The sequence below is a fragment of the Flavobacterium terrisoli genome (genome assembly GCF_030167905.1).
GTDB classification, from domain to species: Bacteria; Bacteroidota; Bacteroidia; order Flavobacteriales; family Flavobacteriaceae; genus Flavobacterium; species Flavobacterium terrisoli.
In genome coordinates, this window is sequence record NZ_JARGNA010000001.1 from 403,701 (window position 1) to 461,371 (window position 57,671).

48 protein-coding genes (1 of these 48 only partly in view) are annotated in these 57,671 nt (G+C 38.3%); 17 read left to right on the forward strand and 31 right to left on the reverse strand.

The window, feature by feature from the left end; all coding sequences use genetic code 11:
• Nucleotides 1-70: 70 nt before the first annotated feature.
• Entirely contained in the window at nucleotides 71-937 is an 867-nt protein-coding gene (locus P1K33_RS01850; protein WP_284651145.1) for a hypothetical protein, read from the reverse strand.
• A 50-nt stretch (nucleotides 938-987) separates the two neighbouring features.
• Nucleotides 988-1,839, reverse strand: coding sequence for a ChaN family lipoprotein (locus P1K33_RS01855; RefSeq protein WP_284651146.1), 852 nt, complete (start codon nucleotides 1,837-1,839; stop codon nucleotides 988-990).
• An 83-nt stretch (nucleotides 1,840-1,922) separates the two neighbouring features.
• On the opposite strand from P1K33_RS01855, the gene P1K33_RS01860 reads away from it, so the two are divergent.
• From P1K33_RS01860 to P1K33_RS01870, 3 genes are all read left to right on the forward strand, one after another.
• Entirely contained in the window at nucleotides 1,923-2,519 is a 597-nt protein-coding gene (locus P1K33_RS01860) for a Crp/Fnr family transcriptional regulator (RefSeq protein WP_284651147.1), read from the forward strand.
• 94 nt (nucleotides 2,520-2,613) lie between these two features.
• Entirely contained in the window at nucleotides 2,614-3,906 is a 1,293-nt protein-coding gene (locus tag P1K33_RS01865; RefSeq protein ID WP_284651148.1) for an aminopeptidase P family protein, read from the forward strand.
• A gap of 234 nt (nucleotides 3,907-4,140) precedes the next feature.
• On the forward strand, nucleotides 4,141-4,932 hold the full coding sequence (locus tag P1K33_RS01870; protein ID WP_284651149.1) for an alpha/beta fold hydrolase: 792 nt from the start codon (nucleotides 4,141-4,143) through the stop codon (nucleotides 4,930-4,932).
• On the opposite strand, the gene P1K33_RS01875 is transcribed toward P1K33_RS01870, so the two are convergent.
• From P1K33_RS01875 to P1K33_RS01900, 6 genes are all read right to left on the reverse strand, one after another.
• Nucleotides 4,929-7,685, reverse strand: a complete 2,757-nt coding sequence (locus P1K33_RS01875; protein WP_284651150.1) for a PD-(D/E)XK nuclease family protein — start codon at nucleotides 7,683-7,685, stop codon at nucleotides 4,929-4,931. The two genes, P1K33_RS01870 and P1K33_RS01875, sit on opposite strands and share 4 nt — an antisense overlap.
• Before the next feature lie 63 nt (nucleotides 7,686-7,748).
• Nucleotides 7,749-9,143, reverse strand: a complete 1,395-nt coding sequence (locus P1K33_RS01880) for an OmpA family protein (protein WP_284651151.1) — start codon at nucleotides 9,141-9,143, stop codon at nucleotides 7,749-7,751.
• A gap of 196 nt (nucleotides 9,144-9,339) precedes the next feature.
• The gene (gene kbl, locus P1K33_RS01885) at nucleotides 9,340-10,530 is read right to left on the reverse strand and encodes a glycine C-acetyltransferase (protein WP_284651152.1); all 1,191 of its coding nucleotides are present in this window, start codon (nucleotides 10,528-10,530) and stop codon (nucleotides 9,340-9,342) included.
• 54 nt (nucleotides 10,531-10,584) lie between these two features.
• Nucleotides 10,585-13,731, reverse strand: a complete 3,147-nt coding sequence (locus P1K33_RS01890; RefSeq protein WP_284651153.1) for a UvrD-helicase domain-containing protein — start codon at nucleotides 13,729-13,731, stop codon at nucleotides 10,585-10,587.
• An 18-nt stretch (nucleotides 13,732-13,749) separates the two neighbouring features.
• Nucleotides 13,750-14,028, reverse strand: a complete 279-nt coding sequence (locus tag P1K33_RS01895) for a hypothetical protein (RefSeq protein WP_284651154.1) — start codon at nucleotides 14,026-14,028, stop codon at nucleotides 13,750-13,752.
• The gene (locus P1K33_RS01900; protein ID WP_284651155.1) at nucleotides 14,015-14,539 is read right to left on the reverse strand and encodes a GNAT family N-acetyltransferase; all 525 of its coding nucleotides are present in this window, start codon (nucleotides 14,537-14,539) and stop codon (nucleotides 14,015-14,017) included. The genes P1K33_RS01895 and P1K33_RS01900 overlap by 14 nt, the downstream gene beginning before the upstream one ends.
• A 108-nt stretch (nucleotides 14,540-14,647) precedes the next feature.
• Here P1K33_RS01900 and P1K33_RS01905 point away from each other — a divergent pair, with 108 nt between their 5' ends.
• Nucleotides 14,648-15,853: an MFS transporter gene (locus tag P1K33_RS01905; protein ID WP_284651156.1), complete on the forward strand. Its 1,206-nt coding sequence runs from the start codon at nucleotides 14,648-14,650 to the stop codon at nucleotides 15,851-15,853.
• A 102-nt stretch (nucleotides 15,854-15,955) separates the two neighbouring features.
• Nucleotides 15,956-16,564: a superoxide dismutase gene (locus tag P1K33_RS01910; RefSeq protein WP_284651157.1), complete on the forward strand. Its 609-nt coding sequence runs from the start codon at nucleotides 15,956-15,958 to the stop codon at nucleotides 16,562-16,564.
• Between the two features lie 610 nt (nucleotides 16,565-17,174).
• On the opposite strand, the gene P1K33_RS01915 is transcribed toward P1K33_RS01910, so the two are convergent.
• Nucleotides 17,175-19,073, reverse strand: coding sequence for an amidophosphoribosyltransferase (locus tag P1K33_RS01915; protein WP_284651158.1), 1,899 nt, complete (start codon nucleotides 19,071-19,073; stop codon nucleotides 17,175-17,177).
• 78 nt (nucleotides 19,074-19,151) lie between these two features.
• Nucleotides 19,152-20,078, reverse strand: a complete 927-nt coding sequence (locus P1K33_RS01920) for a PfkB family carbohydrate kinase (RefSeq protein WP_284651159.1) — start codon at nucleotides 20,076-20,078, stop codon at nucleotides 19,152-19,154.
• 128 nt (nucleotides 20,079-20,206) lie between these two features.
• Between P1K33_RS01920 and P1K33_RS01925 the strand changes: the two genes are divergently transcribed.
• Nucleotides 20,207-20,626 (forward strand): GldL-related protein, encoded by a 420-nt coding sequence (locus tag P1K33_RS01925; protein WP_284651160.1) that lies wholly within the window; start codon nucleotides 20,207-20,209, stop codon nucleotides 20,624-20,626.
• A gap of 5 nt (nucleotides 20,627-20,631) precedes the next feature.
• Here P1K33_RS01925 and rnhA read toward each other — a convergent pair whose 3' ends face one another.
• Both rnhA and purN read right to left on the reverse strand, forming a co-directional pair.
• Entirely contained in the window at nucleotides 20,632-21,111 is a 480-nt protein-coding gene (gene rnhA, locus P1K33_RS01930; protein WP_284651161.1) for a ribonuclease HI, read from the reverse strand.
• 9 nt (nucleotides 21,112-21,120) lie between these two features.
• The gene (gene purN / locus P1K33_RS01935; protein ID WP_284651162.1) at nucleotides 21,121-21,690 is read right to left on the reverse strand and encodes a phosphoribosylglycinamide formyltransferase; all 570 of its coding nucleotides are present in this window, start codon (nucleotides 21,688-21,690) and stop codon (nucleotides 21,121-21,123) included.
• A gap of 176 nt (nucleotides 21,691-21,866) precedes the next feature.
• Between purN and P1K33_RS01940 the strand changes: the two genes are divergently transcribed.
• The 6 genes from P1K33_RS01940 (at nucleotide 21,867) to P1K33_RS01965 (ending at nucleotide 27,120) form a co-directional block, all read left to right on the forward strand.
• Nucleotides 21,867-22,103: an acyl carrier protein gene (locus P1K33_RS01940; RefSeq protein ID WP_007137004.1), complete on the forward strand. Its 237-nt coding sequence runs from the start codon at nucleotides 21,867-21,869 to the stop codon at nucleotides 22,101-22,103.
• Nucleotides 22,104-22,283: 180 nt separating this feature from the next.
• On the forward strand, nucleotides 22,284-23,537 hold the full coding sequence (fabF, locus tag P1K33_RS01945) for a beta-ketoacyl-ACP synthase II (protein ID WP_284651163.1): 1,254 nt from the start codon (nucleotides 22,284-22,286) through the stop codon (nucleotides 23,535-23,537).
• A 6-nt stretch (nucleotides 23,538-23,543) separates the two neighbouring features.
• A complete protein-coding gene (gene rnc / locus P1K33_RS01950) occupies nucleotides 23,544-24,284 on the forward strand; it encodes a ribonuclease III (protein WP_284651164.1) in 741 nt (246 codons plus the stop codon).
• Between the two features lie 115 nt (nucleotides 24,285-24,399).
• Nucleotides 24,400-24,885, forward strand: coding sequence for an IPExxxVDY family protein (locus P1K33_RS01955; protein ID WP_284651165.1), 486 nt, complete (start codon nucleotides 24,400-24,402; stop codon nucleotides 24,883-24,885).
• Nucleotides 24,886-24,890: 5 nt separating this feature from the next.
• A complete protein-coding gene (gene pyk / locus P1K33_RS01960; protein ID WP_284651166.1) occupies nucleotides 24,891-26,321 on the forward strand; it encodes a pyruvate kinase in 1,431 nt (476 codons plus the stop codon).
• Nucleotides 26,322-26,364: 43 nt separating this feature from the next.
• A complete protein-coding gene (locus P1K33_RS01965) occupies nucleotides 26,365-27,120 on the forward strand; it encodes a Bax inhibitor-1/YccA family protein (protein WP_284651167.1) in 756 nt (251 codons plus the stop codon).
• A gap of 52 nt (nucleotides 27,121-27,172) precedes the next feature.
• Here the strand turns inward: P1K33_RS01965 and dinB are convergent, their stop codons facing one another.
• Nucleotides 27,173-28,255, reverse strand: a complete 1,083-nt coding sequence (gene dinB, locus P1K33_RS01970) for a DNA polymerase IV (protein WP_284651168.1) — start codon at nucleotides 28,253-28,255, stop codon at nucleotides 27,173-27,175.
• A gap of 40 nt (nucleotides 28,256-28,295) precedes the next feature.
• On the opposite strand from dinB, the gene P1K33_RS01975 reads away from it, so the two are divergent.
• Nucleotides 28,296-28,763, forward strand: a complete 468-nt coding sequence (locus P1K33_RS01975; protein ID WP_284651169.1) for a CYTH domain-containing protein — start codon at nucleotides 28,296-28,298, stop codon at nucleotides 28,761-28,763.
• Here P1K33_RS01975 and P1K33_RS01980 read toward each other — a convergent pair whose 3' ends face one another.
• The 11 genes from P1K33_RS01980 to uvrC form a co-directional block, all read right to left on the reverse strand.
• A complete protein-coding gene (locus P1K33_RS01980; protein ID WP_372508184.1) occupies nucleotides 28,764-29,309 on the reverse strand; it encodes a septal ring lytic transglycosylase RlpA family protein in 546 nt (181 codons plus the stop codon). It lies immediately after the preceding gene.
• Between the two features lie 78 nt (nucleotides 29,310-29,387).
• Nucleotides 29,388-29,816, reverse strand: a complete 429-nt coding sequence (locus P1K33_RS01985) for a hypothetical protein (protein ID WP_284651170.1) — start codon at nucleotides 29,814-29,816, stop codon at nucleotides 29,388-29,390.
• Nucleotides 29,817-29,882: 66 nt separating this feature from the next.
• Nucleotides 29,883-31,541 (reverse strand): glucose-6-phosphate isomerase, encoded by a 1,659-nt coding sequence (gene pgi, locus P1K33_RS01990; protein ID WP_284651171.1) that lies wholly within the window; start codon nucleotides 31,539-31,541, stop codon nucleotides 29,883-29,885.
• Nucleotides 31,542-31,635: 94 nt separating this feature from the next.
• The gene (locus P1K33_RS01995) at nucleotides 31,636-32,877 is read right to left on the reverse strand and encodes a M23 family metallopeptidase (protein WP_284651172.1); all 1,242 of its coding nucleotides are present in this window, start codon (nucleotides 32,875-32,877) and stop codon (nucleotides 31,636-31,638) included.
• Nucleotides 32,878-32,883: 6 nt separating this feature from the next.
• The gene (locus P1K33_RS02000; RefSeq protein WP_284651173.1) at nucleotides 32,884-33,819 is read right to left on the reverse strand and encodes a tryptophan 2,3-dioxygenase family protein; all 936 of its coding nucleotides are present in this window, start codon (nucleotides 33,817-33,819) and stop codon (nucleotides 32,884-32,886) included.
• On the reverse strand, nucleotides 33,819-34,595 hold the full coding sequence (locus P1K33_RS02005) for a DUF3108 domain-containing protein (protein ID WP_284651174.1): 777 nt from the start codon (nucleotides 34,593-34,595) through the stop codon (nucleotides 33,819-33,821). The genes P1K33_RS02000 and P1K33_RS02005 overlap by 1 nt, the downstream gene beginning before the upstream one ends.
• Before the next feature lie 286 nt (nucleotides 34,596-34,881).
• Entirely contained in the window at nucleotides 34,882-36,045 is a 1,164-nt protein-coding gene (gene hppD / locus P1K33_RS02010) for a 4-hydroxyphenylpyruvate dioxygenase (RefSeq protein ID WP_284651175.1), read from the reverse strand.
• 44 nt (nucleotides 36,046-36,089) lie between these two features.
• A complete protein-coding gene (locus tag P1K33_RS02015; RefSeq protein ID WP_284651176.1) occupies nucleotides 36,090-37,247 on the reverse strand; it encodes a homogentisate 1,2-dioxygenase in 1,158 nt (385 codons plus the stop codon).
• Nucleotides 37,248-37,621: 374 nt separating this feature from the next.
• The gene (locus tag P1K33_RS02020; protein ID WP_284651177.1) at nucleotides 37,622-39,097 is read right to left on the reverse strand and encodes an amino acid permease; all 1,476 of its coding nucleotides are present in this window, start codon (nucleotides 39,095-39,097) and stop codon (nucleotides 37,622-37,624) included.
• Nucleotides 39,098-39,187: 90 nt separating this feature from the next.
• Nucleotides 39,188-41,401 (reverse strand): patatin-like phospholipase family protein, encoded by a 2,214-nt coding sequence (locus tag P1K33_RS02025; RefSeq protein WP_284651178.1) that lies wholly within the window; start codon nucleotides 41,399-41,401, stop codon nucleotides 39,188-39,190.
• A gap of 8 nt (nucleotides 41,402-41,409) precedes the next feature.
• Entirely contained in the window at nucleotides 41,410-43,209 is a 1,800-nt protein-coding gene (uvrC, locus tag P1K33_RS02030) for an excinuclease ABC subunit UvrC (RefSeq protein WP_284651179.1), read from the reverse strand.
• A 71-nt stretch (nucleotides 43,210-43,280) separates the two neighbouring features.
• Between uvrC and P1K33_RS02035 the strand changes: the two genes are divergently transcribed.
• Entirely contained in the window at nucleotides 43,281-43,868 is a 588-nt protein-coding gene (locus tag P1K33_RS02035) for a 5-formyltetrahydrofolate cyclo-ligase (protein WP_284651180.1), read from the forward strand.
• Here P1K33_RS02035 and P1K33_RS02040 read toward each other — a convergent pair.
• Complete coding sequence (locus tag P1K33_RS02040) at nucleotides 43,849-44,472, reverse strand: lipoprotein signal peptidase (protein WP_284651181.1); 624 nt, start codon at nucleotides 44,470-44,472, stop codon at nucleotides 43,849-43,851. The genes P1K33_RS02035 and P1K33_RS02040 overlap by 20 nt on opposite strands.
• A gap of 186 nt (nucleotides 44,473-44,658) precedes the next feature.
• Between P1K33_RS02040 and P1K33_RS02045 the strand changes: the two genes are divergently transcribed.
• A complete protein-coding gene (locus tag P1K33_RS02045; protein WP_284651182.1) occupies nucleotides 44,659-45,906 on the forward strand; it encodes an LVIVD repeat-containing protein in 1,248 nt (415 codons plus the stop codon).
• A gap of 56 nt (nucleotides 45,907-45,962) precedes the next feature.
• On the opposite strand, the gene P1K33_RS02050 is transcribed toward P1K33_RS02045, so the two are convergent.
• The 5 genes from P1K33_RS02050 to gdhA form a co-directional block, all read right to left on the reverse strand.
• On the reverse strand, nucleotides 45,963-46,343 hold the full coding sequence (locus tag P1K33_RS02050) for a TraR/DksA family transcriptional regulator (RefSeq protein ID WP_121312043.1): 381 nt from the start codon (nucleotides 46,341-46,343) through the stop codon (nucleotides 45,963-45,965).
• 12 nt (nucleotides 46,344-46,355) lie between these two features.
• Nucleotides 46,356-49,757 (reverse strand): isoleucine--tRNA ligase, encoded by a 3,402-nt coding sequence (gene ileS / locus P1K33_RS02055; RefSeq protein ID WP_284651183.1) that lies wholly within the window; start codon nucleotides 49,755-49,757, stop codon nucleotides 46,356-46,358.
• A 130-nt stretch (nucleotides 49,758-49,887) separates the two neighbouring features.
• Nucleotides 49,888-50,601, reverse strand: coding sequence for a DNA repair protein RecO (gene recO, locus P1K33_RS02060; protein ID WP_284651184.1), 714 nt, complete (start codon nucleotides 50,599-50,601; stop codon nucleotides 49,888-49,890).
• 62 nt (nucleotides 50,602-50,663) lie between these two features.
• A complete protein-coding gene (gene porZ, locus P1K33_RS02065; protein ID WP_284651185.1) occupies nucleotides 50,664-52,955 on the reverse strand; it encodes a type IX secretion system anionic LPS delivery protein PorZ in 2,292 nt (763 codons plus the stop codon).
• A gap of 164 nt (nucleotides 52,956-53,119) precedes the next feature.
• A complete protein-coding gene (gene gdhA / locus P1K33_RS02070; protein ID WP_284651186.1) occupies nucleotides 53,120-54,463 on the reverse strand; it encodes an NADP-specific glutamate dehydrogenase in 1,344 nt (447 codons plus the stop codon).
• A gap of 260 nt (nucleotides 54,464-54,723) precedes the next feature.
• On the opposite strand from gdhA, the gene P1K33_RS02075 reads away from it, so the two are divergent.
• Nucleotides 54,724-55,512, forward strand: a complete 789-nt coding sequence (locus tag P1K33_RS02075) for a THC0290_0291 family protein (RefSeq protein WP_284651187.1) — start codon at nucleotides 54,724-54,726, stop codon at nucleotides 55,510-55,512.
• A 3-nt stretch (nucleotides 55,513-55,515) separates the two neighbouring features.
• Here P1K33_RS02075 and hflX read toward each other — a convergent pair whose 3' ends face one another.
• Nucleotides 55,516-56,736 (reverse strand): GTPase HflX, encoded by a 1,221-nt coding sequence (gene hflX, locus P1K33_RS02080; RefSeq protein WP_284651188.1) that lies wholly within the window; start codon nucleotides 56,734-56,736, stop codon nucleotides 55,516-55,518.
• A 188-nt stretch (nucleotides 56,737-56,924) separates the two neighbouring features.
• Between hflX and P1K33_RS02085 the strand changes: the two genes are divergently transcribed.
• Nucleotides 56,925-57,671: the 5' end (the start) of a choice-of-anchor J domain-containing protein gene (locus P1K33_RS02085; RefSeq protein WP_284651189.1), read on the forward strand. It continues 5,934 nt past the right edge of the window; the window shows 747 of its 6,681 coding nt (coding positions 1-747); its start codon is at nucleotides 56,925-56,927; its stop codon lies off the right edge, out of view.

Genomic DNA, 57,671 nt, shown 5'->3' on the forward strand with positions numbered 1-57,671 from the left:
AAGTGAGATTAACAGTTGTTGATTGTCAACTACTTAAATGGCTTTTTTAGGGCGAAAAAGATAAACAAAACTACCTTACATAGCTCGGAATCAAGCCACGTAATCCCATATCTACCACATTTTCACCAATTGCAGGCTCATATTTTCCGTCAGCAGTAACTTCCTGCCACTCAAAACTGTGGTTGTTTGATAGTGATAATGTAATTACAATGTCATCTGTTTCGTTACCGTTGATAACCAAATTGGACGCGAATCTCCCGGTTACGACACAAGAACCTTGTGGAATTGGCGAGGTTGAAGCAATCGGATTTGGAACCGTAGTGGCTCCGGCCGGGGCTTGTCCTGAGGTAGAATAAGGTTGGTCATTTAATCCAAATGCCCAATAGCCTTGTAATCTGTTTCCGTTTACCGGAAAAATATTATTACCGATATTGAAAGTAGAAATATAAGTGTTGTACCCGACAAAACTGGCTAAGGTTCCTGCATAATCAACACCGGCGCTCCGAACATTGATTTGGTAATTTTGATAGGATAGTGAAACGCGCATCCATTCATAACTTCCGGCAGCCACTTGGCTCAAAGGAATTTTTAAAAAGGTTTCGCCTTCGGCTACAACTTTGGAACGACTAAAATCTATGGCATTAGCACCACCAAGCGTGGTTTCAGGAGCATGATAAATAATGGTTCCCTGACCGATTTGAGTAAAGGCATTCGGAGCCAATTCCATATAATGGGCTGAAATACCATTAAAAATAGGCGATTGAGCTGCATTTCCTGCCGGAACGGTTGAAGGCTGGCCTAAATTGTTAAGCCTTGCCTGATTTTCATCAAATTGGAATTTGATAATTAGCATCGGCTCTTGCGGACTATCGCTGCTGCACGAAAAGAAGGGCAGTGCGGCGACGAAAAGAATTAAAATGATATATGCTTTCTTCATTTGATTTTGATTTATTGATTGATTTGTTGATGATTTATGTTAAGACGATGTTAATGTGTTTTTGTTACATCTTCATCTATAACGAGAATATAGTCTGCTTTATTATACTCTTCGGGCATTATTTTTTCTAAATCTTTCTGTTCCAATGTGGCAATCGTAATGATTTCAAGATTTGGCGCGGTTTTTTTCAAATACCAACAAATGCCTTCAAAATTGTCTGAATGATAAGTACCGTTATAATGAATGAAGATACTTTCAGGTTTTAAATGTTGCTGTATAAAATAAGCCATCGTCGCATCTTTTATCGCCTGCGCTTTGGGCATATTTGGACTTGCATGATTACCCATCATTTTCATCATATTGACATAACCCGGTAAATTAGCATCGTAATCAATCGGTAACGGTGCCATCCACGATTTTTCTTCCGAAGTCAAAACTTCCAAAGCTTCAAATCCTTTTTTGGAAACCAATGACGCATACCTTCTCGGAATATTCGTAGCGATAAATGGGAACATATTTTCCTTGGCAAAATCTACCAAAGGCTTGTAATCGGTTTTGTAATTAGGCCAAAGTCGCGCTGTAGAATCCAGTTGTTTCTGATTGATTTCGCCTTTCAGGTATTGGTCCAACTGTTTTTGGTTATCCGCTTCAATCATTTCTGCGCCAAGAACCAGCGGCTTTTTTTCGGCCAAATCTTTGGTCAGTTCCAATTGCAACCAATGCACCACCGAATTGTTGTGGTATTCACCAAATAAAACCACTTGGGACTTTGCAGCGGCTTTCAGGAGTTTGGCATAAGTGGTCTTTTTGCCTTTCTTATCAAAAAGCTGATATGGTTTTTTATCCTGAGCATTGAGTCCAAAACAAATTAGGAAAGCAAGAAGCAGCGAAACTTTTTTCATAGCGTTAATTTTCCCTAAAATTATTCATTAATCACAGAATAAAAAAATGTGCCCAAAAAAGAATATTTTTGTTCGTGATACTTATGAAAACTCCAAACGACAACACCCCTTTTTTAGATTATTTGCGTCATTTTATCCATGATGCCGATACTCATTTAGAGCAATCGCTTCTTGATATTGCCGGGAGTTTCAAAGTGCTACATTTGAAAAAAAACCAACTCTTAGTCGATGAAAACCAGGTTTGTCCTTATTTCTGTTATGTGGAAAGCGGGATTCTCCAACACGCTATTTTAGTGGAAGACGAAGAAAAAACGACTTATCTGGCGCTGCGCAATTCGGTTACGTCTTCACTGAACAGTTTTCTCAATAAAGTTCCGTCACGAAAGAGTGTCAAAGCTTTGGTGGATTGCCAACTTTGGGTCACTGATTTGGAAACCTTCAAGAATTTACAGGCTAATAATAAAGCGTTCAGGCAGTTTTACCACAATCTGATTGAAAGACAAATCATGCTTATCGATGACTATCGCATTGACTTGCTGACCTTAACACCTGAAGAACGGTATAAGAAATTATTGGTGACTGAACCCAAATTACTTCAGGAAGTACCATTGCATTACTTAGCTTCTTTTCTCGGCATTTCGAATCGACACATGAGCCGAATCCGAAAAAACATCGGCTAATAAAAAATAACGCCATTTGGCTACTTATTGCTTTGGACTAATCCGTAATTTTGGTAAACTAAATCTAAGAAGTCTAACAATCCAAAAATCTAATATGAAATACCATCAAATAGACCGTCAATTGTTTGTTAAAAACAGAGCCAAATTCACGGCACAAATGAAACCCAACAGCGTTGCGGTGTTCAATTCCAATGACATTTATCCGGTTTCTGCCGACAGCACTTTGCCTTTTGCACAGCACAGGGATATTTTTTACTTATCGGGTGTTGACCAGGAAGAAAGCATCTTGTTGCTTTTCCCGGATGCGCCGTATGAGCATTTAAAAGAAATTTTATTCCTAAAGGAAACCAACGAACACATCGCAATCTGGGAGGGCGAGAAGCTGACCAAAGATCGCGCGTTTGAAGTATCCGGCATCAAATCGGTGATTTGGTTGCAGGATTTCCACAAGACATTGAAAGAAATCATGGCCTATTCCGATACGATTTATATCAATACCAATGAGCATTACCGCGCGGCAATTGAAACCGAAACCCGTGAAGCGCGTTTTGTAAAATGGTGGAAGGAAAATTATCCGGCGCACAAAGTCGAAAAATCAAACCCGATTTTACAAAGATTGCGTTCTATCAAAGAAAGCGAAGAACTCGATTTGATCCAAACCGCCTGTAACATTACCGAAAAAGGTTTCCGCAGGGTTTTGAATTTTACCAAACCCAACGTAATGGAATACGAAATCGAAGCCGAATTTGCCCACGAATTCCTCATCAACCGTTCCAAAGGTTTTGCTTACACGCCGATTATCGCTTCGGGAAATAATGCCAACGTTTTACACTATATCGAAAACAACCAGCAATGTAAAGCCGGTGATTTATTGCTGCTGGACGTTGGAGCCGAATATGCCAATTACTCGAGCGACATGACCAGAACGATTCCGGTTTCGGGGAAATTCAGTGACCGCCAAAAAGCCGTTTACAATGCGGTGTTGAATGTAAAAAACGAAGCGACAAAAATGTTGGTTCCGGGAACGCTTTGGAAACAATACCATTTGGAAGTGGGAAAAATAATGACTTTTGAATTATTGAACTTAGGTCTAATCGACAAAGCCGATGTACAAAACGAAAACCCGGATTGGCCGGCGTATAAAAAATATTTTATGCACGGAACATCACACCATATGGGATTGGACACGCACGATTACGGTTTATTGCACGAACCAATGCAGGCGAATATGGTTTTCACTGTTGAACCGGGCATCTATATCCCGGCGGAAGGTTTTGGTATTCGTATTGAAGATGATGTGGTGATTCAGGAAAAAGGAGAAGCTTTCAACCTGATGAGAAATATTCCGATTGAAATGGATGAAATTGAGAGTTTGATGAATTCTTAATTGAGAGAATAGAAAATAGAACAAAGAATATAGACGGCTCACGATGGTGGGTCGTTTTGTTTTTATGCTATTGTCATTCCGACTGAAAGGAGGAATCTCATTATGAGATGCTTCCTTCATCAGCATGACAAAAGGCAATGAAAAGAAAATATCAACAATCATTCGTGTATTACTTCGTCTGTCACTTTGCTCATGTCGTGGCTAAACACTATTTTTGAACTGAAAACTGCGACTGTGACTGCGACTAAACATATTACTTACAAAAACACCAAAATCTCCTATACCGACCAAGGCAAAGGCACGGCGGTAGTGTTATTGCATGGTTTTCTCGAAAACAAAACGATGTGGAAGGCTTTTGTACCGGAATTGTCCAAAAAGTATCGTGTCATTACTGTTGATTTGCTCGGCCACGGCGAAACGGAATGTCTTGGCTACGTTCACGCGATGGAAGACCAGGCGGATATGTTGTTTGCCTTATTGCTGACGCTTAAAATCAGAAAAGTGGTTCTCGTTGGGCATTCCATGGGTGGTTATGTCGCTCTGGCTTTCGCCGAATTGTATCCCGATCACATGAAAGGGTTGTTTCTGTTGAATTCGACATCACGCGCGGATAGTGACGAACGCCAAACGAATCGCGACCGTGCGGTGGTGTGTGTCAAACAGAATTATGCGGCTTTTGTCAGTATGTCAATTGCCAACTTATTCAGCGAAGACAACCGCGAACGCTTGACCAACGAAATTGAAAAGGTAAAAGAACAAGCCTTGAAAACACCATTGCAGGGCATTGTTGCGGCTTTGGAAGGCATGAAAATCCGAAAAGACCGCGAAGTCATTCTGCATTTTGCGCCCTATCCGATGCAGTTGGTTTTGGGTCAAAAAGATGGTGTGCTGATTTACGAGGAAAACCTCGAGCAAATTGAAGGCACCAAAGTTGAACTCACTACTTTCCCCGATGGACACATGAGCCACATTGAAAACGAAAAAGAATTAATGAAAGTATTGCTGAATTTTTTAAAGAAAGTCTAATTGGTTTTTTCTTCGAAAGCCGTTTCCATATTAAAAATCTCACCAAGCAAAATCACAATCTGTTCCAGATAAGCTTCCATGATTTCAGGGGTAACGATTTCAGTTGCTTCTTTTTCGGGTTTGAAGTTAAACGGCAAAAATCCGGATTTCAGATTTTTAAACGAAATGATTCCGGCTTCGATGTCGCGGCCGTTGGCTTGTTCCTCAAACATAAAAGCATACGCCAGAATCTGGATGATTTTATCGTTTTTGATATCCTCGGTCAAACCGTTCCAGTCTTTTAACGTGACACTTTTTTGCTCAACTTTTCCCGTTTTATAATCGATGATCCTGATTCTTCTGTTGCGGATTTCAATTCGATCAACATTTCCTTTAATCAACACCGGAAAGGGCAAACGCGCATCTTCTAAAGCTCTTTCAAAGGTTTCTTCCAAAGCAATAATCTGCACTTCATCCCCATTTTCCAAAGCTTCCAATTCGAGCTTGAGGAAATTATACACATTCCGTTTAGCCACTTCAAAAGCCAACAGGTTTCTACCTTTTTTGATTTCGCCTTCTTTGTAAACCAATTTGAATTGGTTCAACACTTCGTCGTCTATCTTTTTGAAACAACCATCAATATCGGCTTTTGTTAGAATTCTTCCAATAAACGGTTTGTACAATTCTTCTAAAGCGCCGTGAATAATCGTTCCCAAAGTATTGACCGCAATATTTTCTTCGACTTCATCGGTTTCCGAAATGCGCAAAACTCTTTGAAAATAAAACTGAATCGGATTTCGGATATAGGTTGTCAATGACGAAGGTGAAAAGCCATTGGTGGCAATTTCGTTCAGGCGGGCCAAAATGCTTTCCGTTTTTGGAACGACTATCGGTTGGTGTGCAATATTCGGCACATCGGGATTGTAATACTGAAAAGTTAAGTTGTGATTTGGTTGTTTTTCCACTTCCAACTGGGTAATGAAGCGGCTTTTTTCACCAGCATCAAAACCATCGCTGTCCGCATTGTAAATCAGGTAAATGTTTTTGGCGCGTTGGAGCAAATGATAAAAGTGATAGGTGTAAATCGCATCTTTTTCTTTGTAGGTTGGCAAACCCAATTCGCGTTTGACATCATACGGAATAAACGAATTGGTACTTTTTCCGGCCGGAAATTTACCTTCGTTGACCGAGGTAATGATTACGGTTTCAAAATCGAGCACACGGCTTTCCAAAACACCCATAATCTGTAAACCGTCTAACGGTTCGCCTTCAAAAGAAACTTCGGCCACATCGATTACCTGTTTGTAAATGGCATGTAGCGTTTTGATGTCGTCTATGTTTTGGTGTTCGCCAAAATAGGAAATCATCTTGTTGATGACTTTATAGACCGAATAGACAAAGGCATTGGTTATTTTTTCCTCTTCGTTGTCATAACTCAGATTGGCTTTGATTTGGAGTAAAATTTGTGACAGGTTTTCGAGAACGGAAACCGAATTGGTGTCCCATTTTTGGAATAACATTTGGAACAACATATTGTATTCGGCGTGTAATTCTTCCAGTTTTTTATGCGTGATAAAAGTGTAATTGTTTTTGTTGATTCGGTTGACCAATTCGCTGCAGTTCACATAAGGCTCAATCAACGGATGCGTCAATATATCGAGCACATCTTTATAATACATCACATAATTAACCGGGTTTCTGGACAAAGCATTGGAATGTAACTTGAACAATTTAGCAATTAGCAATTGCGCCGGATTGTTTTTGCTCGAAAAACCCATGGTGACATTCAGTGCGTCAACGGTATTGGGTAAGGAATGCAACACCGGCAGCAATAAATTTTCTTCGCCTAAAACGACCGCAACATTTTGCAGGTTGGCCTTGTTTTCGGCGATGTGTTTTTCGATAATACTTCCGGTGATTTTGGCTTGCCCAATCGATTTGGAAGTCGCAATCACCTGAATGTTCTTGGCTTCGGTAAAATCGTTGACAATCCATTCGTAAGGATGGGTTTTGTAGTAAATCCAATCTGATTTGAATTGCCGTTGGAACAAACCGGCATCGTGAAAAGTGTCATTGAGCAAAGTAGCATCGATATCCCAATAGATTTTGGCTTTGTCCATCGCCAGTAAATGCTGGATGATTTTTTCTTCGGCCTGGTTGAGCGCGTTGAAACCGGCGAAGAGGAATAGGTTATTGTTATGCTCCGAAAAGTAATTCAGATTTTCAACGGCTTCACGATAAATCAAACCTTGGTAACCGATGCCTTTATTGAGCAGATAGTCATATAAAGCCTGATAATATTCAGGCAGTTTTTTCCAGAAAATTAAATAGTTTTCAATGAGCTCGGTGCGTTTTTCGATATCAACGGCCCAATGTTCAATCTCCTTGATGTTTTCAAGGTATTTCAGGACATGATTTGGGTCTAATAAATAACGATCAATTTCATTAAAATCCTGTAGTAAAGTTTTGGCCCAATTGGCAAACGTATCGAAGGAATCCGGCTCTTTTTCAGTCAAAGAAAGATAAACACTGTAAAACTCAAAAAGCAATTCGACACTATCAATCGAGCGAATGCCCGCAACATCCTGGATAAAATCTTCTATGCTGATAATTTCGGGTGCGAAGATGTTATTGGGAATTGATTTCTTTAGTTCATCCAGCAAAAAAACTTTGGCTCTTTTGTTGGGCAAAATCACCACCAAGTCCAATAGATTATCAGAATGGTTTTTTAAGATTTCCTGTACGAGTTGGTAAAGAAATGTTGGCTTTGGCATTCTATAAAAATAAAAAAACGCTCCGAATTTCGGAGCGTTTTTTAGAAATATTTTGAGAAGAAATTATTTTACTAATTTCACTTCAACTCTTCTGTTGTTAGCTTTACCAGCTTTAGTTTTGTTAGTATCGATTGGTTTAGACTCACCGAAACCAGCTGAAGACAATCTTGAAGAGGCAACACCGTTTTCAATTAAATAATTTTTAACGGCAGCAGCTCTGTTTTCAGAAAGTGTTTGGTTAGCAGCATCTTTACCATCGCTATCTGTGTGACCTTCAATTGAGAAGTTAGAGTTTGGATACTCTTTCAAGATTGCTACGATAGCTTGTAATACTGGGTAAGTTTGTTGTTGGAATGTAGCTTTACCGCTATCGAATAAGATAGTTTTAGCATAGTCATTCAATCTTTTGATAGCTTCTTCAGTAACTTCTGGACAACCATTGTTTGCCGCAGTACCAGCTACATCTGGACATCTGTCATCTTTATCTAAAACTTTGTCACCATCTCTATCTGGCCAAGGACATCCACCATTTTCTTTAGGACCTTTAACGTCTTTACATTTGTCTTCTTTGTCTTGAACTCCGTCACCGTCAGTATCAGGACAACCACCAAATTGTTGTAAACCAGCTACTTCTGGACAAGCATCAACATTGTCAGCGATTTTATCACCGTCAGTATCAGGACATCCGTTATATTCAGCAGGACCAGCGATTTCTGGACAAGAATCTTTGCTATCTTCAATACCATCAGCGTCAGTATCAGGACAACCTTTGAATTGTTTTAAACCAGCAACTTCCGGACAAGCGTCGTCTTTGTCATAAATTCCGTCACCATCTTTGTCAGAACCTCCAAATTTGAAAGTAAGACCTGCAAAGTGTTGAACGTGAGAAGGGTAGTCTTCACGCACATCTTCGAAAGAATGTTTGTATGTAGAACGCCAAGATAAACCTAAGTTTTCGTTAAACCAAAAAGTTAAACCTAAACCTGCGTTAACATTTCCAGCACTGATATCATCACCAATCCAAGTATAACCTCCACCAACGTGAATAGATGGGTCGATTTTTTTAGATCCAATTAAATTCATCATGCTGTAGTTGATCGCTCCATCAGCAGCGTAATAGTTTAAATCTCCAGGATTTACTACTTCGTATGGTCCATCACCAACTCTTGGCAATACATACTTAGTGATTTTGTTGATAGAACCTGTAATTCCGAAAGAGAAATTACCACCAACGTTTCTAGATACGGTTAAATAAGATACTGAAGGCAAGATGTTCCAGTTGTCTTTAGCATTGAAAAACTGAGAGAACTGATCTTCTAATTTTGATGCAGCACTAAATCTGGTGTCTACTGCGTTCATACCAAAGGAGATTGCCCAAGGGTTGTTAGTGTCTTGAGCCTGAGAGCTTAAACCAGCTAACATTAGCATAGCAACGAATAATTTGTTAAGATGTTTCATACTTAAATTGATTAGATTATAATAATTATAATAGAACAAAAGTAATACGTATTAATATAATATCAAAATCTTATTGTTAAAATGTGGAAATTATGTAATGAATTAGATGAATTTTAGAATACTGATGACAATTATGCAATATTTAACATCTTTTCGTAGAACAATTAACATATTGCCGTAGAACAAATAACATGTTTTAAATAACGTTTAGCATCTTTCCTACTTCTTCGAAAGCTTTTATTGCCTGATCAAGATGTTCTTTGGTATGTGCGGCAGACAATTGGACCCTGATTCTGGCTTTGTCTCTAGGTACCACCGGAAAGAAGAATCCAATCACATAAATTCCTTTTTTCAATAATTCATCTGCCATTACTTGTGATAATTTGGCATCATATAACATTACCGGTACAATGGCTGAATCGCCATCAATAATATCCAAGCCGGCTTTTTTCATTCCTTCTTTGAAGTAATTGGTATTCCATTCCAGTTTGTCCCTTAATGTTGTGTCTTTTTCCAAAAGCTCAAAAACCTTAATAGAAGCACCAACAATTGCCGGCGCTAAGGAATTCGAAAACAAATAAGGACGCGAACGTTGACGCAGGATTTCAATCACTTCTTTTTTGGCCGTAGTATAACCACCCATCGCGCCACCTAAAGCTTTACCCAATGTTCCGGTGATGATGTCCACTCTTCCCATAACGCCTTTGGCTTCCATAGTTCCTTTTCCTGATGCACCAATAAAACCGGCTGCATGGCATTCGTCCACCATAACCAAAGCGTCATATTTATCGGCCAAATCACAGATTTTGTCTAATGGCGCTACCAATCCGTCCATAGAGAAAACACCATCAGTTACGATTAACTTGAAACGATGTCCCGCTTCCACGGCTTTTTTCAATTGGTTTTCCAAATCTTCCATATTGGAATTTTCATAACGGTAACGTGCAGCTTTACACAAACGCACACCGTCAATAATCGAAGCGTGATTCAAACTGTCGGAAATGATACAGTCTTCTTCACCCAATAATGGTTCGAAAACACCACCATTGGCATCAAAAGCTGCAGCATATAAGATCGTATCTTCCGTGCCGTAAAAATCGGCTATCTTTCTTTCTAATGTTTTGTGAATATCCTGAGTTCCGCAGATAAAACGAACCGATGACATTCCGAATCCGTGGGAATCCAAAGCGTCTTTAGCCGCCTGAATCACTTCCGGATGCGATGACAAGCCCAGATAATTATTGGCACAAAAGTTTAAAACCGTTTTGCCATTTACTGTGATTTCCGCGCCTTGAGGCGAAGTGATAATGCGTTCTCTTTTGAAAATACCGTTTTGTTCAATGGTATCCAATTCGTTTTGTAGGTGTTGTTGAATTTTTCCGTACATGATTGTTTGTTGTAGTTTATGTTTGTGTTGTAAAGTCTTTTTGCTTTTTTGAAGTTACAAATTTACTATTTCCAAAGTTTCCCCAATATAAACCAGCGCTTTTTTAGTCACCTTAAAGCCCATTTTTTCAATGGCGTTCTGATAATTTTCCAATTGCGTGGTATATTTTGCCTGATGCGCACCGGTTTTGTAATCGAGCAAATAGATTTCTTTGTTGGTGTTGATGACCATTCTGTCGGGTTTGACCAGGCTGCCTTCTTTCTGAATGATGGTTTTTTCGTTTAGAATTTTGTTGCCGATGGCGAAATAAGGCTGTAAATCGGGATGATTGATAACCTGATTAATCGTTTCCTCGACTTCTGTTCTTTGTGAAGCGACAATCAATCCGTTTTCGATGGCTTTGATGAGTGCCAAATCAATATCGTCTTTGGTTTTGACAAAAGATAAAATTTCGTGCAGAATGTTTCCGAATTCAATCGCTTTCTGCTGTTGTGTGTTCCACATCAGGCTTTCTTTTTGGGCAATTTTGATGTTTTTCGGATTTAAGGTCGCCAATAATTGCGGAATGGTTTCGGTTTTGTCTAAAGTATCTTTGGTTTCGGATAGTTTTTTGGCTTTGCCAAAAGAATAGTCGAATTTACTTTCGTCAAAATCATTCGCCAAAAATTTAATGAAAAACGTCGCCATATTGTTGGGATAATCACCTTTTGCATTTCTGCTTTGCATACCCGAAATGATGTACAATTGTTCTTCGGCACGCGTCAAAGCCACATACAACACATTGATATTGTCGAGCAATTCTTCCTGTTTTTTTTGTTGGTATACCAAACTCGCTTCTTCGCCATAACCTTCTACTTTGCTGCTTTTATCCACCAAGGCTTTGGGCAAACCCGTGATTGCTTCATCGGCGTTGAGCCACAATTTTTCCCGCGGACCTTTACTATAATCTTCTTCGGCAAACGGAAAAATAACTACAGGAAACTCCAAACCTTTCGATTTGTGAATGGTCATAATGCGCACCGCGTCATTGCCTTCGGGTGAAGGAATGCTTTGTTTCTCCGAATTATTATCCCAAAAAGTTAAAAAATCCGAAATTCCGGCTTGCTTTTTTAAATCGTGTTCCAAAATCAAATCGAGAAAAAACTGGATGTATGCATTGCGTTTGTGCATCGGAATGACTTTGGCAATGATAATTTCGGTGGCTTCGTAAAGCGATTTTTTTCTGATGTTGGCAAACGAGAAATCAATTTGAAATGTAGTTAACCAGTTTTGAAATTTGGTTTCCGATTTTTGTTCCATGCCTTGCGCAATGAAATCGTGAATGGCCAATTGATCTTGTTGCGAAGCCAGATAATATAGGAAATTCGCTTTCGACTGCAAATCGTTGCTGTTTTTCAGGTAACGCAAAATATGGATTACGCCTTGTACTTCTGAAGAAGCGCCGAGCAATAAACTCTCCGAAGACAAAATCGGGATGCCGTTTTCGGTTAAATAGTTTGCGACTTCCGTTCCGTGTGTTTTTTTTCGGGTCAGAATCACGATGTCTTTGTAGCGGAAACCGTTTTGTCTGACCTTTTCAATCGTGGACAAAGTGGCTTGCAGATACAATTCGTTTTTGGCCAAATTTTCTTCGTCATCATTTGATTCCTTATCCACTTTTGGCACAAAAGAAATATTGACATAACCGCCAGTTTTGGTGTTGAATTGCTGATGGCTGTGGTTTTGGTACAAATCCTTGTAATCTTCATGCGCAAATTCCTGACTCAAAAAAGCAAATAATTTGTTGTTGAAATCAATGATTTCGGAATAACTTCTCCAGTTGGTTCCCAATGAAAACAATTGCTTGTCCGGATTGACAAACGGATTTTTGTCTTTGCTCAGTTCGATAAACTGTTCGGCCTTTCCGCCACGCCAACGGTAAATCGACTGTTTTGGATCGCCTACAATCATTAACGAACCTTGCTCACCATTCAAATCTTCGCTCGAAAGTGCGTTGTCAATCAGCGGAATCAGGTTTTGCCATTGCATTTCGGAAGTATCCTGGAACTCGTCGATGAAGAAATTCCTGTATTTTTCACCCAAACGTTCGTAGATAAATGGCGCAGGTTGGTTTTGGATTTGATCGTTGATTAACTTATTGAATTCGGCTATCGAAAGGATATTTTGTTCCTTTTGGATTTTGCCCAATTCATTGCTCACGGTATTCAATAATGAAAGCGGCGTGATGTTTTTGAGAAACGCTTCGTAGAAATTTTTCTTCTCGAATTTTGTGTAAATCGAAGCCAATATTTCGAGCAAATTGGGAATGATGTTTTCTATGATTGTTCTGTCTGATGCGGTTTTGTTGATAGGAATGTCTTCAAATTGATAATATCTCTTATTGACAGGATTGAATCTTTTCTCGACTATACTTTTTATGTGGTTGGGAAAAGTTTCTCTGGAAAATGATTTAACATCGATTCCTTTATTTTCTATCAAAAGCAAAGCTTCAGTAGCTAAGGCAACCGTTTCGGCTTCGATTTCGGCACAAAGTTCTGTGAGTTTGTTTTTGATTTCGATAAACTCGGTGATGGTTTTGTTTTGGAAATGCGTGATTTCTTCGCGGTTGTTTTCGTTGAGAATCAATTTTCCGGTGTCCATGATTTCGCGTGAGATATCCCAGGATTTATCATCATCGGTTTTTTCCATGGTGAAATCGACCAATAGGTTGGTCAACGTTTCATCATTTCCGGCTTCGGCAATAATGGCGTCAACGGCTTCGGTCAAAAGGTTTTCCGTATCAAGCGAAACTTCAAACGTAATCGGCAAATTCAAATCGTGGGCAAAAGCGCGTATGACTTTGTGTGTGAATTTGTCAATCGTGGAAATATCAAATGCGGCGTAATTGTGAATTAGGTTTTTGATGATGCTTTTGGCTTTTTCGGTAATGGTAGCCAAACTTAAACCGGTTTCCGTTTGAATGTCCTGCATCAATTGCAACGCTTTGTCCGACGGATTTTCTTTGGCAAACTCCGATAAACTTTCCACAACACGACTTTTCATTTCGTGTACCGCTTTGTTGGTAAACGTAATCGCCAAAATATTGCGATAGGCATCGGGTTTTTTAGACAAGAGAATAATTTTCAAATATTCTTTGACCAAAGTATAAGTCTTGCCCGAACCAGCGGAAGCATCGTATATGGAGAAAGCGGTTTTTTGCATTTTATTTAAATCGATCAGTTAATCATCATAATATTTACCTATTAATTTTTGGTTTTCATCAAAACGAAAAACATAATGATGTCCAAGACAATTTTGGCTGTTATAAAACAGGACAATTCCATCGCTATTGATAATTTTATTAGGTTTTCCCCATATGTTTTCCAAATCGATTCTGCTGGAATCTAATTTTTGTAAAGCGAATTTATTTTCCTGCTCAGAGAAGGCATACCATTTCCAAAGGACAAAGCCGCATAGGATAACCATGACGATTGAAAAAGCACTTTTAATTTTTTTCATTTTCGATTAAATATACAAAATTCAACTTCGCGTCTTCGCCGTAATATTCGACTTCAAATTCATCCACTTTTACGGCGCCGATTTTTTCGATAGCTTTTTGAGAACGGATATTGAACGCGCCGATGTGGAAATAAACCTTGTCAACGTGTTCAAATGCGTAATCGAGCATGATTTTTTTCAATGCTTTGTTATAACCAATGCCCCAAAATTTTCGCCCGATAAATGTATAGCCAATCAATACCGAATTTTCCTTTTGGTCATAATCATAAAACCGACTGCAGCCGACAACTTCATCGGTTTTTGTATCACGAATTAGAAATGCGCCTTTGGACAATATTGCGCCTTCAAAGTAATTCTGAAAGACCTCGCGTTGATAACGCAATTTATTTGGATGTTGTTCCCAAACCAAAGGATCGCAAGCTACGGCATACAATTCTTCAAAATCCGTTTTCTGTAATGGAATCAGTTTAATAAGCTCGTTTTTTAGAGTATTGGGTTGCGAATCAAACATGAAGCACTATAGTTTTTATTTATGCTACTAATGTAATTAATTAATCCTTTATTAAGAAAAAGGAATTTTGCAATGCGTAATTTTGCGGCACAATTAAAATTTATTGCTTTGAAAAGAAACGAAGTTATTTTGGTAGCCCTTATGGCGTTACTGAATTTTACGCATATCCTTGATTTTATGATTATGATGCCTTTGGGCAATATCTTGATGCCCAAATGGAATTTGACTACTTCTGAGTTTTCCATTATTGTTTCGAGTTATTCTTTGGCGGCCTTTGTGAGTAGCTTTTTTGCGATTTTCTTTGCCGACAAATTCGACCGAAAAAAACTATTGCTTTTTGGCTATTCCGGATTTTTAATCGGAACTTTTGCTTGTGCCTTTGCCTTTGGAACCTATTCGATGATATTGGCCAGAACTTTGACAGGATTGTTCGGCGGTTTGATTAGCGCGCAAATCCTCAGCATCATTGCCGATGTGATTCCGTATGAACGTCGCGGCAGAGCGATGGGCATGTTGATGGGCGGATTTGCTCTGGCCTCGGTAATTGGTGTTCCTTTTGGATTGTTTTTAGCCAATAAATACGATTGGCATTATCCGTTTTTGGTAGTAGCCACTTTCGGGGTATTGTTATTGCCGTTTTTATTCCGATTTGTTCCCAATGTGAATGCACATTTGACAAATCCGATAAAGTTGAAAGAACGCATATCTAATTTCTATGATATTTTTAGCAACCAAGCCCAAATTACGGCTTTGCTGTTTAGTTTTTTATTGATTACAGGGCATTTTATCATTGTGCCGTTAATTAATCCTTATTTGGTTTACAATGTTGGCGTTCCTCAGGAGTATACGCCTTTAATTTATCTGGTTGGCGGAATTTGTTCGTTGATTTCAGCCCAAATCATTGGAAAATTAGCCGACAGTTATGGTAAAAGAACGGTATTTGTTTGGGCAGCTTTGGTTTCAGTATTCTTTGTTGTTTTGATAACCAATATGCCGCATTGGCAACTTTTTATAGTATTGGGTATTTTCGGTTTTTGGTTTAGTTCTTCTACCGGAAGAACCGTTCCGGGACAAGCCATGATTACTCAGGCCGTTACGAGTCAAACCCGTGGCAGTTTCATGAGCTTAAATTCTTGTGTGCAATCACTTGGGACAGGATTTGCTTCTTTAATGAGCGGTTGGATTACTTACAGCGATACTAAATTCGCAATTCACAACTACAATTATTTAGGCTACATAAGTATTAGTTTAATTTTATTGTGCGTTTTGTTATCTTACCAATTAGAACGAAAACTGCAATATGTTGAAGTGTAATTTTTCAAAATGTTATAAATGATTGTGTAAATTTTATAAGCAAAAACGATTTAAAATTTATAAATTTGAACTGCAAATATTAATCTTTAAAACACAATAACCATGGCCTTTGAATTACCGCAATTACCTTATGCATACGATGCATTAGAACCACATATTGATGCGAGAACAATGGAAATCCACCATTCAAAACATCACAACGCTTATACAACCAATCTGAATGCAGCCATCGAAGGAACTGATTTAGCAGGTTTGACCATAGAAAACATTTTAATCAATTTGGATATGAAAAACGCTGCGGTTAGAAATAACGGTGGTGGATTTTACAACCACAATTTGTTCTGGAGAGTAATGGCGCCAAACGGTGGCGGATTACCATCAGGAGATTTGGCTGAAGCGATTGAAAGAGATTTTAAATCATTCGAAGAATTCAAAGCATTATTTGCTAAAGCCGGAGCAACGCGATTCGGATCAGGTTGGGCCTGGCTTTGTGTGCACAAAGGCGGAAAGCTGGAAATTTGTTCTACGCCAAACCAAGACAATCCATTAATGCCGGATACCGGTTGTGGAGGTTTCCCGATTTTAGGGATGGACGTTTGGGAACACGCTTATTACCTAAACTATCAAAATCGTCGTCCTGATTATATTGAAGCTTTCTTTAATGTGATTAACTGGACAGAAGTGGCAAGACTGTATGCTACAGAAAAATAAAAATCAAAATATTTTTTTTGATGTTTCAGGAAGCCGGTTGCGAAAGCAATCGGTTTTTTGTTTGGAATAGGGTTAAAAATAAACAGGCGGAATTGCTTCCACCTGTTTGCCCCAAATCTACCATAAACTTAACCTACACTAAATACTATGGTACCACAAATCTAACAACATCAGAAAGAATATTGTGCTTTTTTAACTGAATTATATTGGAATGATAGGCAAATGAGAGTGTAATCTGCCATTTTTGATGATTTTCAGACTTTTATAAAATAAAAAAGGCGGAATCTCTTCCACCCTTTTTGCCCCAAATCTACCATAAACTTAACCTACTAATGCTATGGTAAGGTCAAATGTATAGGAGTTGTTGTGTTCTAAAAAATAAAACAGACAAACGGCAAGTATAATCGTTGAAATTTTTTTTACTGATTTTCAGGGTTGTAGAAAATAAAAAAGGTGAAAATTGCTTTTCACCCTTTTTGCCCCAAATCTACCATAAACTTAACCTACTAATGCTATGGTAAGGTCAAATGTAAGCGTATTAACATTTTGAAAACAAAAAATTTAGACGAACTGCATCAAAAATCGTTTAAAGACAAAAAATGTTAAAATTTTAGTAAGCGCGTGCATCTTTTCCTTCATAAAAATTCATAAACGCCTTGTTTACAACACGGTTACCTCCAGGGGTTGGATAATCTCCTGTGAAGTACCAATCTCCCAGATTTTTCGGGCAGGCAACATGTAAATTGTCTACCGTTTGGAAAATAATTTTGACTTCGGCATTAATATCTTGTGGATGCAAGAGCTCGGCTATTTTATCGGAAATTTCTGTATCGGAAAACTGAGCATAAATTTCTGTTACAAAATTTACTACGTCAGCATCTTTTAATTTTTCCTGCGACTTGCATTTTTTATACACTTCATCAACAATATGATACTGATTTCTTTCTTTTAATAATTCAATCGCAGCTTGGAAAGCGACTAATCCTTCCAATTTAGCCATATCAATACCATAACAATCCGGATATCTGATTTGCGGTGCAGAAGAAACCACTACAATGCGTTTTGGATTCAGTCTGTCCATCATCTTTAGGATGCTTTTCTTTAATGTGGTTCCACGAACAATACTGTCGTCGATGATGACCAAATTATCGGTTGGTTTGATTACGCCATAAGTCACATCATAAACGTGAGCCACCAAATCATCGCGGCTGCTGTCTTCGGTGATGAATGTTCTTAGTTTGGCATCTTTTATAGCTATTTTTTCAGTTCTGATTTTTACCGAAAGGATTTCTTCCAGTTTTTCTTTGGTCAACGTTTTTCGGTTGTTCAAAATGAACTGATTTTTTCTTTGGTTTAGAAAATCATTTGCAGCTTCAACCATTCCGTAGAACGAAGTTTCTGCCGTGTTTGGTATAAAAGAGAAAACCGTATTGTCGGTATCATTATCAATCGATTCTAAAACGGCAGGCAAAATCAATTTACCCAATTCTTTTCTTTCCTGATAGATTTCGGCATCGCTGCCACGGGAAAAATAGATGCGTTCAAATGAACAGGCTTTTTTAACCGTTGGCGTAATGATTTCCTGCTCGGAAACAGTGCCGTTTTTCTTTACGATTAAAGCATGTCCCGGTTGTAATTCCTGCACTTTTTCAAATGGTACATTGAAAGTGGTTTGAATTACCGGTCTTTCCGAAGCAACCACTACAATTTCGTCATCTTCATAAAAATACGCCGGACGGATTCCAGCAGGATCACGGAAAACAAAGCTATCGCCGTGACCAAGTAATCCAGCCATCGCATAACCACCGTCCCAACCTTTGGAAGCGCGTTTTAAAATTTTGGCCAAATCCAATTTTTCGGCAATTACCGGAGAAGCTTCTCTTTTGGACAAACCGTTATTTTTACATTCCTGGTACAAATCGGTTACTTCATCATCAAGGAAGTGCCCAATTTTTTCCATTACGGTTACCGTATCCGCCATTTCTTTTGGATGCTGGCCCAATTCTACCAGACTATTGAAAAGCTCGGTTACGTTGGTCATATTGAAATTTCCGGCCACGATAAGATTTCGGTGCATCCAGTTGTTCTGGCGTAAAAACGGGTGAACGCTTTCAATGCTGTTCTTTCCGAAAGTTCCGTAGCGAACATGTCCTAAAAACAATTCGCCTATATAAGGAATGTGGTCTTTCTGCAATTGGACATTGTCATTATATTCCGGATGTAAAGTCAGCTCTTCATTAATCCTTTCATTGATTTGCGCAAAAATATCCTGTATAGGTTGTGCCTTGTTCGAACGCACACGGCTGATGTATCTTTCACCGGGATCGACATCAAATTTGATGGAAGCAAATCCGGCGCCGTCTTGTCCGCGGTTGTGTTGCTTTTCCATTAACAGGTACATTTTCTGTACACCGTAAAAAGCCGTACCGTATTTTTCCTTGTAGAATTCCAACGGTTTTTTTAATCTTAAAAGGGCGATTCCACATTCGTGTTTAATAGCGTCGCTCATGATAGTTGTTGTGTTGTTGTAAGTTGTTTGTAATGTGTATTTTAAAACAAAAATGCCCCGAAGTTTCGAGGCATAAAGTTATTGTAATTCTATTTCAAATTGTGTTAAAGCTTTGAATTGTTTCAATCGCTCGTTCACTTCTTCTTTTTTCAGTTCGAGCATTCTTTCGGTTCCGAATTTCTCCACACAGAAAGAGGCTAAGTTAGATCCCTGAATAATCGCCGTTTTCATCGTGTCAAAAGAAATATCTCCTTGTTGGGTAATGAATCCTGCAAATCCACCTGCAAAAGTATCTCCTGCACCGGTTGGATCAAATACATCAGCCAATGGCAATGCCGGAGCAAAGAAAATTTCTTTTCCGTGAAAAATTAACGCACCGTGTTCTCCTTTTTTAATTACTACATATTTTGGTCCCATCGTATGGATTTTGGCAGCCGCTTTTACCAAAGAATATTCTCCTGATAACTGACGAGCTTCTTCATCGTTGATGGTAATAACGTCAACACGTTGAATCACATCCAATAATTCAGGTAAGGCACAATCCATCCAGAAGTTCATAGTGTCCAAAACCACTAATTTTGGTTTTTGGGTCATTTGATTTAAAACGCCGGTTTGAACAATTGGATGTAAGTTACCTAACATTACCACATCGGCATCTTTAAAATGATTAGGAACAATTGGATTGAAATCAGCTAAAACATTTAACTCGGTAGCCAAAGTATCTCTTGAATTCATATCGTTGTGGTAACGACCGCTCCAGAAGAAAGTTTTACCTTCTTTTACGATTTCAAGACCTGAAATATCGATATTTCTTGAAGTCAATAAGTCTAAGTATTCTTGTGGAAAATCACCTCCAACAACTGATACAATAGCTGATTGCAAGTTAAAATGCGAAGCAGATAAACCGATGAAAGTTCCGGCACCGCCTAAGATTTTATCCGTTTTTCCAAAAGGCGTTTCGATAGCGTCAAAAGCAACCGTTCCTACGATTAAAAGTTTGTTCATTATTTGCGATTCAAATTAAAGGCGCAAAGATAAGGCTAAAGTTTCAGAGTTGCAACTGGCGTTAACGTTTCGTTTTTTACAGAATTTTTTACAGAATTTTGTAGGTTTGCCAAAACTAACAAGGCAACATGAGAACAGAGAAAATTGTTTTTGGGATTTTTATATTGGGGTTCATTTTAAGAATGTTTCACATACCCGGCGGTAGCATACTTCCTGTTTTGAGTATGGCATTGCTATCCCTGTTCTATTTCCCGGCGGGATTTTATTTTTTAAGCGACAAAAAAATCGACAATAAAACAGTTGGTTTCTCTGTGGTTTCAGGTTTTACCCTGTCAATAACAGTCCTGGGAATATTATTCAAAATCATGGATTGGACCGGAGCATTCTTTATGTTGGTTACCGGGCTGGTATCATTACTTCCGATAGCTATTATTTCTTATGTGAATTATACCAAACCAAAACTGGAAGAGTTGCAGAATTACTATAAAAACATTTTTATAAGGGTAATGATTGCTCTTATTTTTGGGTTGCTACTATTTGTTTTCTAAGAAGCTTACAGCAATTTTCCTTCTTCTCTTTCGTAAAAAGTATCAATTGAAAGTTTCTCCAAACCTGAAGCATAAACCGCCAATTCATCACAGCGTTCGTTTTGCGGATGGTTGTTATGGCCTTTAATCCATTTGAAATCGACTTGGTGTTTGCGGTAAATTTTGAGAAAACGCATCCAAAGATCAGGATTTTTTTTGCCAGTGAAGTTTTTCTTTTCCCAACCAAAAACCCATTTTTTCTCTACCGCATCGACTACATATTTAGAATCGGAAACCACCAAGACTTTCATATTGGGATTCTTGAGTTTTTCCAAACCTACGATTACCGCCAAAAGTTCCATTCGGTTGTTGGTTGTGTATCGAAAACCTTCGTAGAATTCTTTTCGGTAACTGGTGCCAACCATTTCCATGACTACGCCATAACCACCGTTTCCGGGATTTCCTTTGGCAGCGCCGTCGGTGTAGATATGAACTTGGTGTGACATTTTTCCGATTTAGGATTTAGGATTTAGGATTTGGTCAATAATTTTTGGGAAAAATTCATGTTCCAACACCTGAACTTTTGCCGCAATGTCTTCCGGAGATTTACAATCTTCAATATTCACGACTTGTTGTAAAATGAATTCACCTTCGTCGTAATGCTCGTTGACGTAATGAATGGTAATTCCGGTTTCCTTTTCTTTATTCTCCAGGATGGCCCGGTGCACATTCATCCCATACATGCCTTTTCCGCCATATTTTGGCAATAATGCCGGATGGATGTTGATTATTTTATTCGGGTATTGATGTACAATACTATCAGGCATTTTCCATAAAAAACCGGCCAAAACGATCAAATCGGGTTGTATTTCGTTGATTTTTTCCAGCACCAATCCTTCGTTTAAATCGGCTCTGTTGAACACAAAAGAAGTAACGTTGAGGGCTTTTGCTTTTTCCAACACTTTGGCTTCCTGATTGTTGCAAAAAACACCCGCGATTTTGATATCATTTCGCTTTTTGAAATAATGAATAACATTCTCTACATTGGAACCGGCACCTGAAGCAAAAAGCAAAATCTTTTTCATGGGGAAATCAAATTTGACAGCACAAAAAAAAGAATAAATACGCGAATTAAAACCATGATTATGTAAGATTTTCAAATATATTTTTTAATTTCGTGTTCACATTTAGTAACAAAAAGGTTGTTTTAAAATAAAGTTTTTTATTTTTGCCAACAATTAAAATTAAAAATTTAGAAATTATGTCAGACATTGCATCAAGAGTTAAAGCGATTATTGTAGACAAATTAGGCGTTGACGAAAACGAAGTTGTAACAGAAGCAAGCTTCACAAATGATTTAGGAGCTGATTCATTAGACACTGTTGAGCTTATCATGGAGTTCGAAAAAGAATTTGATATCCAAATTCCGGACGACCAAGCGGAAAACATTGCTACTGTAGGTCAAGCTATTTCTTACATCGAAGAAGCAAAGAAATAATAAATAAATCACCCGTGAAGAATGTATAATTTTTCACGGGTTTTTATTATTTTTACTGAAAAGAATAAATCTTGATTGATATTCAATCTTAAAATATTGAAATACCCTTGTCTCTTTAATGATTAAATTTGAAGATAACATGGGTATTATTTGTTTAAATACAATTGTAAAAAACACATTATGGCATTAAAGCGAGTTGTAGTAACAGGTTTGGGTGCATTAACACCAATCGGAAATTCCATCGAAGAGTATTGGAATGCGCTGGTAAACGGTAAAAGTGGTGCCGCTCCGATAACCTATTATGATACTGAAAAACACAAAACAAAATTTGCCTGCGAAGTAAAAAACTTCAACATTGAAGATTTTATGGATCGCAAGGAAGCTCGCAGAATGGACAAATTTGCACAGTATGCCATTGCTGCCAGTGAAGAAGCGATAAAAGATGCCGGAATTACCAATGAAAATGTAAACAAACAAAGAGTTGGTGTAATTTGGGGTGCCGGAATCGGCGGATTGGAAACTTTCCAAGATGAAGTAATCAGTTATGCTCAAGGTGACGGAACACCAAGATTCAATCCTTTCTTTATTCCAAAAATGATTGCTGATATTGCTCCTGCACACATTTCGATGCGAAATGGGTTTATGGGACCAAATTATACTACGGTTTCTGCTTGTGCCTCTTCTGCCAATGCTTTGATTGATGCTTTCAACTACATTCGTTTAGGGATGTGTGATGTCATTATCTCAGGTGGTTCAGAAGCAGCGGTTACGATTGCCGGTATGGGCGGGTTTAACTCAATGCAGGCCTTATCAACCCGAAATGACAGTCCGGAAACGGCATCAAGACCTTTTGATGCAACCCGTGACGGATTCGTTTTAGGCGAAGGTGCCGGTGCTTTGGTTTTAGAAGAATACGAACACGCAAAAGCGCGTGGCGCCAAAATATATTGTGAAATCGGCGGTGGCGGAATGTCATCGGATGCCTATCACTTAACCGCACCACATCCGGAAGGAATTGGTGTAATTGCGGTTATGGAAAACACCTTGCGTGACGCTGGAATGACACCGAATCAGGTAGACCACATCAATACACACGGGACTTCAACGCCGCTTGGTGATGTAGCCGAGTTAAAAGCGATCAGCGCAGTTTTTGGTTCGCATGCCAAAAACATCAACATCAATTCAACCAAATCGATGACCGGGCATTTGCTTGGAGCTGCCGGTGCAATTGAAGCGATTGCGTCAATTTTAGCAATGAAACACGGCATTGTTCCTCCAACGATTAACCATACCGTTGTAGATGAAAACATAGACCCTTCTTTGAACCTGACTTTGAACAAAGCTCAAAAAAGAGATGTAAAAGTAGCGATGAGTAATACTTTTGGTTTTGGTGGACACAACGCTTGCGTTTTATTCAAAAAAATTGAAGACTAACATTAGATGAAAATTCTAAAAAATATATTTAAAAATTCCCGTTCATCTGAGGACGGGATTTTTTTTAACGAAATTCAAAGTGTTATAGGTTTTAAGCCTCAAACCATCGTTTATTACGAAAAAGCATTTACCCATCGTTCCACAAATCGCACAGATTTGAAAGGAAATCCGATGAATTATGAACGGTTGGAATTTTTGGGAGATGCGATGTTAAGTGCTGTGATTGCGGCACATTTATACAAAGAAGCACCCGCCGGAGATGAGGGTTATCTGACCAAAATGCGCTCCAAAATCGTGAGCCGAGAACATTTAAACGAGTTGGGAAGAGACCTAAACCTGATCCGATTTGTGGAAAGTAAAGTGCCGACACAGCACTTTGGAGAGAACATTCACGGGAATATTTTTGAAGCATTAGTGGGCGCCATTTTCCTGGATAAAGGGTATGATTTTTGTGAAAAATTTATCCAAAGAAGTGTCATTGTTCCCTATGTTGACATTGCCAAACTGGAAGGAAAAGTCATCAGTTATAAAAGTTTGTTGATTGAATGGTGTCAAAAAGAGAAGAAATCTTTTCATTATGATGTTTTTGACGATAATGGAAATGATGGGCAAAAATATTTTGGTGTAAAATTGAGCATCGATGACAAAATTGTCGCAAAAGCCAGAGCCACTTCGAAAAAGAAAGCAGAAGAAAAAGCCTCACAAAGGGCATATTTTGCATTTCAGGAAAAAATTAACAAAAAATAATACAGATTCTCAAAAAACTATAACGTTTTCGTTCATAAAATAACGTTAACTCAATATACAGTTGGCTATAATCTGTATCAGATATACTATATTTACAACTTAAATTGCAATATTTATGTATGTTCACAAATTGCATATTGGAGAGTTTGACGAAATAGATTATCAATTAATTGCTATTCATTCCCCTTTGGAGGATTATCGGTTGGCCTATTATATCAATCAAAATTTACCCATCAATCTCAAAAAGAGCAACTGTAACATTCATGTCAGCAATAAGGAAGGCGAAACCCAGTTTACCAGGTTTATTTTTGAAGATGAAAAAGATATCGCCTGGAATTTGGTGCAAAACCAAAATGATGCTTTTGTGGCTTCGGGAAACGACAATCAGGGATTGTTTGCCAACAGCAGTAATGAGATTTCAGCCAAAATCTATTTGATTCCGGAGTTTAAAAAAGTAGATTACTTTTTAAAAATTGAGAATGATGAGGTCGCTATTGATGTTTCAAAAATAATCAACAGCATCAAAAAAATAGACAGAGTGAGTACTGTTTACGCAGTAGAAGTAGAAAAAATAAAGTCAAAAAATAATTTAATTTTTTAATTAAAATGCCAACAAGAAAAAAAACTAAAATTGTAGCCACACTTGGTCCTGCATGTAGTTCGAGAGAAGTGATTAAAAAAATGATTGATGCCGGAGTAAATGTGTTTCGTGTGAATTTTTCCCATGCCGATTATGCTGATGTAAAAGAAAGAATTGACATCATCAGAGGTTTGAATGATGAATTTGGATATACCACCGCAATTTTAGCCGATTTACAAGGCCCGAAACTCCGCGTAGGTGTGATGAAAGAAGATGTAGTAGTGAATCCGGGAGATATTATTACATTCCAAACTGCCGAAGATGTTCCTGGAACCAAGGAGCGCGTCTATATGAATTACTTGTCTTTTCCTCAGGATGTGAATCCGGGCGAAAGAATTTTGTTGGATGACGGAAAACTAATTTTCGAAGCTTTGGAAACTAATGGCACGACTGAAGTGGTGTGTAAAGTGATTCAGGGAGGACCATTAAAATCAAAAAAAGGAGTAAACCTTCCGCAAACCAAAGTGTCTTTGCCGGCATTGACCAAAAAAGATATTAAAGATGCCTTGTTTGCGATAGAGCAAGAGGTTGATTGGATTGCACTTTCGTTCGTTAGAACACCAAAAGATTTAGAAGAATTACAAGACTTAATTGCTAAACATTCGGCCTATAAAATTCCGATTGTAGCCAAAATTGAAAAACCCGAAGCGGTTGAAAATATTGATAAAATAGTAGCATTTTGCGATGGTTTGATGGTAGCTCGTGGTGACCTTGGAGTAGAAATTCCGGCACACGAAGTACCATTGATTCAAAAGAAATTAATCCACAGAGCAAAGACAGCCAGAATTCCTGTAATTGTAGCAACACAGATGATGGAAACGATGATTACCAGTTTAACGCCAACGCGTGCTGAGGTAAATGACGTTGCAAATTCTGTTATGGATGGTGCTGATGCGGTGATGCTTTCGGGAGAAACTTCAGTAGGTAATTATCCAGTTGAGGTGATTGAAAAAATGACCCAAATCATTGAAGCAGTCGAAGATTCTCCGCTGATTATGGTGCCACAAAATCCGCCTCACGTGAGAACCAAACGTTTTATTACTAAATCGATTTGTTATCACGCAGCGATTATGGCCAATGAAATTAAGGCGAAAGCAATTTCAACGTTAACCAACAGTGGTTATACGGCTTTCCAAATTTCAGCGTGGAGACCAAAGGCACACATCTTGGTGTATACTTCAAACAAAAGAATTCTGACACAGTTGAATTTACTTTGGGGTGTAAATGCGTTTTACTATGACAAATTTGTGAGCACTGACGACACCGTTGGCGATGTAAATGACATTGCAAAAACCAAAGGTTATGTAAAAAAAGGCGATATGTTAATTAATTTAGCGGCCATGCCGGTTGCCGATAAAGGAATGGTAAATACCTTGAGAGTTTCTGAAATTGAATAATTTTATTACTTTTAGGCTTTAATTATTTTTAAAATAAAACGATATGAATTCAAAGAATCCGTTTTTCAACACAAAAACTTATAAAGAGAACAATGAGGTAACTCATGATGCGGTTGTTATTGATTATAATCAAACGATGACTGTTTCCGGGACTATGAATAAAAGTTTCCTGATGCTGGTTTTATTAATTGCCAGTGCTGCGATTACCTGGATGATGACTTTTAACGGTCAAAATCCTATAGTGTTAACGATTGGCGGTGCAATTGTTGGGTTTGTTTTGGTACTTATCAGTGTTTTCAAACCACAATATTCAGGTTATTTGGCACCAGGATATGCTATTTTCGAAGGACTTTTCATTGGTGGCCTTTCGGCTATTTTCGAAGCAATGTACCCGGGAATTGTGATACAAGCGGTTAGTTGTACGTTTGTTACATTTATGGTTTGCCTTGGTTTATACAAATATGGCATCGTAAAAGTGAATGACCGATTCAGGTCAGTAGTTCTGGCGGCAACATTAGCGATTGCTACTTATTATTTGTTTTCATGGTTACTGTCAATGTTTACCAGTTTTACACCGGTTCACCATGGTAATTCAATGATCAGCATTGGAATCAGTGTGTTTGTAATTGTGATTGCGGCGCTGAATTTATTCTTAGATTTCGATCAAATCGAAAAAGGAGCGCAAAGCAAATTGCCAAAATATATGGAATGGTACGGCGCTATGGGGTTGATGATTACCTTAGTTTGGTTGTACATCGAATTCCTGAGATTGTTATCAAAACTATCAAGCAGAGATTAATTCTCAACTTTTATAAAAATACAAACCAGCTTTCGGGCTGGTTTTTTTATGGCTAAAACTCAAACTTCAATTGCACCACAACGGTCTTTTTGATTTCTGTGTTTAAATTGTTCAGCGAAATCCCAAGCAACCGAACCGATTCTTTCATACGTTCCTGAAACAAGAGCTCTTTTGCGGTCTCTAAGAGCAATCCTTTGTCGGAAATAAAGTAAGGCAAGGTCTTGCTCCGTGTTTGTGTCGTAAAATCACTGTATTTGATTTTGAGCGTTACTGTTTTTCCGGAAATATTGTATTTCTTCAAACGGTTTTCCAATTCGCCTGCAATACGGTCCAATCGTTCGACCATAAAGATTTCAGAAGTCAGGTTTTCGTTAAATGTATGTTCGGCAGCGACTGATTTGGCAATACGATTGGGTTTTACCGCGCTGTTGTGAATACCGCGAACGATGTTGTAAAAATGCAACCCGCTTTTGCTGAAATGTTCTTCGAGAAATTCTCTTGATTTCGACTTCAGGTCTTTTCCCGTAAAAATGCCCAGATGATACATTCTGTCAGTCGTGACTTTTCCTATGCCATAGAATTTTTTGATGTCCAAATTCTCCAAAAAAGTTTCCACTTCCTCCGGATTTACGGTTTTCTGGCCGTTGGGTTTGTTGTAATCGCTGGCTATTTTGGCTACAAATTTATTGACCGAAATGCCGGCGGAAGCCGTCAGGCCAACTTCTTCAAAGATTCTTTTTCTGATTTCCTGTGCTATGAGTGAAGCACTTGGATTGCCTTTTTTGTTTTGGGTGACATCGAGATAAGCTTCGTCTAAAGACAAGGGTTCAACCAAATCGGTGTACTCGTGGAATATCTTTCGGATCTTTTTGGAAATCTCTTTGTAACGGTCAAATCTCGGTCGCACAAAAATCAAATCGGGACAATTTCTTTTCGCCTGAATACCACTCATGGCAGAGCGAACACCAAACTTTCTCGCTTCATAACTCGCCGCCGAAACCACGCCACGTACTTCGCTACCGCCAACAGCCAATGGCTTCCCCTTGAGTTCGGGATTGTCCATTTGCTCCACAGAAGCGTAGAAAGCATCCATGTCGATGTGGATAATTTTTCGGTAGGAAATCGGTTCAGACATATCACAAATTTATACTATCTTTCGATAAAATTTGTGCCCGATGGTTGAAATAGAACGAAAATTTTTAGTCCTTTCGAATGATTTTATAAACGAAGCTTTTACCCAAAAAAGAATCGTACAGGCCTATTTGAATTCGAATCCTGACAGAACTGTCCGCGTCAGAATCAAAGGTGACAAAGGCTTTATTACCATAAAAGGAAAAAGCAATGCCAACGGAACTACACGTTTGGAATGGGAAAGGGAAATCAGTGTGATGGAAGCTGAAACACTATTGTCTATCTGCGAAAGCGGAACGATTGACAAGATTCGTTACGAAATCAAAGTCGGCAACCACGTTTATGAAGTCGATATCTTTTCTGGGGAAAATGAAGGGTTGGTAATGGCCGAAATTGAGCTGCAATCGGAAACTGAAACTTTTGAAAAACCAAACTGGCTGGGTGAAGAAGTGACCAATGATGAGCGCTATTACAATGCGTACCTGAGTAAAAAACCGTTTACTAGCTGGTAATTATTTTTTCGGCTCTACAATTTCAATTTTCACGATTACGGAACCCGAATTCTTATTGGAGGCAATATCCATAAAAGCCCTGCGGCTCAAATCAATTTCACGCACTTTGGAAAATGGTCCGCGATCGGTAATTTCAACCACTACCGATTTTCCGTTGGCTTCGTTGGTTACTTTAACGATAGTACCAAAAGGCAGCTTTTTGTGTGCTGCAGTGTATTTATTGTTATCAAAACGCTTTCCGCTGGCGGTTCTTCTGCCATTGAATTTGTTATGGTAATAGGAAGCGTGAGCACTTTTTTTGTAAACTTTAAGCTTTGAATTGGGGTCGATTTGTAACGTATCCGTTTCTTTAAAATCAATAGCGACTCTACTTTTTAAAGTATCGGTAACCACTTTGGTGTTGTCTTTATTGTCTTTAACAGTCGCTGTTTTTTCTTTGGTTTTGTCTTGAGGTTTCTCTTTTTGCTGCGGAGTTCCAATGGTGGAATTAAACGCAAAAAGGGAGGTGATTATAGAAAAAAAGAGGATGACTATTTTGGTATTCATAAGGAGCATTTTAGTTTGTAAAAGGGTTTTGCAAAAACCATACCTTGATAAAAAAAGTCCTTTTCAGGACTTCAGTTGTTATTTTTGGAACCACAGACTCCAGGGAATTCGGCTCAGTATTAAGAGTAAACCAATGACATAAAAAACAGCAATCGATTTGAATTTAGCTGTTCCGGTTTCTGCTTTTTTGTGTTTTGACCAACCGATAGTGATGAAAACTATGGCGATAATATTGATAAGCGGATGTTCTAATGAAGTAAGTCTTAATGCAGCATCTTTCATTTGCCCAAAAACGGCTGAACCAAGAGGTGAAACAAAGTAAAGGATTAATCCAACCACTAATTGTATGTGTGTTGCAATCAAACCAAACAAGGCAATTTTTCTGTCTTTGGCAGTGAATTCTCTTTTGGATGACATCCCTATAAACGAATTAACAACGGCGAAAACCAATAATAAAAGGGCTAAATAAGCCCAGCCTGAATGGAATTTTTGAATAAAGTGGTACATAGTCTCAATTTTAGAATAACAAATATAGAGAAAAGAGATAAAAAAACCTCACGAATCGGTGAGGTTTTAAGTTATGTTCTGGCTATTTTTTTTCAAAAAATGCTTTAAAAGGAATTCGGTAGAACTATCGTGATTTTTAACAGTACCCGAATAAATCTCTTCTAAAATCGAGTTGGCCAACTGTTTTCCAAGCTCAACGCCCCATTGGTCATAACTGAAAATATTCCAGAGAATGCCCTGGACAAAGATTTTGTGTTCGTATAAAGCGACTAAAGAGCCCAATGATTTTGGCGTTAATTCATCAATTAAAAGGGTATTGGTCGGCTTGTTTCCGGTGAAAACTTTGAATGGTAAAAGATAAGCGGCTTTTTCTCCGGTTATGTTTTGCTTTTCAAATTCGGCGTTGACCTGCGCCTCGGTTTTGCCGTTGAGCAAGGCTTCCGTTTGTGCAAAAAAGTTCGACATCAACTTATCATGATGGTCATCATTACCATATAAAGGCTTTACATAACCTATAAAATCAGTCGGAATCAATTTGGTTCCCTGATGAATCAATTGGAAAAAAGCATGCTGTGAATTGGTTCCCGGTTCGCCCCAGATGATAGTCCCGGTTTGATAATTTACGGGTTTTCCATCGCGTCCCACACTTTTCCCATTGCTTTCCATAATGCCTTGTTGCAGGTATGGCGCCAACTTTTGTAGGTATTGTGTATAGGGAATCAAAGCTTCGCTTTCGGCACCAAAAAAGTTGTTGTACCAAATGCTCAGCAAGGCTAAAACTACCGGAATATTTTTGTCAAAAGATTCGTTTTTGAAATGCTCGTCCATTTCATTTGCGCCTTTTAATAAATCGTCAAAATGATCAAAACCTACAGCCAAACTAATGGATAAACCAACGGCACTCCAAAGCGAAAAGCGGCCGCCAACCCAATCCCACATTGGAAAAATATTGTCGGGATTGATACCAAATTCGGTTACTTTCTGAATATTAGTTGAAACCGCAACAAAATGTTTGGCAACATCTTCCTGTGTCGCCGATGTCAAAAACCAAGCACGAATCGTTTCCGCATTGGAAAGCGTTTCTTGTGTAGTAAAGGTCTTAGAAGCAATGAGAAAAAGCGTTGTTTCAGGGTTTAGTTTTTTGATGACTTCGTTGACATGATCGCCATCGACATTGGATACAAAATGAACAGTCAATTGGTTTTTGTAAAACTGTAAAGCCTCAACCACCATCGCCGGACCGAGGTCTGAACCACCAATTCCGATGTTTACCACATCAGTAAAAACTTTGCCGGTGAAACCTTTTCTTTGTCCCGAAATGACTTCGTTAGAGAAGGCTTTGATTTTGTCCTTTACCGCATAAATCTCCGGCATTACATTTTGGCCATCCACTAAAACATTAGCAGATTCCGGTGAACGCAGGGCGGTATGTAAAACGGCTCTGTTTTCGGTTTGATTGATGGCTTCGCCATTGAAATATTGTTTGATTGCTTCTGCTAATTTGGCTTCTTTGGCCAAATCCTGAAGTAAATTTAAAGTATCCTGATTGATGATATTTTTAGAAAAATCGACTAAAAAATTATTCCATTGAATATGAAATTTTTCAGCTCTTGTAGTATCATTGGCAAACATTTCCTTCATGGAAACGTTTTTCATCTGAGCGTAATGTTGGTTCAGTTTTTCCCAAGCGTTAGTGCTTGTTGGATTTATTTGTGCTAATGCCATTCTTTTACATTTGAGCAACAAATTTACAACTATTGGTTGGGAAAAAAAGCGGAATATTTTACGCTAACGTTGTAGTAGTGAAATATTTTTGAAATTACTTTCTAAACTTTAAAGAAGCGGTACTGTCCAACACTTTTTTAAGCGGTGTAATGACTTCGAGAAAGCGTTTTCTATACTTGGCATCCATAGGAGTGGAAGTAGGCAGTTTTAAACGCAATGCATCAACCTGTACACCATTTTTCCAGAAACGATAGCAAACGTGTGGTCCGGTGGCTAAACCGGTACTGCCGACTTTCCCGATGACTTGTCCCTGGGTAACTCTTTGACCGCGTTTGACCAAAATTCGGGACATATGTAAATATTGGGTAGAGTAGGTTCTGTCGTGTTTTACTTTGACAAAGTTTCCGTTTCCGGCAGTATAACCAGCCTGTTCCACAACGCCGGCAGCCGTTGACATGATTGGTGTTCCGGTTGGCGCGGCATAATCGGTACCGTTGTGTGCTTTCCATCTTTTTTGTACCGGATGGAATCTGTTTTTGGTATATCTTGAAGTGATATTGATGAATTTTAATGGTGCTTTCAGGAAGAAGTTTTTCAGTGTTTTTCCTTCTTCATCATAGTATTGCAGTGTTTTCGAATTCTCGTTAGGAGAGAAAGGGAAGGCATAGATTTTTTTGCCTTTGTATTCAAAAAAACAGGCTTTTAAACTGTCAACACCATCATAAATGGTGTCGTTGATATAACGTTCGGTAAAAGTCAGGCCAAATTTATCGCCTTTTTGGAGTTTAAAGAAGTCGATAGACCAAGCGTATATTTTGGCAATTTTGGAGGCCAAGGCAGGATCTACTTTTTCATTCGATAATGTTTCGGATAATGAACCATTTAACGCACCGGCAATCGTTCTGGTCTTGAAAGTCAATGGCCTGGTTTTTTTGTAGGCCGTTACCGAATCCCTGAAATCGATCACATAGTAATTGATTTTGTCGGGTTGGTAGATAAAATATTGAATTTTATTGGTTTTGTCTTTGCTTCGAAGAATCGTATAAGGTTTTCCTCTTCTGATATTTCTTACATCAAAGCTGTCTTTCACTTTGGCTGCGATGTCAAAAACACCTTTGTCGCCTAAATTTTGCCTGTCGATGATGCTTCCAAAAGTGTCGCCTGCTTGTATAGTGTCATTTACAATGTTAAAGTCATGGAGATTGAACCCGAATTCAACCAGTTTTGGTTTCGGTTTTTCCACAATGAATTCCTCTTCTTTTGCTTTCTCACAGGAGATTACAGAAAAGACAAGCAGTAATGCCAGAAAGATTTTTCGAAAGATTTTTGACATCATGTATAACTATAATCCTTCGCCCCAGTTCTTTAATTCTTCGTCGCTCCACAATTCAGGGAAGAATATCCTGCGTTGGTATTTTGGATGCATGTATTTTTTCCAATCGCTTCCGCCGGTGGCTTCGCCTGAACCCTGACCGCTTTCGATGTACTTTTTAGCCGCATTCAAATGGCCCATAACCCAAGTAATGTTGACCGTGTAATCATAATGACGCATGGCGTTGATTAAAGAAGTGTCTTTTTGGTCTTCCAAAGGGAGTTGTTTGAATTTTTGCCAGATATTGATGGTGTTATATTCCTCCATATAACGAAGAAACTCTTCGCGATATTTTTTTTCAAAATTGAGCAATAATGCACTTTTTTCTCCTGTGTGATAATCTTTTCCGGCAGCTTGCCAATACAAATGTTCAAAGGCGTGAGAATAAGGTGTATTTCGGTCGATGTTAGCTCTGAAACGATAATCAATCAGGTTGATTAAATCGGTTGAGGAGAACTCAATCATTCTGTATTGCGCGCTTTGAAATCCGCTTGCAGGAGTCAAAGTGTTTCTGAATTTCATGTATTGTTCCACTTCCATTCCGTCGCCCATGATGTCGAAAGAAGTCGTCAACATATTGAAGTAACGGCTAATTCTTCTAAGTTTTTCGGTAAAGAAATCAGTTTTTGGGTTGTCGGTATGACACAATTGGTCGATTTCCCAAAGAATCATTTTGAATAACAATTCGTTGACCTGATGGTACATGATAAAAACCATTTCGTCAGGCAAAACGGTTCTTTGGATTTGAAGGTTTAATAAAGCATCGGTTTGAATATAATCCCAATAGGTGATTGGTTTGGACCAAAGTAATCCTTCAAGATGGGTTTCGGTTTTTTGATTTATTGCTTCAAACTTTTGTTCTAATGCGTCTAATGTTGAGTTGTAGTTTTTTGTTTTGTTGTTCATTATTTTTTCAATTTAACCATAAAAGGACTTTTCAATCCTTTGAAGCCGTCTAAATCTGCTTTTATGGAACCAACGGCTAAACTGGCCTTAATTCGCAAAGGTATTTTATTTTCGTCATCTGATATCCAAACAGTCAGACTTTCTTCTTCTTTGAATACTCTTCCCGATTGCACCAGAGGTCTGAATACCATGGTTGTTGCGGTTCCAAATTTAGTCTTTAATTCCTCTCTCCCGGTGAATTTTAACTTGAACTTAAAGATTTCGTCGTCAAAAAACATATCTACTACTATGGATTCACCTACTTTTAGTTTGTTGATATTAGGGTGATTTCTCAGGTAGTAAAAAGTGGAAAGTATATCTTGAACATTTTCAGTTACCGGAAACGTTTTTTCAGTGTTGCTTTTATAATTCTTCACCAAAACTTTATTTGCATTTTGATTAAAAAATCCTTCTTGATTTTTTATATAGCCACCTTCATCTATCTTCCTGACGAATTGATAAGGTTTGTTAGTAACTTTATCAAAATAACTTTCATAGGTATCATCTACTTTAAAGAAGAAACGTGACATTCCGACAGTATATCCTTTACCGATAACGTGATAAACCTTTTTATTTTCTCTAACGGCTTCTTTGACTTCAAGAGTGGCATAACCGGCATTGACAAATCCATAGTGGATTCTGAACTTGAACCATTCGCCGGTATCGTAAGCCTCAGGCTTTTGATTATCAAAACTTACAGTAATAAACAGCAATAATATGAATAAGTATTTTTTCATTTTCTTTTGGATTTTCTACCGTAAGTGCAATATCCGTTCCAAAAGTACCAAAACAAAAAAACCCAGTCAAATTAATGACTGAGTTTTTATGCTATTAACCAACCAAAAAACTATAAATTATGAAAATTTATCCAAAACTTGAGGAAACCACTCCCCTGTTTTGTGCTGCAAAGATAAATCAACACGTTGCATTATTGCAAGCAAAAAATCAACTTTAACAATAATTTAATAAAATATAGTCTTTTTTAAGGGTTGTTTTTAAATTATATTTAACAAATTTTAAATATTACAGTGTTCCTCGCAACATTTGCTCTCTTTCTATAGATTCAAATAAAGCTTTAAAATTTCCGGCTCCGAAACCTCTGGCGCCCATTCTTTGAATGATTTCAAAAAACAAAGTTGGTCGGTCTTCAATTGGCTTGGTAAAGATTTGCAATAAGTAACCTTCTTCATCCGCATCAATCATAATGCCTAGTTTTTGAAGTTCGTTGATGTCTTCCTTGAATTTATCCATATGGTCTTTTAACCTGTCCGGAATCGCATCATAATAAGCTTGTGGGGGTGTGCTCAGGAATTCGATTCCTCTTGAACGCATATCGGCAACTGTTTTGAGAATGTCATCAGTGGCAACGGCAATATGTTGTACGCCTTCGCCTTCATAGAAATCTAAATATTCTTCAATTTGAGAGCGTTTTTTCCCTTCAGCCGGTTCGTTGATTGGGAACTTGATTCTTCCATTACCGTTACTCATTACTTTACTCATCAAAGCGGAATATTCAGTGGTAATTTGTTTGTCATCAAAAGAAAGGAAATTCACAAAGCCCATTACATCTTCAAACCATTTTACGGCTTCATTCATTCTGTTCCATCCTGTGTTTCCAACCATATGGTCAATGAATTTTAACCCAACCGGTGCTGGATTATAATCCGATTTCCATTCGCTGTATCCAGGTAAAAAGATTCCGTTATAATTTTTACGTTCCACAAAAATAAATACGGTTTCTCCATACGCACCATAGATACCGGCACGTACTACTTCACCGTTTTCATCTTTTTCAACAACGGGTTCAAAATAAGGTTTTGCGCCACGTTTTGTAGTTTCTTCGAAAGATTTACGCGCATCTTCTACCCAAAGGGCAATAACTTTAACGCCATCACCGTGTTTTTTTACATGTTCTCCAATGGGTGAATCACTGTTAAGAGCAGTGGTTAAAACCAAGCGGATTTTATCTTGCTTTAATACATAAGACGCTCTGTCTTTTACACCTGTTTCTAATCCGGCATAAGCTAATGATTGAAAACCGAAAGCTGTTTTGTAAAAATGTGCCGCCTGCTTGGCATTTCCCACGTAAAACTCTACGTAATCGGTTCCTAAAAGTGGCAAGAAATCCTGTGCGCCCTCAAATATTTTTTCTAAGCCGTATTCGACTGATTTTATTTCGTTACTCATAATCTATGTTTTTCGGCACTAGTGCCATTGTTGTGTTTTAATTATTATTCTACCCAGGATTTATAGTATTGTCCGTCGTCCAATCCCATGGCTTCTTCAGTTACCATTAACGGACGGAAAGTATCCACCATTACAGCTAATTCCTGAGTTTCGGTGTGGCCAATGCTTCTTTCCATCGCGCCAGGCGCAGGTCCGTGAGGAATACCTTTTGGATGTAAGGTAATATGGCCTTGTTCAATATTGTTTCTCGACATAAAATCGCCATCCACATAATACAACACTTCATCAGAATCGATGTTGCTGTGATTGTATGGCGCCGGAATCGCTTTTGGATGATAGTCATACAATCTCGGACAGAAAGAACAAACCACAAAAGTTGAAGTTTCAAATGTTTGGTGTACCGGTGGCGGTTGGTGTACGCGTCCGGTTATCGGTTCAAAATTGTGAATGCTGAATCCATAAGGGAAATTATAACCGTCCCAACCGACAACGTCGAAAGGATGTGTGGCATAAACCACTTCGTGCATCATGCCTTCTTTTTTGATTTTGATTACAAAATCGCCTTTTTCGTCATGGGTTTCCAATTCGTTTGGCAAAATGAAATCGCGTTCACAAAATGGGGAATGTTCCAAATGTTGGCCTGAGGCATTTTTATAACGTTTTGGCGTATAAAACGGCGCAAAAGATTCAACATAAAACAAACGGTTGTCGGAACTTTCAAATTCAATTTGGTAAATGATTCCACGTGGAATGATAAGGTAATCTCCATATTCAAAGGGAATATTACCCATCATCGTGCGCAATTTTCCTTTTCCTTTGTGTATGAAAATCATTTCATCGGCATCGGCATTTTTGTAGAAGTAGGAAGTCAGTGATTTTTTGGGCGCTGCTAATCCGATGATGCAATCACGGTTGAGCAACATGGCTTTTCGGCTGTCGAGGAAATCATCTTCCGGTTTTAATTCAAAACCTTTGAAAAGGAGTGATTTTATATTTTTCCCGATGGCAATCTTGGGCTCAACGGAATAAGATTTTACAATTTCCTTGACCTGTGTTGGTCTGTGAACATGATACAACAGCGAAGAATGGCCATGAAATCCTTCGGTACCAAAAAGCTGTTCGTAATACAAACCGCCGGTTGGTTTTTCAAACTGTACGTGTCTTTTTTGTGGAAAATCGCCTAATTTATGATATAGTGGCATAGTCTTTTTAATTTGAAAATTTGAAAATAAGATAATTTGAAAATGGATTCAAATCAGTAATAATTTACATAAAAAGAAGTATCACTCACTCCGGATTTCTCTTGATGAGGAATTTTAAAAGAATCAATAAATCTTGCCAAACAAGTGTCATTATAGTAGTTTTATTTGTCTTTCAGATTTTTGCCTACAACAAGTCCGATTCCGAAAGCCGCGATAATGGCTAATAATATTATCATATTATGATTTTTGATATACAAATATCGTAATAATATAAATGCTAGGAAATGATAATTATCAATTTTTTAAAAAACAAAAAAGGATTAAAGAGTTTTGAATGACTCTCTAATCCTTTTGGTGAAAATTATATAATCGAATTATTCTTTCGGATTATTCAGTTTACTTCTCTTTTTGCTGTAACCGAAATAGACCACAAAGCCTATGGCTAACCAACCAATAAGTCTTAACCAGTTTGTCCAGCCCAGACCATAAATCATGGCCAAACAAACAAATATTCCTAAAATTGGCACTAATGGTACAAAAGGGGTTTTGAATTCACGTTTCATATCCGGTTCCGTTTTTCTCAAAACAATCACCGAAATACAAACTAAAATAAAGGCAAACAAAGTACCGATACTCGTCATATCACCTACGATATCACCAGGAACAAAAGCGGCAAAAAGACCAACAATTACCAGGATCACCAAGTTAGCTTTATAAGGTGTTTTGAATCTTGGGTGAACTTCACTAAAGGCTTTTGGCAACAAACCATCTTTACCCATAGAGTAGAAAACTCTCGACTGACCCAATAACATTACCAGGATAACAGATGAGAAACCAGCCAAAATAGCCACGGTTACAAATTGGCCTAACCATTCATATCCAGGCATTGCAGAAGCAATAGCGTTAGCTACAGAAGCTTCTTTACCACCGGTTCTGAAAAATTCTACATCTTCAAGACCAGTCAATACATGCGCAAAAAGAATATATAAAATGGTACAGATGGCCAAAGAGCCTAAAATACCGATTGGCATATCGCGTTTAGGGTTTTTGGTTTCCTGAGCTGCGGTACTTACAGCATCAAATCCGATGAAAGCAAAGAATACCGTTCCTGCCGCTCCAAGTATACCCAATATACCTCCATAACTGTGTCCGACACCATGTTCATCTGTAAATACTCCCGGTTCAGGAATATATGGCGTATGGTTAGCATCATCGATAAAACTCCAGCCAAAAACAATAATCATCACTACGATGGCTACTTTCACCACCACAATAATTCCGTTTACGAACGCTGACTCCTGAGTTCCTTTGATCAAAAGTAAACTGATGACTCCAACAATAAATAAAGCCGGTAAGTTGATGATTCCATTAACACCATCTAATGAAGTTTGGAAAGGGGAATGACAAAATTCGTATGGAATTGGGCTCACATGGAGCACATTGACCAGCAGATTATTGAGGTATTCACTCCAGGCGATACCTACGGTTGCAGCTCCAACAGCATATTCCAAAATCAAATCCCAACCAATAATCCAAGCCAGGAATTCGCCCATTGTGGCATAAGTGTAGGTATAGGCACTTCCGGCAATAGGAATAGAAGAAGATAATTCAGCATAACATAATCCGGCTAATGCACAACCAACAGCAGCTACAACAAAACCTATTGTTACAGATGGTCCGGCATTTTGAGCAGCAGCGGTAGCAGTTCTAACAAATAGACCGGCACCAATAATAGCTCCAATTCCCAAGGCAACCAAAGACCAGGCAGTTAGTGTTCTTTTTAATCCTTTTTCAGATTCAGACGCTTCCGCTAGGAGTAACGCCATAGGTTTTCTTTTCCAAATTGACATAAATAGTTAGTTTAGTTAAAAGTTTTCCAAATATAGTTTTTTATGTATCATTTCCCGCAAAAATATAATTTTTGCGTTTTAATAAAATTTTTAAAACCAAAATCCAACACTGATAAAGGTAAAACCTTTGGTTAGCTCAGGTGACCAGGTGTATTTAACTTCAACGGGTCCAATCACCGATTCAAACGCATAGCCAATAGCATATCCGTTGTAGGTTGGTTTCGAAAGCCAATTCCCGGTTCGGAACAAATCGTCTTCTACGTTAGCAAAATTGGCGGCAAAATTGACGTGGTTTTTTTTGTAAAATTCATAATCTAAAGTGACACACGACTTGATATAACTATCGGCAGAAATGCTTAAAAAATCATAGCCGTAGAAATGTTTGAAATTGTTTATCGTATTGAAACCGTATCCGCCAAGCACAAAATCAAAAAAGTGGACACTGTCATTACCAAAAACAAATCCTAAATCAGACTGCAATTTGATGGTCGCTTTTTTGTAGAATGTTTTGACAATTCCAATTTCTCCTTTGGCAATAGAGTAACGGTTAAATTCTTGTGTGTAATCCGAAGAATAAAGGAATGACTGTATATCGCCCGAGAAAAACCAACCCTTTTTCGGAAATAATTTATTGTCAAAAGAGTCATATTTCATATACCCGAAAACGCTGGCATAAGAACTTTTTTCAAACGTCGGATTGACATCACTCAAGTTATCGGTTTGGATTTTCAGGTATTTCCATTCAACTCCCGCGCCAATTAAGAACTTTTGGATAAAAACCGTTTGCATATACGCCTGGTTGGTCAAGTCTGAAAAGTCCATATTAATACTGTTCAAGCCCAATTGTTCCAAAATTTCTCCATCTCTGAAATCGGTTGCAACATTTCGATTGAATTGGTTGAATCTTGACTTAAGTCCGAAACTCCAATAAAAGCCATTGTCAATATAGTAATCCAAATTGTATCGGATATTATCGCCAAGCCCTAAATCTAGCGATACAACATCATTTTTGAACAGCGATTTTTTTTGGGTGATATTGGTTAGTAGTGCGCTTTTGTATAAGCCGTCATAGTGCAAACCAAATTTTAAAAAGGTTTTAACGCTGTTTTCAGCCAAATTCAATTTTAATTCATCCGCGCCTTGATAAGGTTCAATAGTATAGCTTATGCGGCTAAAGTTTTGTGTTGCGTTTATATTGTTGATTCCCTTTTTTAACTCCTCGTAGCTGATTTTCTTTCCGCTTTTAATACGCAATTTGCCCAAAATATAAGCTCTGGTGTAATTGTCAAGTTTGTTAATACTGATGCTTTTAATCTGCAAAGTATCTTTGGCTGCAGAAAGATTGTTGCGTTTGTAAGTGCCGTCAGGACTGGCCAATTGCATTATTTTATCAATATCGAGGAAAGCCGCCAATTCTCCTTTATTGATAATTTCCCTTCCTTGATCAAAGGAAATTACGCCATAATTCGAAATATCCGGTTTGATATAAATGTCGGTAATTTTCTTTTTTTCGTTCATGCTTTTGATCATGTCTAAATTGGTAATTTGTACCAAAATACGAGTGGCATCTTTCAAAGCATCCCGTTTTTTTAAATCATCCTGAACATCTACACCAATAATAATATCGGCACCCATTTTCCGCACTTCTTCTGCCGGATAATTGTTGACTACACCACCGTCAATCAAAACCCTGCCGTCAATTTCAACCGGGGAAAACAACGAGGGAAAAGCCGAGCTCGCTAACATGGCTTGCGCCAAATAACCTTCTTTTAAAATAATAGCTTCACCGGTTTCAATATCGGTGGCCACACAAAAAAACGGAATGGGAAGTTTATCGAAATCTCTAACATGTCTGACGTTATGGGTCAGTTTTGACAATAGATTGTAGTTGTACATTCCTTTGGAAAGCGCAATCGGAATCCCGATTTTCATTTTGTGAAACGGTAGCGAAATAGCATACATTTCGTCGTTGCGTTTTTCATAAAAAGTTTTGGAAGAACGCGGGATATAATCCTGAAGTAATTCGTCGAAATTGGTGTTGTAAAAAATAGAATCGATTTGAGTCGCGCTATAACCGGAGGCATATAAACCGCCAACCACCGCGCCCATACTGGTTCCGCCAATATAATCGATTTTTACGCCGGCTTGTTCTAAAACTTTTAATACGCCGATATGAGCAAAACCTTTGGCACCACCACCGCTGAGGACCAAACCAACTTTTGGCCTTCTTTTGTTGATAGTATCTTGCGCAACAATTATTTGTAGCGAGAACAAGCAAACAAGAACCAATAGTATTTTTTTCATAAAAAGGTTTAGGATTTACGGATTGCGTAAAATTCGGAAATTTTTTTGGCTTTTGAGGCACCAACAATAGCTGATATTTCATTTTCTGTGGCTAATTTTAATCTTTTAACACTTTTAAAGTGTTTGATTAAAGCCAACATGGTTTTTTCGCCAATCCCGGGAATGGTTTCCATCGTCGTTTGCAATGCTGATTTGCTGCGTTTGTCGCGATGATGTGTAATCCCGAAACGGTGTGCTTCGTTGCGCAGGTGTTGAATGATTTTGAGCGTTTCCGATTTTTTGTCCAAATACAATGGCACCGAATCTCCCGGATAAAATAACTCTTCGAGTCTTTTGGCAATGCCGATGATGGCGATTTTGCCGCGCAAACCCAAATCGTCAAGGCTTTTCAATGCAGAAGACAATTGGCCTTTTCCGCCGTCAATGATAATCAATTGTGGCAATGGCTGGTTTTCATCCAACATGCGTTTGTATCTTCGGTAAACCACTTCTTCCATTGAAGCAAAGTCATTCGGACCTTCAACGGTTTTGATATTAAAATGACGATAGTCTTTTTTGCTCGGCTTCCCATCTTTAAAAACCACACAGGCCGAAACCGGATTGGTTCCCTGGATATTGGAGTTGTCAAAACATTCGATATGTCTTGGCTCATTTGGTAGCCGTAAATCCTTTTGCATTTGCGCCATGATTCGGTTCGTATGGCGTTCCGGATCTACTATTTGGATTTGTTTTAATTGTTCCAAACGCTGGTATTTGGCGTTGCGTTGTGATAATTCGAGGATTTGTTTTTTATCGCCGAGTTGTGGAACGATGATTTTTATTTTGTCGCCAAAATCGAGTTCGAATGGCAAAATGATTTCCTTAGTCGTCAGGTGAAAACGTTCTCTCAATTCAACCACGGCAAGCTCTAATAACTCTTCATCGCTTTCGTCGAGTTTCTTTTTGAGTTCCAAAGTGTGTGAGCGAATGATAGCGCCGTGTGATATTTGCAGAAAATTGACATAAGCCATTCCTTCATCAGACACAATAGAGAACACATCTACATTTGAAATCTTCGGATTCAGAATGGTAGAACGCGACTGATAATTTTCGAGAACTTCTATTTTTTCTTTGATTTTTTGGGCGGCTTCAAATTTCATTTCGGTGGCCAATTCACTCATTTGTTTTTTGAAATCGCGCAAGCTATCCTTGAAATTGCCTTTTAGGATTTCACGAATGGCATCAACTTGCTTCTGATAATGTTCCAATGTTTCATAACCTTCACACGGACCTTTGCAGTTGCCGATATGGTATTCCAAACATACTTTGTATTTCCCCGATTTGATATTGGCTTCGCTTAAATCGTAATTACAAGTACGTAATGGATACAATTCCTTTATCAAATCCAAAATGGTGTTCACCGTTTTGAAATTGGTATACGGACCAAAATATTCTGAGCCGTCCTTGACCATTCTGCGTGTGGGAAAGATACGTGAAAACGGTTCTTTCTTGATGCAAATCCACGGATAGGTTTTGTCATCTTTAAGCAACACATTATAGCGCGGCTGTAGTTTTTTGATGAGGTTGTTTTCAAGCAAAAGCGCATCAGCTTCAGAAGAAACCACGATGTGTTTGATTTCGACTATCTTTTTGACCAACACATTGGTCTTGGCATTGTCATGGAGTTTGTTGAAATAGGAAGTAACCCTTTTTTTTAGGTTTTTGGCCTTGCCGACATATAGAATCTTGTTGTCTTTATCATAATATTGATACACGCCCGGACTGTCGGGCAACGTTTGCAATTGTAATTCTATAGAAGGGATTTCCATGAAAACAAAGTTAATAGGGAAATGGTTAATTTCAAATCAAACAGATTGAATTTAATTTTTAATTTTACGCTATGAATAAAAAGGACTTACGCAAAAAATACAAAGCACTTCGTCAGCAACTTACCGGGGAACAAATTGAAGATCAAAGTTTGGCGATAGCCAATCGATTGTTGCAGCTTGGTACTACGCCTGAAGGAATAGAAGTTTGGGAGCAAACGTATTTCCATTTGTTTCTGACCATTGAAGAGCAAAAGGAAATCGACACCGAATTCATTTTGCAAATCTTAGCCGGAAAAGACAAGGAAATTGTCGTGGCTAAAAGCAATTTTGAAACGGTAGAAATGACCAACTACCTATTGACAGACAATACAAAGTTTCAAAAAAATGAATACAATATTTACGAACCGGTCGATGGGATAGAAGTGCCAGCGTCAAAGATTCAAGTGGTTTTTGTGCCGCTTTTGGCTTATGATAAAACAGGGAATAGAGTAGGTTATGGCAAAGGGTTTTACGATAACTTTTTATCGAAATGCAATGCCGAAGTCATCAAAATAGGCTTGTCTTTCTTTGAACCCGAAGAAATAATTGATGATGTTTTTGCCACAGATATCCGTTTGGATTATTGTGTGACACCGATGACTATTTATAGTTTTCGATAACCGTTTTTTTGTGGAATGCCCTTTTATTGAATACAATCAAAATCCCTACACCGGTTGAAATCGCCATATCGGCAATATTGAAAATGGCATTAAAGAATTTGAACGGATGTCCGCCCCAAACCGGGAGCCATTCCGGGAAAGTACCTTCACAAATCGGGAAATATAGCATATCTACAACTTTACCGTGGAACCAGGTTCCATAAGGTTGGTCACTAAACATAGTAGATAAATGACCATAACTGTCATCGAAAATTACCCCGTAGAAAACCGAATCAATGATATTTCCTGCCGCACCGGCAAATATCAAAGCGATCGCAACCATTAAATATTTTGAACTGTGTTTTCTACTGGCATCATACAACCAATAACCGATACCAAAAACCGCTAAAATTCTGAAAATGGTTAGAAAAAGTTTACCGTATTGTCCGGGAATTTTGGTTCCCCAAGCCATTCCTTCATTTTCAATCAGCAATATCTTAAACCAACTGGTAACATCAATCTGACCGGCTTCGCCATAAACAAAATTGGTCTTGATATAAATTTTCACAAATTGGTCAACCAATAAAATGATGGCGATAATTAAAATGGAATTGCGTAATGACATTCTTAGGGTTTTGTTGGCGCAAAAATAACAATATTATTATACAAAAAACATAATATTTTGTTAGTTATAAATCTCATTCTATACATTTTACAAATCTTAGCAAAAGAATTATTAATTTTACTATCAGAAGCAACCCACCCTGTTTTTTTGCATCCTAAAAAACAACGACCAATAAAACTATTTGACATGAAAAAAATTTATTTACTCACTGTTTTGGTTTTTTCCATTTTTGTATCGTCTTGCGATAATGACGACAACAATGCAGAGCAAGCCAAATTTGCGGTCCCGACAGTAAAATCTTTGGCTCAGATTAGAAGTGATGTAGCCGTAAGCGCTGCCAGACAAACCAATTCTGACGGGAAAATTTATGTAGCGGAAAACTACCTTTTTTACATTGCACAGGAATCGGGGGTTCATGTGTTTAATAATGCCAATCCGACTTCACCGGTAAATATTGCCTTTATCAATTTGGAAGGTGTTCACGACATCTCGGTCAAAGGGCATTATCTTTTTGCAGACAATTTTGTCGATTTATTGGTTTTTGACATCTCCGATATTCAAAACATTACCTTGGTAAGAACAGTTCAAAACGCGATTAGTTTCTATCCTGAATATCCTGAAGAAGCTGAATTTTACGATTATACAGTATATCCGGAAGCCGATGAAATCATAACAGGTTTCAACATCGAAATGAGAGACCGACCTGAAGGAGATCAAATAATCTGGGCTGAAGATGCTTTGGCCGGGTTTGAAAGCGCCAACACTTCTCCGGTAGGTACCGGTGGATCTTATGCCCGTTTCCAGATACTCAATAACGCACTTTATACGATTGAGGCTTATAAATTGAATGTTTTCAATATCACTGATCCGGTTAATGCTTTTTATGATCACGACGTTTATATGACGCAATGGTTTGGCGGTGGCGAATTTGAAACCTTATTTATACAGAAAGACATTTTATTTGTAGGCTCTACCACTGGAATGTTCACCGTTGATGCTGAAGATGAATTCAATCCTTATTTCGTTTCCGGGTTTTCTCATGCTACGGCCTGTGATCCTGTGGTTGTTTTTGGAGATACAGCTTATATCACCGTTCGCGGTGGTTCTTCCTGTGGCGCTATAAATGATCAAATTAATGTCATTGACGTTACCGATATTGCAGCTCCGACATTATTGTCAACTTATTTTGTTGATGAGCCGTATGGCTTAGGAGTTAAAAGCAATGTTTTATATGTCGGCTGCGGTAGCAATGGACTAAAAGTATTTAATGCGGCAAATAGTGCTAACCTTACTTTGGAAAACACCTATCCGGTAAATGTAAAAGATGTTATTCCGCTAAGCAGTCACTTGATTACTGTGGGCGACAACAAAATCATCCAATACAGTTATGGACCGAATTTTACGCTGACACAGCTAAGTGAAATCAACTTATAATTAAAAAAGCCTCGCAATGCGAGGCTTTTTTATACTTAGTAAAGTACTACCATATGTTATCGTTGTAAATTTTTAGCTTCTATACTCATCGTTGCGTGAGGAACTATTTTCAAACGCTCTTTAGAGATTAACTTTCCGGTTACTTTGCAAACGCCATAGGTTTTGTTTTCCACACGGAAAAGAGCGTTTTTCAGGTCACGGATAAATTTCTCCTGACGAATTGCCAATTGAGAGTTGGCTTCCTTAGACATGGTTTCGCTTCCTTCTTCGAAGGCTTTAAACGTTGGTGATGTATCATCAGTACCGTTGTTTAAGTCATTCATGTACGCGCTTTTTATCAAGTCTAAATCGGCTTTTGCTTTTTCAATTTTCGCTAAAATAATTTCTTTGAACTCTGCTAAATCAGCATCTGAGTATCTTAATTTTTCTTCTACCATAATCTTTCTTAATTATTTAGAAATTAATATTCTTGTTTTTATCTCGTCAAATTCTATCTCAGATCCATTGGAAACTTCATTGTCTAAAACTAATGTTTCAGTTAACGTCTCTGATTTGATATAGTTTTCGTTTTCTTGTATAGCTTTCGCTAATAGGTCATTATGTTGTAATTGAACTTTAATCTTGTCGGTCACTTCAAATCCGCTATCTTTTCTAATGTTTTGGATTCGGTTGACCAATTCTCTCGCGATGCCTTCATTTTTCAATTCTTCGGTCAGTGTAATGTCTAACGCAACAGTTATGCCATTTGCATTGGCTACCAACCAACCCGGAATATCTTGCGAAGAAATCTCAACATCTTCTAAGGATAAAATTATACTTTTTCCCGAAATAACAAGTGTTAACTCACCTTTGGCATCCAATTCGTTGATTTGCTCGGGCGTAAAATTCTGTATTTCTTTGGAAATCAATCCCATATCCTTTCCGAAACGCGGTCCGAGTGCTTTGAAATTGGGCTTGATTTGCTTCACCAAAACGCCTGAAGCATCATCCAAAAGTTCGATTTCCTTGACGTTTACTTCGGCTTTTATCAGGTCGGAAACCGCCTCGATTTCAGCACGTTGATTCTCGTCAAGTATTGGTATCATTACCTTTTGCAGTGGTTGACGCACTTTGATCATTTCCTTTTTACGGAGTGACAAAACGAGTGATGAAACCGTCTGTGCTTTCATCATTTTACTTTCAAGTGATTTATCAACAAAGTTTTCAACCGAATTTGGAAATTTCGCCAAATGTACTGACTCAAATTCCTCTGTATGTGTTGCTTGTGTTAAGTCTCTGTAAAGTTTGTCCATAAAGAACGGCGCGATTGGCGCTGACAATTTGGCTACGTTTAACAAACAAGTATATAAGGTTTGATAAGCCGCAATTTTGTCAGTCCCATATTCGCCTTTCCAGAATCTTCTTCTGCACAAACGAACATACCAGTTGCTCAAATTTTCCTGAACGAAATCTGAAATCGCACGAGCAGCACGAGTTGGTTCGTAATCGGCGTAAGCTTCATCTACGACTTTGATCAACGTATGCAATTCGGATAAAATCCAACGGTCAATTTCAGGTCTTTCGTGTAACGGAACTTCCGCTTCTGCATATTTAAAGCCATCAATGTTGGCATATAAACTAAAGAACGAATAAGTATTATACAATGTTCCGAAGAATTTACGACGTACTTCGGCCACACCTTCAATATCAAATTTTAAGTTATCCCAAGGATTCGCATTGGCAATCATGTACCAACGTGTCGCATCCGGACCGTATTCTGCTAATGTTGTGAACGGATCAACGGCGTTGCCCAGACGTTTGGACATTTTCTGTCCGTTTTTGTCTAAAACCAAACCATTTGACACTACATTTTTATAGGCAATTTTATCAAAAACCAAGGTTCCGATAGCGTGTAAGGTATAGAACCAACCACGGGTTTGGTCTACACCTTCCGCGATGAAATCGGCAGGAAAGTCTTTGTTGTCCTCAATTTTGTCTTTGTTCTCAAACGGATAATGCCATTGTGCATAAGGCATCGCTCCCGAATCGAACCAAACGTCAATCAAATCGGTTTCGCGTTTCATCGGTTTGCCTGATGGAGAAACCAAAGTGATATTGTCTACCACATTTTTATGTAAGTCCACCAAATCATAGTTTTCCTCGCTCATGTTGCCCACTTCAAAACCTTTGAAAGGATTTACGGTTTCAACACCGGCAGCAATTGCTTTTTCTATAGCATTATACAGTTCTTCAACCGAGCCGATAATTATCTCTTCCTGTTTGTCTTCGGTACGCCAGATTGGCAACGGAATACCCCAGTATCTTGAACGAGACAGGTTCCAGTCGTTGGCATTTTTCAACCAGTTTCCGAAACGGCCTTCACCGGTGGCTTTTGGCTTCCAGTTGATGGTGTCGTTCAAGTCGAACATTCTGTCTTTAACATCTGTTACCTTGATAAACCAGGAATCCAACGGATAATATAACAACGGCTCATCGGTTCTCCAACTGTGCGGATAACTGTGAACGTATTTCTCAACCTTAAAGGCTTTGTTTTCTTCTTTTAACTGGATGGCAATTTCCACATCTACCGAACGTTCCGGAGCTTCACCAGTTTCGTAGTATTCGTTCTTTACATATTTGCCGGAGTAGTCGCCCAAACCTTGGATGAATTTCCCCTGTAAATCAACTAATGGTACCGGATTCCCGATTTCGTCCAAAACCAACATTGGCGGAACTTCCGGTGTAGCTTCTTTGGCTACTTTGGCATCATCGGCACCAAAAGTCGGCGCAGTATGAACCACTCCGGTTCCGTCTTCTGTAGTTACGAAATCACCGGAAATCACTCTAAAAGCGTTTTCCGGAGTTTGATAAGGCAAAGCCAATGGCATTAACTGTTCGTAACGAATATTGACTAAATCTTTTCCTTTTACTTCGGTTAAAACTTGGTATGGAATTTTTTTGTCTTCGGCTTTATAATTGGCGAAATCGGCATAGCTTTCGGCTAGAAAATACTTTCCGGCAAATTGTTTTCCGACTAAATTTTTAGCCAAAATAACATTAACCGGCTCGAAAGTGTATTGGTTAAAAGTCTTCACCAAAACATAATCGATTTTTGGTCCGACAGTCAAAGCCGTGTTACTTGGCAACGTCCATGGCGTGGTCGTCCAAGCTAGTATGTGAATATCACCAAATCCCTGAAGGAAACTTGGCAATGTTTCGTTTTTTGTTTTGAATTGTGCTACAACCGTTGTATCGGTTACGTCACGGTAACTTCCCGGTTGGTTGACTTCGTGTGAAGACAATCCGGTTCCGGCTTTTGGAGAATACGGTTGGATGGTGTAGCCTTTGTACAACAAACCTTTGTCATAGATTTGTTTCAATAGCCACCAAACCGATTCCATGTATTTGGATTTGTAAGTCACATACGGATCTTCCATATCAACCCAATAACCCATTTTTTCGGTCAAATCATTCCATACATCTGTGTAGCGCATTACGGTTCGTTTACACGCTTCGTTGTATTCTTCGATGGAAATGGTTTTTCCGATGTCTTCTTTGGTAATGCCCAATTCTTTTTCGGTACCCAATTCAACTGGCAAACCGTGAGTGTCCCAGCCCGCTTTACGCTTTACTTGGAAACCTTTTTGAGTTTTATAACGACAAAAAATATCTTTAATGGCACGTGCCATTACGTGGTGAATTCCGGGTAAACCATTGGCTGATGGCGGACCTTCAAAAAACACATAAGGCGTAGCGCCTTCACGCGAAGTTACACTTTGCTCAAAGACGTTATTTTTTTTCCAAAAATCAAGGACTTCCGAGGCTACGGTAGGCAAGTCAAGTCCTTTGTATTCAGTAAACTTAGTACTCATTTTTGTCGTTTTCTTAAATCAGTGTGCGAAAGTAAGGAATTTTGAATAAATGAGAGAAAATAAGCAGGAAAAAAGAAGGATGATAAGTGTTTTTTAAGAATAATTAAAAAGAAGCTTCTTTTTCGAAATATTAAGCAAAAACTTCTTTTAAAACCTCCAAAGATTTGGGTTTTCTGAAGCCATCGAGATGAATGACAAAATAGTCAAGCAGGATTTTGAGTAAAATTTGGCGCTCGATACCGGCAAAAACCTTTTGATCACTGTCAAATTTGAGTTCAATGAGCTTTTTAAACAGGTGTGTTTCGTGTTCACTAAGGCAGCTTGTTCCCAAAAATGGTGTAAAAAAACCTTCTTTCATTTCGAAATGTTGGCCGTCAACATCCGAAGTATCAGGATAGAATCCCAAAAATTTGGTTATCTCCAATAATAAAATCAAATGAAAGTTAGAAGTTTCTTCGTGTGTATCAAGCCAAAGCAAAGCGGTTTCCAGAAAGGTAAAAAGATTGTCGTTTTTTTCTTCTTCTTGAATGCTGTGGTGCAAGATTTCGGAAAGAAAAATAACGATAGTGCTTTTGATGATGTCGGTATTGATGGTTTGGTAAGCCGTTGAAAGTTTGATTTCCTTAAAATGTTCGAGTGTGCCTTTGTTTTTGTGATTGGCTTCGATTTCCAGTATGGTTAGAGGTTGGAAATAAGCAATCTTTTGGTTCGATTTTTTGCTCGAAAAAGCACTTTGCACAAAATAACTTTTCAGGCCACTGCTTTGGGTAAAGCACTTTACAATCAGGCTTTTTTCCTGGTATTTAAGCGAAGAAATAACGATGGCTTTGGTTTTGACTAACATCTGAAAGTACGATTTACGAAGTCGAGCATAGGCGAACGGATTGAAGCTAAAGTACGAAGTTTTTAACGTACAATCATGACTTTCTTTACAGCAGTTTCAGAAGCGTCTTCGGCGGCGATAAAAATCATATACACACCGGAAGCGACTTTGTATTTGCCAAACGCGGTGGTATCCCATTCGATGGTTCCGCCTTCGGAAGTGGTTTCGTAAACTAAATTTCCTTCGATATCGGTGATTTTGATATTGGCTTTCGAAATCAAACCTGCAATCTTAACCGTTCCGACAAAATCCGGGCGCACCGGATTTGGATAGACATAAACATCCTGCAGGTTATCAGCTGGTTTGGTCGAGGTGCCTTGAAAAGATACTAAGCCTTTGTCGGTGGCGAAAAAAACCTCTCCGGTTTCAGCATTGATTTCAATATCGTTGATTACATCACTCGGCAGTGGAGAATTGTCTTTGGTAAAATGGTAAATGGTTTCCTGTCCGTTAGGGGAAAAAAGAAAAACACCGGAATCTGCTGTGCCAATCCATTTTTCGTTGGAACCGTTAACCGCTATATCCGTAATAAACTGTTCGTATAAAAGCTCCTGTGCCAAATCGTTTTCCAGGATAATAATCGCGTTGGCTCTCATTTGGTCTGTTCCGTTATAGCTGCTGGTGCTGGACAACACACGAAGTCCTTTGTTGGTTCCAATCCAAACCTGATTTCGATTGTCAATTGCGATGGCCCTTACGTCTCTGGAGGGAAGATTTCCGGCATCAACACCTTCCGACATTTTTTTGAAAACACCGCTGCTTTCATTGAAGGCAATAACACCGTCAAGATAAGTGGCAATCCATTTGGTACCGCTTTTGTCAATGACAATTTTATTCAAATTACTGGCAATATAATTGTCTAAGATATCTTCCATGTCATAAGATTCCCAAGTTCCGGTTGCTTTTAGCACTTTGAGTTCCTTTCTAATCTTACTGTTGGTTACCCAAAGATTTCCCTGACGGTCAAATACGGTTCCGTTTATCCTTACGCTTGTATTAACGCCGGTTCCCAATGATTCCAACCCGCTATTGGTATGGTCATAAAGTGTTGTTGGAATGTCATTTTCTAATTTGAGTAAGCCACTGTGGTATGAACTCACATATACTTGTGTTTCGTCATTGGGATTTACCGTTATTTTAGATAAAGCTTTGGCACCTAAAACATCAACATAAGGAATGTTTAGCCAGCCGGTTTCAGCAAATTTGCTTATTCCGAAACTTGTTGGCTCATAACCAATAAAGTTGGCAGGATTATACGACATATCATAACCGCCATATACCGCCCACAGATTGGTTGAAGTACTGTTTATGGCAAACATATTGTTTTTTGATGGGCCGTTAGGCATGATAAATTCAAAAGCGGTTGGCATATTTATAGAAGAGGCTAAAACACCATTTTCTGCAGTTCCGATATAGATGTTTTGACCTATAATTGTAGCGCAGGTAAATGTTACAGCAGCAGTCATTATTTGTGAACTTTGGATATGAATGATTTGCCCTAGACTAGTATTGTAGATAAACACATGATTTAATGTGGTGACAATTAAATAATTTGAAGTGGCTCTAATATCTAAACCCTGTTGTCCAATCAGGCTAAATTCTTCGAAGTAAAAACCGTTGTATTTATAGACTCGATTGTTCGTGTTCAATCCTATCAATTGGTTGTTGAAAGTAACTATTCCGTTCCAATAACCTCCGTCAAAAACAGCCCATTGCGAAAAATCATTCAGGTTGGGATTGCTTATTGATGCTTTTCGGATTCCGTGGTATGCGGTAACGGCAAAAATATCGCCATTAAAAATTGTGGTTTGGTATACTTTTATTTCTTCTCCACTGGGACCAATAAAATAAGTATCACCAAATTCTAAAGTCGCCAATTTGTATTGTACAATTCCAAAATCACACGAAACATAAACGATCCCGTCATATTCCATAAAGTGGTTTACTTTTTTAATATTGGCAGGAAGGTTTTTATTGATAATGTCAACTACATTGAGCATGCTTCCGTCAGCGTCGTTAATAACAATGATTAATCCATTTTGATATCCTACCATAGTTTTGTTAAAGGTGTCACTGTGATAAAGAGCAGAAATGGTTTGGCCAGAAAGGCCGTCGACGGTATTAATAGTCTGGATGTCGGGCGTAACAACATTTTTTATAAACAAAGCATTCTCCGCAGCGGCATATACTTTATTGACAGATTCTGAAAGATCTTTAATTTGGTTGTATGAGAAATAGCCTTTCCAATTTTGGTTTTGTTGGGACAAACCAATTTGGGAAAAGAGCATCAGCAACCAAAAAAAACAATTTTTCATTTGAAAAGAATTAGGCCTACAAATATAGTATAAACGGAAAAATTATCGTTTTGGTATTTTGACATAAAAAAATGCCCTCAGTTCTGAGAGCATTTTTTAGGTTTTATTACGCTGCGCTACATACAATTCGGCTGCGCCTCGGGTTGGTTGGTTGTATTCTAAAATTATACTACTCCTTGAGCCAGCATAGCATCGGCTACTTTTACGAAACCGGCAACGTTTGCGCCTTTTACGTAATCTGTATAACCTGTTGCATCAGTACCGTATTTCACACAAGCTGCGTGAATATTAGCCATAATATCCTTTAATCTTTGGTCAACTTCTTCAGAAGTCCAGCTCAAACGCAATGAGTTTTGCGACATCTCCAAACCTGAAGTAGCTACACCACCTGCATTAGAAGCTTTTCCAGGAGCAAAAAGAATTTTTGCTTTTAAGAATTCTTCAATAGCTTCAGGAGTTGAAGGCATGTTAGCACCTTCAGCCACACAGATACATCCGTTAGCAACCAATGCTTTTGCTTCGTCACCATTTAACTCGTTTTGAGTCGCACATGGTAAAGCGATATCACATTTTACTTCCCAAGGACGTTTTCCTGCGATGAATTTAGCATTTGGATATTTGGCAACGTAATCAGAAATTCTTCCGTAGTTTACGTTTTTGATTTCCATGATGTAAGCCAATTTCTCAGCATCAATTCCGTCTGCATCGTGAATATATCCAGAAGAGTCAGAAGCCGTAACTACTTTTCCTCCTAATTCAGTTGCTTTTTCAATAGCATATTGCGCTACATTTCCGGAACCTGAAACCACCACTGTTTTACCAGAGAAACTCTCCCCTTTGGTAGCCAACATGTTTTGAGCGAAATATACATCGCCATAACCTGTAGCTTCCGGACGGATTAATGAACCACCGAAAGTGATTCCTTTTCCGGTTAAAACTCCTGTAAATTCGTTTCTCAATCTTTTGTATTGACCGAACATATAACCAACTTCTCTTCCTCCAACACCGATGTCTCCCGCAGGAACGTCAGTATCAGCACCGATGTGTTTAGACAATTCAGTCATGAACGCTTGACAGAACTTCATGATTTCGATATCTGATTTTCCTTTTGGATCAAAATCAGAACCACCTTTTCCACCGCCCATTGGCAATGTTGTCAAACTGTTTTTGAAAGTTTGCTCAAAAGCTAAGAATTTTAAGATACTTAAATTTACTGATGGATGGAAACGAATTCCTCCTTTATATGGTCCGATAGCAGAGTTCATTTGGATTCTGTAACCGCGGTTCACTTGTGTGTTTCCGGCATCGTCAATCCAGGTTACACGGAACATGATTACTCTTTCCGGTTCTACCATTCTTTCCAAAAGCATTTTGTTTTGGTATTTTTTATTTTGTTCAATAAAAGGAATTACTGTTTCCGCAACTTCCTTTACTGCTTGCATAAATTCAGGCTCATTGGCGTTTCTTTTAGCAACCAATTCGATAAAATCGTTAATACTTTTTGACATAAAATATACTATTTAATTTTTTTAAGAAAACGTTTTCGTAAAATCGCACAAATATACATTTTATTAAAAATTATGATTGTAATTTTTTTAAAATTCTCAGAATTTTTATATTTATGTTAAGGAATTTTAAAGAAGCTTGTAATAAATGTTGCGTTTTAAAACTTTTGTTGCTTTTTTTCGTATATATGCTAACAAATTTTTATTTTTTTTTATAACTGAATGATGTTTTTATATATTTGTCGAGAATTGAACTAATTAGTATGCAAGTGCCCAAAAAATTTATCATAACCTTACTGTTGTTATTTGCTCTTTCAAATAACGCTTTTGCTCAATTTGGTTTTTCGCATGAAATCGGAGCAATTGTTGGTCCTGTTGCTTTTCAATCTGATTATGGACAAAGGAGCGATTTCAAAACCAACGCAGGAAATACCGGCTACGGTATAGGGATTATTCATTACCTGAATTTCTCCTATAGAGCTGAGTGTAACTGTTACACTCCTGAAACTTATTTTAATGACCACTTCAAATTAAGAAGTGAATTGTCATACAACAAAACAGAATTGCAACATTTTGGTAAATGGGTTGATGACAGCAGAACCTCTTTAATGGCTGACCAGTTAAGAGCGATGAGAGGAAGTACTGCGGTTACTAACATTGGGATGCAATTAGAATATTTCCCTTTGAGCATTAGAGATTTTTCTGCTACTATTGGAGCTTGGGCGCCCTTTATCAGTTTGGGAGGTCAATTCAGTTTTTATGACCCGGAAGCTTATTCTACGATTGGACCATTAAACACGCCACTTTCGACACCGATAAAATATTATAATGCAACTACCAATCAGGGTGGAACTGTTTGGTCAATCGTTGGGAGTGTCGGAACACGTTATAAGTTAACGGAACTTTCTGATTTAATGCTTGATTTGCGTTGGCAGTATTATTTCTCCAACTGGGTTGACGGTTTAAATCCCGATCCTGCAGTTTATGTTGAAAACAGAGCCAACGATTGGAATGTTTGGTTGAATGTTGGATATATCTACTATCTGCAATAGGATTTACTCCTCAATTACATCTTTATAATCCGGGTAAAGAAATTTGTTGTATGGGAAACGCGTAATGTGAATTTCTCTTACTGCTTCATATACTTTTTCTCTGAACTCTTCGAAATTTTCCTTGTTGGTAGCCGAAATGAATAAGGCATTTTTTTCTCCAACATTACTCATCCAGGTATCTTTCCATTCCTCCAAAGTATAATGTTTGGGCGTTTTTTCGGTGATTAAATCATCGGCCTCAATCACTAAGTGTTTGTACGCGTCAATTTTGTTAAAAACCATGATGGTTGGTTTGTCATTGCTCTTGATGTCCTGTAAAATCTGATTAACGGAATTAATGTGTTCTTCAAAATCAGGATGAGAAATATCTACGACATGCAGCAGTAAATCGGCTTCACGAACTTCATCAAGTGTACTTTTAAAAGATTCGACCAGTTGAGTTGGCAATTTTCTAATAAACCCAACCGTATCTGATAGCAGGAAGGGCAGGTTTTTAATCACCACTTTTCTAACGGTTGTATCCAATGTGGCAAAAAGTTTGTTTTCCACAAAAACCTCACTCTTGCTGATGACATTCATTAAAGTTGATTTTCCGACATTGGTGTAACCTACCAGTGCTACACGAACCATGGCACCGCGATTACTTCTCTGAACTGCCATTTGTTTGTCGATAGTCCTGATTTTTTCTTTTAGTAATGCAATCCTGTCGCGAACAATCCTTCTGTCGGTCTCGATTTCTGTTTCCCCCGGACCACGAAGGCCAATACCTCCTTTTTGACGTTCCAGGTGAGTCCACATGCCGGAAAGGCGTGGCAGCAAATACTGGCATTGTGCCAATTCCACCTGAGTCCTGGCATAAGAAGTCTCTGCTCTTTGGGCAAAAATGTCCAAAATCAGGTTGGTTCGATCCAAAATTTTACAGTCTAAAATTTTGGAAATATTTTTTTGTTGGGAAGGCGATAATTCATCGTCAAAAATTACAGTTGAGATATTATTTTCTTTGATGAATAAATTGATTTCGTCCATCTTTCCTGTCCCTAAAAAAGTCTTAGGATTAGGTCTTTCCAGTTTTTGTGAAAACCGCCTGATAACTTCCCCGCCGGCAGTAAACGTCAGGAATTCTAACTCGTCCAGGTATTCATTTAGCTTTTCCTCACTTTGGTTTTGTGTAACAATTCCAACTATTACTGTTCGCTCAAAATTTATTACTTCTTTTTCTAACATTAGCTCTATTTGAGCCACAAAAATAGTGATAAGTAATTTAAGTTGGGATACATTTTCTTTACCAAATCATAACTTAAATTTCAATTTTTTTGGCAAAAAAAATATAAATGTTATTTTTTTCATAATTTTTACTAAATTTGGAACTCAAAATCCAAAAAAAACTCAATAACAACTAAAATTTTCATTACATGAAAAAAATTACATTATTAATTTTGTTGGCATTCTTCTCAATCACCGGATACGCGCAATTTACGCCAACGGTTGAAGGATTTGAAAATACAACAGGTCCAGATGCGTTGCCATCAACGAACTGGACATTAGGAACAGGTAACTGGGCTGTTTTTGATAACGGCGTAGGTCTTGTACAACGATGGGGAATCAATAGTACTGTTGTTGCGCCACCTAACCAAATTGTTTATGCAGGAGCCAATGCGGCCTATGTGAACAGGGAAAATATTGGTCAGGGAAACACTTCTGAAGACTTTTTAGCATCGCCATTGGTTAATATACCGGCAAATGGTCAGCTTCGTTTTTTTACCAGAATGTTTACCAATGGTAACCAAGGAACTATTTATCAAATTAGAGTTGCGCCTGCTGCCTCAGTTCAGACAAACCCGGCAGCTTATACCAACACTGTTCAAACATGGACAGAAACAGATTTGACAACCACATTTAACATTTACGAAGAAAAAGTAGTTGATTTGTCAGCTTTTGCAGGCACACAGGTTTATGTTGCGTTTGTAAAAGTTTACACACAACCTTTAGCCGTGTTAGATGGAGACAGATGGTTGGTGGATAATGTAAGTATTCTTGAAAGATGTTTAGATCCAACAGCATTAACCGCTGGAAATATAACACAAACTTCTGCAGATTTAAGTTGGGGTAACCCAAGTGGAGCTACTTCATGGGAAATTGAAGTACTGCCTTTCGCAAAT

Excerpts from the sequence above, each read along its gene's own strand:
- P1K33_RS01850 (WP_284651145.1), bottom strand. The coding sequence starts at position 937 with ATGAAGAAAGCATATATCATTTTAATTCTTTTCGTCGCCGCACTGCCC.
- P1K33_RS01855 (WP_284651146.1), bottom strand. The coding sequence starts at position 1,839 with ATGAAAAAAGTTTCGCTGCTTCTTGCTTTCCTAATTTGTTTTGGACTC.
- P1K33_RS01860 (WP_284651147.1), top strand. The coding sequence starts at position 1,923 with ATGAAAACTCCAAACGACAACACCCCTTTTTTAGATTATTTGCGTCAT.
- P1K33_RS01865 (WP_284651148.1), top strand. The coding sequence starts at position 2,614 with ATGAAATACCATCAAATAGACCGTCAATTGTTTGTTAAAAACAGAGCC.
- P1K33_RS01875 (WP_284651150.1), bottom strand. The coding sequence starts at position 7,685 with ATGCCAAAGCCAACATTTCTTTACCAACTCGTACAGGAAATCTTAAAA.
- P1K33_RS01880 (WP_284651151.1), bottom strand. The coding sequence starts at position 9,143 with ATGAAACATCTTAACAAATTATTCGTTGCTATGCTAATGTTAGCTGGT.
- kbl (WP_284651152.1), bottom strand. The coding sequence starts at position 10,530 with ATGTACGGAAAAATTCAACAACACCTACAAAACGAATTGGATACCATT.
- P1K33_RS01890 (WP_284651153.1), bottom strand. The coding sequence starts at position 13,731 with ATGCAAAAAACCGCTTTCTCCATATACGATGCTTCCGCTGGTTCGGGC.
- P1K33_RS01895 (WP_284651154.1), bottom strand. The coding sequence starts at position 14,028 with ATGAAAAAAATTAAAAGTGCTTTTTCAATCGTCATGGTTATCCTATGC.
- P1K33_RS01900 (WP_284651155.1), bottom strand. The coding sequence starts at position 14,539 with ATGTTTGATTCGCAACCCAATACTCTAAAAAACGAGCTTATTAAACTG.
- P1K33_RS01910 (WP_284651157.1), top strand. The coding sequence starts at position 15,956 with ATGGCCTTTGAATTACCGCAATTACCTTATGCATACGATGCATTAGAA.
- P1K33_RS01915 (WP_284651158.1), bottom strand. The coding sequence starts at position 19,073 with ATGAGCGACGCTATTAAACACGAATGTGGAATCGCCCTTTTAAGATTA.
- P1K33_RS01920 (WP_284651159.1), bottom strand. The coding sequence starts at position 20,078 with ATGAACAAACTTTTAATCGTAGGAACGGTTGCTTTTGACGCTATCGAA.
- P1K33_RS01925 (WP_284651160.1), top strand. The coding sequence starts at position 20,207 with ATGAGAACAGAGAAAATTGTTTTTGGGATTTTTATATTGGGGTTCATT.
- rnhA (WP_284651161.1), bottom strand. The coding sequence starts at position 21,111 with ATGTCACACCAAGTTCATATCTACACCGACGGCGCTGCCAAAGGAAAT.
- purN (WP_284651162.1), bottom strand. The coding sequence starts at position 21,690 with ATGAAAAAGATTTTGCTTTTTGCTTCAGGTGCCGGTTCCAATGTAGAG.
- P1K33_RS01940 (WP_007137004.1), top strand. The coding sequence starts at position 21,867 with ATGTCAGACATTGCATCAAGAGTTAAAGCGATTATTGTAGACAAATTA.
- fabF (WP_284651163.1), top strand. The coding sequence starts at position 22,284 with ATGGCATTAAAGCGAGTTGTAGTAACAGGTTTGGGTGCATTAACACCA.
- rnc (WP_284651164.1), top strand. The coding sequence starts at position 23,544 with ATGAAAATTCTAAAAAATATATTTAAAAATTCCCGTTCATCTGAGGAC.
- P1K33_RS01955 (WP_284651165.1), top strand. The coding sequence starts at position 24,400 with ATGTATGTTCACAAATTGCATATTGGAGAGTTTGACGAAATAGATTAT.
- pyk (WP_284651166.1), top strand. The coding sequence starts at position 24,891 with ATGCCAACAAGAAAAAAAACTAAAATTGTAGCCACACTTGGTCCTGCA.
- P1K33_RS01965 (WP_284651167.1), top strand. The coding sequence starts at position 26,365 with ATGAATTCAAAGAATCCGTTTTTCAACACAAAAACTTATAAAGAGAAC.
- dinB (WP_284651168.1), bottom strand. The coding sequence starts at position 28,255 with ATGTCTGAACCGATTTCCTACCGAAAAATTATCCACATCGACATGGAT.
- P1K33_RS01975 (WP_284651169.1), top strand. The coding sequence starts at position 28,296 with ATGGTTGAAATAGAACGAAAATTTTTAGTCCTTTCGAATGATTTTATA.
- P1K33_RS01980 (WP_372508184.1), bottom strand. The coding sequence starts at position 29,309 with ATGAATACCAAAATAGTCATCCTCTTTTTTTCTATAATCACCTCCCTT.
- P1K33_RS01985 (WP_284651170.1), bottom strand. The coding sequence starts at position 29,816 with ATGTACCACTTTATTCAAAAATTCCATTCAGGCTGGGCTTATTTAGCC.
- pgi (WP_284651171.1), bottom strand. The coding sequence starts at position 31,541 with ATGGCATTAGCACAAATAAATCCAACAAGCACTAACGCTTGGGAAAAA.
- P1K33_RS01995 (WP_284651172.1), bottom strand. The coding sequence starts at position 32,877 with ATGATGTCAAAAATCTTTCGAAAAATCTTTCTGGCATTACTGCTTGTC.
- P1K33_RS02000 (WP_284651173.1), bottom strand. The coding sequence starts at position 33,819 with ATGAACAACAAAACAAAAAACTACAACTCAACATTAGACGCATTAGAA.
- P1K33_RS02005 (WP_284651174.1), bottom strand. The coding sequence starts at position 34,595 with ATGAAAAAATACTTATTCATATTATTGCTGTTTATTACTGTAAGTTTT.
- hppD (WP_284651175.1), bottom strand. The coding sequence starts at position 36,045 with ATGAGTAACGAAATAAAATCAGTCGAATACGGCTTAGAAAAAATATTT.
- P1K33_RS02015 (WP_284651176.1), bottom strand. The coding sequence starts at position 37,247 with ATGCCACTATATCATAAATTAGGCGATTTTCCACAAAAAAGACACGTA.
- P1K33_RS02020 (WP_284651177.1), bottom strand. The coding sequence starts at position 39,097 with ATGTCAATTTGGAAAAGAAAACCTATGGCGTTACTCCTAGCGGAAGCG.
- P1K33_RS02025 (WP_284651178.1), bottom strand. The coding sequence starts at position 41,401 with ATGAAAAAAATACTATTGGTTCTTGTTTGCTTGTTCTCGCTACAAATA.
- uvrC (WP_284651179.1), bottom strand. The coding sequence starts at position 43,209 with ATGGAAATCCCTTCTATAGAATTACAATTGCAAACGTTGCCCGACAGT.
- P1K33_RS02035 (WP_284651180.1), top strand. The coding sequence starts at position 43,281 with ATGAATAAAAAGGACTTACGCAAAAAATACAAAGCACTTCGTCAGCAA.
- P1K33_RS02040 (WP_284651181.1), bottom strand. The coding sequence starts at position 44,472 with ATGTCATTACGCAATTCCATTTTAATTATCGCCATCATTTTATTGGTT.
- P1K33_RS02045 (WP_284651182.1), top strand. The coding sequence starts at position 44,659 with ATGAAAAAAATTTATTTACTCACTGTTTTGGTTTTTTCCATTTTTGTA.
- P1K33_RS02050 (WP_121312043.1), bottom strand. The coding sequence starts at position 46,343 with ATGGTAGAAGAAAAATTAAGATACTCAGATGCTGATTTAGCAGAGTTC.
- ileS (WP_284651183.1), bottom strand. The coding sequence starts at position 49,757 with ATGAGTACTAAGTTTACTGAATACAAAGGACTTGACTTGCCTACCGTA.
- recO (WP_284651184.1), bottom strand. The coding sequence starts at position 50,601 with ATGTTAGTCAAAACCAAAGCCATCGTTATTTCTTCGCTTAAATACCAG.
- porZ (WP_284651185.1), bottom strand. The coding sequence starts at position 52,955 with ATGAAAAATTGTTTTTTTTGGTTGCTGATGCTCTTTTCCCAAATTGGT.
- gdhA (WP_284651186.1), bottom strand. The coding sequence starts at position 54,463 with ATGTCAAAAAGTATTAACGATTTTATCGAATTGGTTGCTAAAAGAAAC.
- P1K33_RS02075 (WP_284651187.1), top strand. The coding sequence starts at position 54,724 with ATGCAAGTGCCCAAAAAATTTATCATAACCTTACTGTTGTTATTTGCT.
- hflX (WP_284651188.1), bottom strand. The coding sequence starts at position 56,736 with ATGTTAGAAAAAGAAGTAATAAATTTTGAGCGAACAGTAATAGTTGGA.